The 48,900-nt window shown below is 46.0% G+C and carries 46 protein-coding genes; 12 read left to right on the forward strand and 34 right to left on the reverse strand.

Annotated features, from left to right (window positions below; all coding sequences use genetic code 11):
* Nucleotides 1-231: 231 nt before the first annotated feature.
* From fusA to fkpA, 8 genes are all read right to left on the reverse strand, one after another.
* Nucleotides 232-2,331 carry an elongation factor G gene (fusA, locus tag R7Z47_RS22680; RefSeq protein ID WP_262607122.1) on the reverse strand — a complete coding sequence of 700 codons (2,100 nt, stop codon included), beginning with the start codon at nucleotides 2,329-2,331 and terminating at the stop codon, nucleotides 232-234.
* Nucleotides 2,332-2,406: 75 nt separating this feature from the next.
* Entirely contained in the window at nucleotides 2,407-2,877 is a 471-nt protein-coding gene (gene rpsG / locus R7Z47_RS22685) for a 30S ribosomal protein S7 (RefSeq protein WP_005382796.1), read from the reverse strand.
* Nucleotides 2,878-2,978: 101 nt separating this feature from the next.
* Entirely contained in the window at nucleotides 2,979-3,353 is a 375-nt protein-coding gene (gene rpsL / locus R7Z47_RS22690) for a 30S ribosomal protein S12 (RefSeq protein ID WP_004399892.1), read from the reverse strand.
* Between the two features lie 177 nt (nucleotides 3,354-3,530).
* The gene (gene tusB / locus R7Z47_RS22695; protein ID WP_005382799.1) at nucleotides 3,531-3,806 is read right to left on the reverse strand and encodes a sulfurtransferase complex subunit TusB; all 276 of its coding nucleotides are present in this window, start codon (nucleotides 3,804-3,806) and stop codon (nucleotides 3,531-3,533) included.
* A 7-nt stretch (nucleotides 3,807-3,813) separates the two neighbouring features.
* Nucleotides 3,814-4,170: a sulfurtransferase complex subunit TusC gene (tusC, locus tag R7Z47_RS22700; protein ID WP_005382801.1), complete on the reverse strand. Its 357-nt coding sequence runs from the start codon at nucleotides 4,168-4,170 to the stop codon at nucleotides 3,814-3,816.
* Nucleotides 4,167-4,562: a sulfurtransferase complex subunit TusD gene (gene tusD, locus R7Z47_RS22705; protein WP_017633744.1), complete on the reverse strand. Its 396-nt coding sequence runs from the start codon at nucleotides 4,560-4,562 to the stop codon at nucleotides 4,167-4,169. The genes tusC and tusD overlap by 4 nt, the downstream gene beginning before the upstream one ends.
* Complete coding sequence (locus R7Z47_RS22710; RefSeq protein WP_005382804.1) at nucleotides 4,559-5,281, reverse strand: transcriptional regulator; 723 nt, start codon at nucleotides 5,279-5,281, stop codon at nucleotides 4,559-4,561. The genes tusD and R7Z47_RS22710 overlap by 4 nt, the downstream gene beginning before the upstream one ends.
* Before the next feature lie 143 nt (nucleotides 5,282-5,424).
* Nucleotides 5,425-6,207: an FKBP-type peptidyl-prolyl cis-trans isomerase gene (fkpA, locus tag R7Z47_RS22715; RefSeq protein ID WP_017821751.1), complete on the reverse strand. Its 783-nt coding sequence runs from the start codon at nucleotides 6,205-6,207 to the stop codon at nucleotides 5,425-5,427.
* 128 nt (nucleotides 6,208-6,335) lie between these two features.
* Between fkpA and R7Z47_RS22720 the strand changes: the two genes are divergently transcribed.
* Together R7Z47_RS22720 and R7Z47_RS22725 are read left to right on the forward strand one after the other, a co-directional pair.
* Nucleotides 6,336-7,322: a WD40 repeat domain-containing protein gene (locus R7Z47_RS22720; RefSeq protein ID WP_017633742.1), complete on the forward strand. Its 987-nt coding sequence runs from the start codon at nucleotides 6,336-6,338 to the stop codon at nucleotides 7,320-7,322.
* A complete protein-coding gene (locus R7Z47_RS22725) occupies nucleotides 7,319-7,546 on the forward strand; it encodes a SlyX family protein (protein WP_005381455.1) in 228 nt (75 codons plus the stop codon). Before R7Z47_RS22720 ends, R7Z47_RS22725 begins: the two co-directional genes overlap by 4 nt.
* Before the next feature lie 83 nt (nucleotides 7,547-7,629).
* Here R7Z47_RS22725 and R7Z47_RS22730 read toward each other — a convergent pair whose 3' ends face one another.
* The 5 genes from R7Z47_RS22730 to kefG all read right to left on the reverse strand — a co-directional run bounded on the left by R7Z47_RS22730 (nucleotide 7,630) and on the right by kefG (nucleotide 11,954).
* Nucleotides 7,630-8,571: an isoaspartyl peptidase/L-asparaginase gene (locus tag R7Z47_RS22730; protein WP_318130632.1), complete on the reverse strand. Its 942-nt coding sequence runs from the start codon at nucleotides 8,569-8,571 to the stop codon at nucleotides 7,630-7,632.
* A gap of 131 nt (nucleotides 8,572-8,702) precedes the next feature.
* Nucleotides 8,703-9,254, reverse strand: coding sequence for a peptidylprolyl isomerase (slyD, locus tag R7Z47_RS22735; RefSeq protein ID WP_005381451.1), 552 nt, complete (start codon nucleotides 9,252-9,254; stop codon nucleotides 8,703-8,705).
* Between the two features lie 92 nt (nucleotides 9,255-9,346).
* Entirely contained in the window at nucleotides 9,347-9,547 is a 201-nt protein-coding gene (locus tag R7Z47_RS22740; RefSeq protein WP_005381449.1) for a YheV family putative zinc ribbon protein, read from the reverse strand.
* A gap of 33 nt (nucleotides 9,548-9,580) precedes the next feature.
* Nucleotides 9,581-11,377, reverse strand: a complete 1,797-nt coding sequence (kefB, locus tag R7Z47_RS22745) for a glutathione-regulated potassium-efflux system protein KefB (protein WP_017633740.1) — start codon at nucleotides 11,375-11,377, stop codon at nucleotides 9,581-9,583.
* Complete coding sequence (gene kefG / locus R7Z47_RS22750; protein WP_005381444.1) at nucleotides 11,361-11,954, reverse strand: glutathione-regulated potassium-efflux system ancillary protein KefG; 594 nt, start codon at nucleotides 11,952-11,954, stop codon at nucleotides 11,361-11,363. The genes kefB and kefG overlap by 17 nt, the downstream gene beginning before the upstream one ends.
* A gap of 209 nt (nucleotides 11,955-12,163) precedes the next feature.
* On the opposite strand from kefG, the gene R7Z47_RS22755 reads away from it, so the two are divergent.
* The 6 genes from R7Z47_RS22755 to crp all read left to right on the forward strand — a co-directional run bounded on the left by R7Z47_RS22755 (nucleotide 12,164) and on the right by crp (nucleotide 17,777).
* Nucleotides 12,164-14,083: an ABC transporter ATP-binding protein gene (locus tag R7Z47_RS22755; RefSeq protein ID WP_053303045.1), complete on the forward strand. Its 1,920-nt coding sequence runs from the start codon at nucleotides 12,164-12,166 to the stop codon at nucleotides 14,081-14,083.
* On the forward strand, nucleotides 14,080-14,568 hold the full coding sequence (locus R7Z47_RS22760; protein WP_005382813.1) for a TIGR02444 family protein: 489 nt from the start codon (nucleotides 14,080-14,082) through the stop codon (nucleotides 14,566-14,568). The genes R7Z47_RS22755 and R7Z47_RS22760 overlap by 4 nt, the downstream gene beginning before the upstream one ends.
* 87 nt (nucleotides 14,569-14,655) lie before the next feature.
* Nucleotides 14,656-15,663 (forward strand): hydrolase, encoded by a 1,008-nt coding sequence (locus R7Z47_RS22765; RefSeq protein ID WP_017633737.1) that lies wholly within the window; start codon nucleotides 14,656-14,658, stop codon nucleotides 15,661-15,663.
* 33 nt (nucleotides 15,664-15,696) lie between these two features.
* A complete protein-coding gene (locus R7Z47_RS22770) occupies nucleotides 15,697-15,909 on the forward strand; it encodes a YheU family protein (protein WP_005381436.1) in 213 nt (70 codons plus the stop codon).
* A gap of 125 nt (nucleotides 15,910-16,034) precedes the next feature.
* Nucleotides 16,035-16,904 (forward strand): phosphoribulokinase, encoded by an 870-nt coding sequence (locus R7Z47_RS22775; protein WP_005381434.1) that lies wholly within the window; start codon nucleotides 16,035-16,037, stop codon nucleotides 16,902-16,904.
* Between the two features lie 240 nt (nucleotides 16,905-17,144).
* A complete protein-coding gene (crp, locus tag R7Z47_RS22780) occupies nucleotides 17,145-17,777 on the forward strand; it encodes a cAMP-activated global transcriptional regulator CRP (protein ID WP_005381432.1) in 633 nt (210 codons plus the stop codon).
* Between the two features lie 136 nt (nucleotides 17,778-17,913).
* Here the strand turns inward: crp and R7Z47_RS22785 are convergent, their stop codons facing one another.
* The 6 genes from R7Z47_RS22785 to R7Z47_RS22810 form a co-directional block, all read right to left on the reverse strand.
* Nucleotides 17,914-18,705: a DUF1338 domain-containing protein gene (locus tag R7Z47_RS22785; protein WP_005381426.1), complete on the reverse strand. Its 792-nt coding sequence runs from the start codon at nucleotides 18,703-18,705 to the stop codon at nucleotides 17,914-17,916.
* A gap of 248 nt (nucleotides 18,706-18,953) precedes the next feature.
* Nucleotides 18,954-20,411 carry a succinylglutamate-semialdehyde dehydrogenase gene (astD, locus tag R7Z47_RS22790; protein ID WP_262607123.1) on the reverse strand — a complete coding sequence of 486 codons (1,458 nt, stop codon included), beginning with the start codon at nucleotides 20,409-20,411 and terminating at the stop codon, nucleotides 18,954-18,956.
* Between the two features lie 28 nt (nucleotides 20,412-20,439).
* A complete protein-coding gene (gene astA / locus R7Z47_RS22795) occupies nucleotides 20,440-21,459 on the reverse strand; it encodes an arginine N-succinyltransferase (RefSeq protein WP_033907163.1) in 1,020 nt (339 codons plus the stop codon).
* A 109-nt stretch (nucleotides 21,460-21,568) separates the two neighbouring features.
* The gene (locus R7Z47_RS22800; protein WP_005381420.1) at nucleotides 21,569-22,780 is read right to left on the reverse strand and encodes an aspartate aminotransferase family protein; all 1,212 of its coding nucleotides are present in this window, start codon (nucleotides 22,778-22,780) and stop codon (nucleotides 21,569-21,571) included.
* A gap of 361 nt (nucleotides 22,781-23,141) precedes the next feature.
* A complete protein-coding gene (locus tag R7Z47_RS22805) occupies nucleotides 23,142-23,729 on the reverse strand; it encodes an aminodeoxychorismate/anthranilate synthase component II (RefSeq protein WP_262607124.1) in 588 nt (195 codons plus the stop codon).
* A 188-nt stretch (nucleotides 23,730-23,917) separates the two neighbouring features.
* Nucleotides 23,918-26,875 (reverse strand): ExeM/NucH family extracellular endonuclease, encoded by a 2,958-nt coding sequence (locus tag R7Z47_RS22810; protein WP_262607125.1) that lies wholly within the window; start codon nucleotides 26,873-26,875, stop codon nucleotides 23,918-23,920.
* Between the two features lie 543 nt (nucleotides 26,876-27,418).
* Between R7Z47_RS22810 and R7Z47_RS22815 the strand changes: the two genes are divergently transcribed.
* The gene (locus R7Z47_RS22815) at nucleotides 27,419-27,793 is read left to right on the forward strand and encodes a hypothetical protein (RefSeq protein ID WP_149192265.1); all 375 of its coding nucleotides are present in this window, start codon (nucleotides 27,419-27,421) and stop codon (nucleotides 27,791-27,793) included.
* Between the two features lie 57 nt (nucleotides 27,794-27,850).
* On the opposite strand, the gene trpS is transcribed toward R7Z47_RS22815, so the two are convergent.
* The 5 genes from trpS to nsrR all read right to left on the reverse strand — a co-directional run bounded on the left by trpS (nucleotide 27,851) and on the right by nsrR (nucleotide 33,640).
* Complete coding sequence (trpS, locus tag R7Z47_RS22820) at nucleotides 27,851-28,867, reverse strand: tryptophan--tRNA ligase (protein ID WP_005381398.1); 1,017 nt, start codon at nucleotides 28,865-28,867, stop codon at nucleotides 27,851-27,853.
* 116 nt (nucleotides 28,868-28,983) lie between these two features.
* Entirely contained in the window at nucleotides 28,984-29,670 is a 687-nt protein-coding gene (locus tag R7Z47_RS22825; protein WP_005382834.1) for a phosphoglycolate phosphatase, read from the reverse strand.
* Between the two features lie 110 nt (nucleotides 29,671-29,780).
* Nucleotides 29,781-30,524 (reverse strand): 23S rRNA (guanosine(2251)-2'-O)-methyltransferase RlmB, encoded by a 744-nt coding sequence (gene rlmB, locus R7Z47_RS22830; RefSeq protein WP_047103967.1) that lies wholly within the window; start codon nucleotides 30,522-30,524, stop codon nucleotides 29,781-29,783.
* Between the two features lie 67 nt (nucleotides 30,525-30,591).
* On the reverse strand, nucleotides 30,592-33,099 hold the full coding sequence (gene rnr / locus R7Z47_RS22835) for a ribonuclease R (RefSeq protein ID WP_262607127.1): 2,508 nt from the start codon (nucleotides 33,097-33,099) through the stop codon (nucleotides 30,592-30,594).
* A 115-nt stretch (nucleotides 33,100-33,214) separates the two neighbouring features.
* Complete coding sequence (nsrR, locus tag R7Z47_RS22840) at nucleotides 33,215-33,640, reverse strand: nitric oxide-sensing transcriptional repressor NsrR (protein WP_005381392.1); 426 nt, start codon at nucleotides 33,638-33,640, stop codon at nucleotides 33,215-33,217.
* 157 nt (nucleotides 33,641-33,797) lie between these two features.
* On the opposite strand from nsrR, the gene hmpA reads away from it, so the two are divergent.
* Entirely contained in the window at nucleotides 33,798-34,982 is a 1,185-nt protein-coding gene (gene hmpA / locus R7Z47_RS22845) for an NO-inducible flavohemoprotein (protein ID WP_151514403.1), read from the forward strand.
* Nucleotides 34,983-35,062: 80 nt separating this feature from the next.
* Here the strand turns inward: hmpA and motX are convergent, their stop codons facing one another.
* Both motX and R7Z47_RS22855 read right to left on the reverse strand, forming a co-directional pair.
* Nucleotides 35,063-35,698 carry a flagellar protein MotX gene (gene motX / locus R7Z47_RS22850; RefSeq protein WP_005381388.1) on the reverse strand — a complete coding sequence of 212 codons (636 nt, stop codon included), beginning with the start codon at nucleotides 35,696-35,698 and terminating at the stop codon, nucleotides 35,063-35,065.
* A 216-nt stretch (nucleotides 35,699-35,914) separates the two neighbouring features.
* The gene (locus R7Z47_RS22855) at nucleotides 35,915-37,231 is read right to left on the reverse strand and encodes an adenylosuccinate synthase (protein WP_005381385.1); all 1,317 of its coding nucleotides are present in this window, start codon (nucleotides 37,229-37,231) and stop codon (nucleotides 35,915-35,917) included.
* 172 nt (nucleotides 37,232-37,403) lie between these two features.
* Here R7Z47_RS22855 and R7Z47_RS22860 point away from each other — a divergent pair, with 172 nt between their 5' ends.
* The gene (locus R7Z47_RS22860; protein WP_005381383.1) at nucleotides 37,404-37,589 is read left to right on the forward strand and encodes a DUF2065 domain-containing protein; all 186 of its coding nucleotides are present in this window, start codon (nucleotides 37,404-37,406) and stop codon (nucleotides 37,587-37,589) included.
* Nucleotides 37,590-37,652: 63 nt separating this feature from the next.
* Here the strand turns inward: R7Z47_RS22860 and hflC are convergent, their stop codons facing one another.
* The 8 genes from hflC to tsaE form a co-directional block, all read right to left on the reverse strand.
* A complete protein-coding gene (gene hflC / locus R7Z47_RS22865; RefSeq protein WP_005381382.1) occupies nucleotides 37,653-38,633 on the reverse strand; it encodes a protease modulator HflC in 981 nt (326 codons plus the stop codon).
* Between the two features lie 2 nt (nucleotides 38,634-38,635).
* The gene (gene hflK / locus R7Z47_RS22870) at nucleotides 38,636-39,841 is read right to left on the reverse strand and encodes an FtsH protease activity modulator HflK (protein ID WP_005381381.1); all 1,206 of its coding nucleotides are present in this window, start codon (nucleotides 39,839-39,841) and stop codon (nucleotides 38,636-38,638) included.
* 45 nt (nucleotides 39,842-39,886) lie between these two features.
* Nucleotides 39,887-41,176 carry a ribosome rescue GTPase HflX gene (gene hflX / locus R7Z47_RS22875; protein WP_005381380.1) on the reverse strand — a complete coding sequence of 430 codons (1,290 nt, stop codon included), beginning with the start codon at nucleotides 41,174-41,176 and terminating at the stop codon, nucleotides 39,887-39,889.
* A 38-nt stretch (nucleotides 41,177-41,214) separates the two neighbouring features.
* On the reverse strand, nucleotides 41,215-41,478 hold the full coding sequence (gene hfq / locus R7Z47_RS22880; RefSeq protein WP_005381379.1) for an RNA chaperone Hfq: 264 nt from the start codon (nucleotides 41,476-41,478) through the stop codon (nucleotides 41,215-41,217).
* Between the two features lie 194 nt (nucleotides 41,479-41,672).
* A complete protein-coding gene (miaA, locus tag R7Z47_RS22885; RefSeq protein WP_005395375.1) occupies nucleotides 41,673-42,605 on the reverse strand; it encodes a tRNA (adenosine(37)-N6)-dimethylallyltransferase MiaA in 933 nt (310 codons plus the stop codon).
* Nucleotides 42,602-44,614 (reverse strand): DNA mismatch repair endonuclease MutL, encoded by a 2,013-nt coding sequence (gene mutL, locus R7Z47_RS22890; RefSeq protein WP_137282415.1) that lies wholly within the window; start codon nucleotides 44,612-44,614, stop codon nucleotides 42,602-42,604. Before mutL ends, miaA begins: the two co-directional genes overlap by 4 nt.
* Before the next feature lie 18 nt (nucleotides 44,615-44,632).
* Entirely contained in the window at nucleotides 44,633-46,342 is a 1,710-nt protein-coding gene (locus R7Z47_RS22895) for an N-acetylmuramoyl-L-alanine amidase (protein ID WP_005381374.1), read from the reverse strand.
* Nucleotides 46,336-46,800: a tRNA (adenosine(37)-N6)-threonylcarbamoyltransferase complex ATPase subunit type 1 TsaE gene (gene tsaE, locus R7Z47_RS22900; RefSeq protein WP_005381372.1), complete on the reverse strand. Its 465-nt coding sequence runs from the start codon at nucleotides 46,798-46,800 to the stop codon at nucleotides 46,336-46,338. The genes R7Z47_RS22895 and tsaE overlap by 7 nt, the downstream gene beginning before the upstream one ends.
* 276 nt (nucleotides 46,801-47,076) lie before the next feature.
* Between tsaE and queG the strand changes: the two genes are divergently transcribed.
* Entirely contained in the window at nucleotides 47,077-48,204 is a 1,128-nt protein-coding gene (queG, locus tag R7Z47_RS22905) for a tRNA epoxyqueuosine(34) reductase QueG (protein ID WP_318130633.1), read from the forward strand.
* Nucleotides 48,205-48,900: the final 696 nt, after the last annotated feature.

Consider the following 48,900-nt stretch of genomic DNA (forward strand, 5'->3'; position numbering starts at 1 on the left):
TGTTTTACCGTGGTCAACGTGGCCGATAGTACCAACGTTAACGTGCGGTTTCGTACGTTCAAATTTTTCTTTAGACACGATCGTGTTCCTTCCTAGTTATGATTCGTCGTGATCATTATTGATCGACGACGCGCCAGAAATTGTTATTTTATGCGCCAACGCCCGTTAGCGCAATATTTGGACGCCCTGATCTCGCAAAAAGTCGTAAACTTTTTGCAGTTCAATCGTCAATTAGTAACCACGCTCTGCAATAATTTTATCTGCGAAGTTTTTCGGCACTTCAGCGTACTCGTGAAACTCCATAGAGTAAGACGCACGGCCTTGAGTTGCAGAACGTAGATCCGTTGCGTAACCGAACATTTCGGATAGTGGTACTTGAGCACGGATGATCTTAAGACCAGCCACACCTTCGTCCATGCCTTCAATGATACCGCGACGACGGTTTAGGTCACCAACAACGTCACCCATCCAGTCTTCCGGAGTGGTTACTTCGACATTCATCATAGGTTCTAGAATCACAGGTAGTGCTTCTAGTGCACCTTTCTTGAATGCCATCGAGCCAGCGATCTTAAACGCCATCTCGCTTGAGTCTACATCGTGGTAAGAACCATCAAATAGTGTAGCTTTAATATCTAGTACAGGGTAACCCGCTAGAACACCACTATTCATTTGCTCTTCGATACCTTTCGATACCGAACTGATGTATTCCTTAGGAATCACACCGCCCACGATTTCGTCTACGAATACGAAACCTTCACCAGGCTCAGAAGGCTCAAGTTTGACCCAAACATGACCGTATTGACCACGACCACCTGATTGACGAACAAACTTACCTTCAACTTCCGCTTTACCACGAATGGTTTCACGGTAAGCAACCTGAGGTTTACCAACGTTACAATCAACGCTGAATTCACGCTTCATACGATCAACGATAATGTCTAGGTGAAGTTCACCCATACCTGAGATCAGAGTCTGACCTGATTCGTCGTCCGTTTCCACGCGGAATGATGGATCTTCCGCAGCTAGTTTACCTAGCGCGATAGCCATTTTCTCTTGGTCTGCCTTAGAACGAGGCTCTACAGCAATCTGAATAACTGGTTCAGGGAACTCCATGCGCTCTAGAATCACTTTGTGGTTCTGATCACACAGCGTGTCACCTGTGGTTACGTCTTTCAGACCGATAGCAGCTGCAATATCACCAGCGCGAACTTCTTTCACTTCTTCACGCTTATTCGCATGCATCTGAACGATACGACCGAAACGCTCTTTCTTCTCTTTTACTGAGTTGTAAACAGCGTCACCCGAGTTTACAACACCGGAGTAAACACGCATGAAAGTTAACGTGCCCACGAATGGGTCAGTCGCAATCTTAAACGCTAGCGCAGAGAAAGGTTCGTTGTCGTCAGCATGACGCTCAACTTCATTTTCTCTTTCGTCGACACCTTTAATTGCAGGTACGTCAACTGGCGATGGCAAGAACTCAACTACTGCATCCAGTACCGCTTGAACACCTTTGTTCTTAAACGCACTACCACAAGTAGCCAGTACGATTTCGTTATTTAGTGTGCGAGTACGTAAAGCTTGTTTGAGCTCAGCTTCAGTCAATTCACCTTCTTCAAGGTACTTGTCCATCAGCTCTTCGCTAGCTTCAGCAGCGGATTCAACCATGTGGTTGCGCCACTCTTCAGCAAGTTCAATCATGTCAGCTGGGATGTCTTCGTAAGTAAACGAAGTGCCTTGATCGGCATCATTCCAGTTGATCATTTTCATCTTGATAAGGTCGATGACACCTCTGAACTCATCTTCCGCACCAACGTTCAGCTGGATTGGAACAGGAGTCGCACCAAGACGATTCTTAATTTGGTTCACAACGCGTAGGAAGTCTGCGCCCGCACGGTCCATCTTGTTTACAAATACCAAACGTGGAACGTGGTATTTGTCTGCTTGACGCCATACAGTTTCAGACTGAGGTTCAACACCAGATGAGCCACAGAACACAACCACAGCACCATCAAGTACACGAAGAGAACGCTCTACTTCGATAGTAAAGTCAACGTGTCCAGGGGTATCAATGATGTTTACGCGATGCTCAGGGAACTGTGCTTCCATACCACGCCAGAATGTAGTAGTCGCAGCGGATGTGATAGTGATACCACGCTCCTGCTCCTGCTCCATCCAGTCCATGGTTGCTGCACCATCGTGAACTTCGCCGATTTTGTGAGAAAGGCCAGTGTAGAACAGAATACGCTCAGTTGTGGTTGTTTTTCCTGCATCTACGTGAGCACAGATACCGATATTACGGTAGAGCTCAATAGGAGTTTTACGAGCCACGATTGTATCCTCTTACTAAGGTGTACCTTAGAGTATAGAAAAGTGCTGCGAGAGAACCTCGCAGCACAGAAGGTATTACCAACGGTAATGAGCGAACGCTTTGTTTGCGTCAGCCATGCGGTGAACGTCTTCACGTTTCTTAACCGCAGTACCTTTGTTCTCAGACGCGTCTAGCATTTCAGCAGCTAGGCGTTGAGCCATAGATTTTTCACCACGCTTGCGCGCAGCTTCAACCAACCAACGCATAGCAAGTGCGTTACGGCGAACCGGACGTACTTCTACAGGTACTTGGTAAGTTGAACCACCAACACGGCGAGATTTAACCTCTACCGCTGGGCGAACGTTTTCAAGAGCTTCTTCAAAAATAGCTAAGTGGTCTTTACCAGACTTTTCAGCCATAGCATCTAGTGCAGTGTAAACGATTTTCTCTGCAGTAGATTTTTTACCGTCAACCATTAGGATGTTAACGAATTTTGCCAGCAATTCAGATTTGAATTTTGGATCTGGAAGGATCTTACGCTGACCAATGACGCGACGACGTGGCATGGATTTATCTCCGTTGTCTTCTTCAGGTTTTATCCAAAACTTTTCAGTTTTTTCAAAAAATTAAAAATAATTTAGTGTTTGGCCTTACTTAACGGAATCCATTAAGACTTAGGACGCTTCACACCGTACTTAGAACGACCTTGTTTACGGTCATTTACGCCAGCACAGTCTAGTGCGCCGCGAACAGTGTGGTAACGCACACCTGGAAGGTCTTTAACACGACCACCACGGATTAGAACAACTGAGTGCTCTTGAAGGTTGTGACCTTCACCGCCGATGTACGATGTAACTTCGAAGCCGTTTGTCAGACGTACACGACAAACTTTACGAAGTGCTGAGTTAGGTTTTTTAGGTGTAGTAGTGTAAACACGAGTACATACACCACGTTTTTGTGGGCACGCTTCTAGTGCAGGCACGTTGCTTTTAACAACTTGCTTTGCACGTGGCTTACGTACCAACTGGTTAATAGTTGCCATTAACTAGCTCCTGATTTACTTGAAAGTAAGCTTTGTGAAAAATCTATCCCCAACTGCCAATGCAGTTAGGGACGCAAAATTCTATGCAGCAGTGAGAGGTGTGTCAAGAAATATACGGATCTTTTTTGTTCAATTAGAACAATTCATCCGTAAAGCTTTGTCGACAGCAAATCTTGTTCAATCCCAAGTTAGGGATTTATCCTGTTTTGCTGTTAGTTCAACGAAGCCTGAGTAATTCACAATCGTCAGCGATGGACTGATACGATTTGCAATACCGCGAGCTTGCGCATCGCTCTCTAACACAAATACGCTGCGGTTTTTTAGATGGGAAAATGCTTTATGTTGCGAGTTAGCAGCGTACACTGCATCTTCTATAAGTAAGATGTCATCCTGTTCACTGCATAAGGGCATGGCGTCTTCTAGAGCAGAGACTGTTTTTATGATGTGTAACATAACTTCCTCAAAAAGACAGTAGCTTGCCAGCGTGTTGTAACTTATCTTTGAGCTGTTCTGAGCTTAACGCTTGGGCTTCAATGACTAAATCCGCTTGCGCCAAACCTCGCTGGGTTAACGACTCTGAACACACAAAGACTTGTTCGATGTCGTATAAATCGAAAAGCTTTAACATCGGCGCGTAATCTTTACTCAAAATATTGTTGGGGTCTTGTCCGAGTAGAAGCTGGTATACCCCGTCACCCATGAAAATGACGCTGATATCTTCACAGTAAGCCGACGCGGCTAACAGTGCATCCACACCTTCACGACCAGCTGCACTGCCATGTGGCGCACTACGAAATAGATAAGTTAACTGACTCAAAACTGTACCACTCTGTCTTGGGTTAACATCGCTTCAGCTAGGCTACCTAAGCCTGCTTGTTCAAAACCATCGGCTAGATTGTTCTGAACCAAACCATGTTGATTCGCTTCTTCTTCACTTACAATCCCGCGACGCAAAGCGGCCGCGACACAAGTTTCTAGGCGAACACCATGCTCTTTAGCCAAAGACTGCCACGCCTTATTGAGATCAAATTCATCGTTGGCTGGCACACTCAAAGCAGTACCATTAGTCACACCATCTTGATAAAAGAAGACGCTCACTAGCTGATGGCCTTGCTCTATCAACGCTTTGGCGAACTGATAAGCACTGCGCGCTGACTGGCTGCCATAAACGGGACCATTCACCACTAACGTGTAAGTCAGTTTACTCACCTTTCATCATCCTCGGTTTTACGTTGACGAATGTACAAGTAAACGGTGTGTTTTGAAATATTAAGGCGATCCGCAACACGGTTGATGGCATCTTTAATATCGAAGATACCTTTGTCGTACAACTCCATCACGATCTGGCGATTTTTGGTGTTGTTAGACACGGACTTATCCGCATTGATCTCTTCGATGGTGCGTTCAACAGTTTGGTCCACCAGCTCTTCTACATCACTAGCAAAGTTGACCGAGGAAGCCGCTTCTTTCGCTTCTTGCGTCGGCATGAAAGACTGAAGGACTTGCGAGAAAGGCGCATCCAAGTTGACGTTGATACACAACAAACCAATCACGCGATTTTCGCCATTACGAATGGCGACAGTAATCGACTTCATCAACACGCCACCTTTTGCACGGGTAAAGTACGAACGTGAGAAGTTGCGCTCCGAGCCTTCGATGTCTTTTAGCATCTTAAGCGCTAAATCGGTGATTGGTGAGCCGACTTGGCGCCCCGTGTTTTCACCGTTAGCGATTTTAATTGCAGAGGTATTTAAGTCTTCTAGAGAGTGAAGAACGATTTCACAAAATGGACCTATCAGGCTGGCGATACCATCCACGACCGCCTCATAAGATCTTAAAATGATTTTGTCGTGCTCGGTAAACGGCATCACGTTAACGGATTCCATTTCGAGCAACATCTCCGCGTTTATTGTTTCTGTAGTTGTCATAAGCCTTCGAGCGAAAAATCAACAAATTGGTGTAAGTTTATCAGAAAATTTGAAAAGCAACCTAGCAAACTCACCAACTAGTGACCTAGAACAAAAAAGGCCCGTTAAACGGACCTTTTTCAATAACTTATCGCAGCTTATTGTTATTGCTCTGCGTTGTCGTTCTCAACTTTTAGCAGCTCAACTTCAAATACTAGCGTTGAGTTAGCAGGAATGCTTGGTGTGTCTTGGTCACCGTATGCTAGCTCTGGCGGGATAACGAATTTGAATTTAGAACCCACAGGCATTAGCTGAACACCCTCTGTCCAACCTGGGATTACACGGTTAAGTGGGAACGTTGCAGGTTCACCACGATCGTATGAGCTGTCGAACTGAGTACCGTCGATCAGAGTACCTTTGTAGTGTACTTGAACCGTATCAGTGTCTTTTGGCTTCTCACCTTCAGCTGGTGTCATTACTTGGTATAGAAGACCTGTATCTGTCTTCACTACGCCTTCTTGCTTCTCAAACTCAGCTCGGAAATCATCGCCAGCTTTTTTCGCTTCAGCTGCTTTCTCAGCCGCTTGTGCTTGCATCTTTTCTGCAACGCGCTTGTCTAGAGATTCTAGTGCTGCACGTGTTTCTTCTTCATTCAATTCAGCATTGCCTTTGAAGACGTCTTCGATACCTTTTAGTACCAAATCTTTGTTAAGATTAATGCCGATTTCGCTTGGCTTGTCGATGCTTGTGCTTAGGTAGTTAGCAAATGAAACACCGATTGCGTATGCCGCTTTGTCGTCGTCGGTTTTAAAGTGAACCGCTTTACCGGTTTCTGCTTGAACTTGTTCTGCTTGAGGTGCGGTTTCTGTTTTAGTTTCTTCTTTCTGACAACCTACCGCTAGCATAACTGTTGCAGCAAGTAGCGACACTTTTAAAACTGATTTCATTAAATTCTCCCAATAATGGCTCTGCCATTGGTTGTTGTGCACAAATCTTCTATGAGACTAGTGAAGACAATCGTTATACCAATATACTAGCTATATGTCTTAAGACACAAACCGGATTATTAGATGTGATGCAAAGAATTTTTCATTTATTCCTATATTTAATTGTCATCACCACGTTAAATGGTTGCTTTTTCGCCGAGCGTGAAGTGCAGCGTTGGCCGATAGAACCTCAAGGTGCGACGAGCTTCGCACTTAGCAGAGATGGACGGTTTGCTCTGCTCTATTCTCAACAACGTCATTTGATGTTGTGGGACCTAGAGCAAAATGAACAACTAGCCAACCTGGGTGAACTCGATGCCGATGCCAATGTGGTTTCCCATATCCGCATATCTGACAATGGTCGCTACGCAATTACAGCAAGCCAAATGAACTTCGCAGTTTGGGACCTAGGCTGGACGCAATCCGAAGGCCTTTGGTCTATTTCTGATGCGCTCATTCGCGACGTTGATATCACCAGTAATGGTGAACAAGTTCTGCTTGGGTTATCCAACGGTAAAGCAATTTATGTCAACTTAGTCACCGGGCGTCGCATGGAGTTCCTTGCGCATCGTGAAAAAGTCAATTCCGTGGCCATTTCTCCTAATGGGCGCTTCGCCCTAACCGGAGGTAATGACTATAAAGCGTATCTGTGGGATACCGAAACCGGACAAGTACTACGAACCTTCGAACATGAACAACGAATTGTTCGCGTGGCCCTGCAAAGAGATGGAAAATTAGCAATGACATCTGATGGCGGAAACCAAGCGATTGTTTGGAATTTAAAAACTGGACAAGAAGTCACACAGTTGAGCAGTTGGTCACGCCAATTAATTTTCTCTACCGCACGATTTTCTGACGACGGGACTCAACTAGTCACAGGAAGCCCTTCTGGCCGTGTGTCGATATGGGATACTCAAACCGGAAAACGAATGAGTGGATTTGAAGTGGAGCCCAAAAAAGACACTCGCCCTCCCCGTGCGGTCGTGTATGATGCAGCCTTTGATTCAAAACAACGCGTAATTACTGCTACTTCAGCAGGTATTGCCCAAGCTTGGCAGTTAGAGAACGGATCATGACAGAAAAAATCATTCAGCAATTGGAAGCACGCATTAATGACTTAGAATGTCAGCTTGCGTTCCAAGAACAGACTATTGAAGATCTGAACGGCGCTTTATCGCAGCAACAACTGCAAATTACCAAGATGCTCGATCAGATGAAATATGTGGTAGGTAAAGTAAAAAATATGGACTCGTCGAATTTAGCCGATCCGTCAGAAGAAACCCCACCACCGCATTATTAAAATGCAGGCTCAAATAGCATAAAGCCCAGAACATGTTCTGGGCTTTGTTGTATTAATTACTTAAGAAGGTACTCAAGAGGAAGCTATTCGTCGGCGTAGATTTTAACGCTCAGCTCGCCTTGCGTATTAATGCCTGCTCGGTACATGCCAGAACTGTTCATCGCAAAGTGCATCTCACCTTTAGCATCAATGGCAATCAAACCGCCCTCTCCGCCCATCTGTTTGAGATCACCCTGGATAATGTGTTCACAAGCCGTATGAATATCTTCTTGTAAGTAACGCATACGTGCTGCAACGTCTTCCGCAACACGTTTACGAATAAAGAACTCGCCGACACCCGTAGTGGAAACTGCCACGACGCCATTTTCGGCCACCGTACCACAACCAATAAGAGCCGAATCTCCGACTCGGTTGTATTTCTTATTCGTCACGCCACCCGTACTGGTGGCAGCGGCTAAGTTGTCTTGTTGATCTAACGCTACCGCACCAACCGTACCGTGCTTACGGTCATCTGGGTAACGAGATTCCGACAAAGCAAACAGTCCTTTCTCACGCATAGACAGCAACTGCTCATAACGGCGATCAGTAAAGAAGTAATCTTGCTCGGTATACTCATGGCCTTGCTCAAAAGCAAACTTCTCTGCGCCCTCACCCACCAACAGCACATGATTGCTGTTTCGCATCACGTCACGAGCGAGCTCAATTGGGTTTCTGATATGACGAACACCGGCAACAGCACCTGCCGCTTGGTTTCTACCATCCATTACAGAAGCGTCCATTTCAACCATTTCGTTGTTGGTCAGCACTGAGCCTTTACCCGCATTAAAGTTAGGAGAGTCTTCCAATACTTTCACTGCCGCTACGACTGCATCTAAGGCTTCACCGCCCGTGTCTAGAATTTGATGTCCCGCTTTTACCGCAGCTTCTAAATCCGCCAAGATGGATTGTTGCAGCTCATCGCTCATCTGTTCACGCAAGATGGTGCCCGCACCACCATGAATGGCAATCGAGAAAGGTTTCGTCATCACTTTGTCCAACTGTTATTCCTTGTGTGGTTGGCACTACACCTCAGATAAACAAAAAGCGCAAGTTGAAAACTCAACTTGCGCTTTTCAAAGCTTTGCTAGATAAGATTATCTAGTGAAGGCGCTTATGATTAGTGAGAACCACAGCTACCGCCGCCACAGCAGCCGCCTTCTTCTTCGTGATCGTGGTCATGATCGTGACCACCACAACAGCCACCACCTTGGTGGATGTGACCGTGTTCGATCTCTTCTGCTGTTGCTTCACGTGTAGACATAACTTCTACTTCGAAAGTTAGTGTTTGACCAGCTAACATATGGTTACCGTCAACAACCACTTCGTTGCCGTCAACTTCTGTTACTTCAACAGGGATTGGACCTTGGTCAGTGTCAGCTAGGAAGCGCATGCCAACTTCGATTTGCTCAACGCCTTGGAATACGTCCGCAGGAACGCGCTGTACTAGCGCATCGTTGTGCTCACCGTAAGCTTCTTCAGGAGCTACCGTTACTGAGAACTTGTCGCCAGCCACTTTACCTTCAAGTTCTTTTTCAAGACCTGTGATTAGGTTGTTGTGACCGTGAAGGTAATCTAGAGGTGCTTCTGCTGTTGATTGATCAACAACGACACCGTCTTCCATCATTACTTTGTATGCAAGGCTTGCAACAACGTTCTTTTCAATTTTCATACTAACTCCAGGGAGATTAATTGACTTAACCTGAATGGGGTTAAGTACTGAGATATCTGGGTGTATTATGGGGATCAATTATCGAAGTTCAATTACTCCGGCTTAAAAATTCCGATCATTTCCTGATCTGAGTGTTTATTTTTCTCTACAGATTGTGGTTTGCGCTGCTCTGTAAACTCACACTCGACACACTCAACTAACTCGATGTTATTTTCAATCCACCAGCGCAGGGTATCTTGCTGGCTGCAATTTGGGCAGCTAGCGCCGGCAATAAAACGTTTCTTGATTTTCACGCTATTTCCTTAGCTTGAGTCTTGGCTCAAGTACTACTTCCAATGATTAGGTGACTGATGGTCGCTCTCCATTTCACGACCAAATATTTCTTCTAGCTCTTTGCGTGCCTCTTTCGCCCTTTGAGCTAATTTCTTATCTTCATTGTGTTGAGGCAATAAGTCCTTAAGCATAGCATTATCCAACTTGCGAAAATGTGCTTCTGCCCGCTTTGCTTGATAAGGATGCATACCCAGTTCTACGAGCGCTTGGCGACCGAGATCTAGCGCCCCTAAAAATGTTTCACGAGAGTAATTCTCTACACCATGACTCATTAACTGGTAAGCCTCGACACGGCTTCTTGCTCGGGCTAACAACTTAAGTTTCGGGAAGTGCACGCGACAAATGTCCACGATGGCCATCACCTCATCAGGTGAATCAGTACAAATAATCAATGCTTCCGCTTTATCAGCGCCAGCAGCCCTCAATAGGTCAATTTGTGTAGCATCGCCATAAAACACTTTGTAACCATACTTACGTAATAGGTGGATTTGGCTGGCATCACTTTCTAATACTGTCACTTTGATTTTATTGGCATACATTAAACGTCCGACGATCTGACCGAAACGTCCAAAGCCTGCAATGATAACGCGTGGTCGGCGATCCACGACTTTCGTGGTCATGCCCTCTTCTTCTTGATTCAGGGTATGAGCAAACCACTTCTTTTGTCCCATCAGCAAAAGAGGAGTCGTCACCATGGATAGACTGACCACCACCAACAGAAACGCCACTTGCTCTTTGGACAAAATGCCCTCTTGGCTCGCCGCGGTAAATATGACAAAGGCAAACTCACCGCCTTGGCTCAAAATTGCAGCCATACGGCTTCTCGCTTTGGCTCCGACACGGGCAGCTCTCGCCAATGCATACAAAACCAAACCCTTAACCACGACCAAAGCCACCACCGCACCGAGAATCTCTAAAGGATGTAATGCCAATAACCCCAAGTTTACCGCCATGCCCACCGCAATAAAGAATAACCCCAACAACAGACCTTTAAATGGCTCGATAGCGATTTCCAACTCATGGCGATACTCACTCTCTGCCAGCAAAACGCCTGCTAAAAAAGTCCCCAATGCCATCGAAAGGCCGAGCTTTTGCATCACGACCGAAATGCCAAGCACGACTAAAAGTGCAGCAACGGTAAAGAGTTCACGAACGCCGCTCATCACGACAAAACGAAATAGCGGACGTAGTAAAAAGTGACCACCAATCAACAGTGCTACCACACTGCCTAAAATAGTGAAGACATCCAACCAACTTCCACCACTATGCCCGCCTGCTAGCAAGGGCAACATCGCCAGCATCGGGATCACTGCAATATCTTGAAAGAGCAGCACCGCAAAACCAGATTGCCCCGTTTCGGTACCATTAAGCCCTTGCTCTTCAATGACTTTAAGCGCAATCGCCGTCGAGGACAGCGCCAACCCCATCCCGATCACTAAACTCACTTGCATGCTTACGCCAAACATACTGACGACACTACCAATCACGGCGGTCGTGACCACAACCTGCGCACCGCCTAAACCTAAAATCGGCCCTCGCATCTGCCACAATTTTTTAGGGTTTAATTCCAGCCCTATCAAAAACAGTAACAACACAACCCCAAGCTCGGCAAAATGCAAAATGGCATCAACGTCGCTAATTAAGCCAAGCCCCCATGGGCCAATCAACACACCAGCGAGTAAATAACCTAAAACCGAGCCAAGCCCAAGGCGCTGAGCAATCGGCACCGCAATAACCGCAGCCGAAAGAAAGACCACACTGCTTTGAAGAAACTCACTGGTGATCGCCATACTGACCTCCTCGATCTGCCGCTTGCCAGTTTTCAAGTGGGTTACTCAGCCATCCACGGTATAACTCGGCATGTTCGTAGCGTTCAATATCTGAAACATTTCTTGACCAATACAACACCAGTGGTTCAATCCAGTGCATCTGGCATAGGGCTGCCGTCAGTTCAAACGGTTGCAAGATTTGCTCAAGTGGGTATTTGTTGTACCCCTTCGCGCTGAAGGCTTCTTCTTTACCACCTGTTGTAATGACACTACGCCAGTATTTTCCTTCTAGCGCCGCACCTCCGCCAAACGCAAAGCCTTTACCTAACACTCGGTCTAGCCACTCTTTTAATAGGGCTGGACATGAATACATATAAAGTGGGTGATGAAATACGATCACATCGTGAGCGAGCAACAACTCATGTTCGTAATTCACATCAATAAAGAAATCGGGGTAAACACCGTAAAGATCGTGCACAGTGACGTGATCAAGCGACTGAGCTTTTTTTATCATCACTTGATTGGCAATCGAGTTATGTGGCTCTGGATGAGCATAAATGACCAGAACTTTTGGGAGAATAGACGGTGCAACAGCCAAATGGTCGTCCTTGTGGTTATTTTTATCCGTTATCAAATTGTTATACTTTTTTGTACAGCATAATGCAATTAAAGCGAATCAATCGACTTTTCCGGCCAATACCCCTACTATTCACCGCTAGATATATACCCAAGTGGCTTTAAAAACGATTGAAACCACTTCGCTATGTAACCAAGCAACGCGCACTGCGCAAAGTGAATGAAAACTTTATGATTACCTTCTCTGATATTCAGTTACTGCGTGGCGGTAAACCTCTTTTAGACCAAGCTTCTGCGACTATTCACCCTGGCGATAAAGTCGGTCTTGTGGGCAAAAACGGCTGCGGTAAATCAACGCTGTTTGCCCTACTGAAAGATGAACTGTCAATTGATGCTGGCTCATTTAGCCAACCTCAACACTGGGAGTTGGCCTGGGTCGCACAGGAAACGCCTGCGCTAGAGCGCACTGCACTGGAATACGTCATTGATGGTGATCGCGAGTACCGAGCACTCGAAAAGCAGTTGGCTGAAGCGGAAGCACAAGACAACGGCACCTTGGTTGCCGAGATCCACGGTAAAATTGAAACCATTGGTGGTTACAGCATTCGCGCTCGCGCGGCAGAACTGCTCGATGGTTTAGGGTTCAGCCAAGAGCAAATGAGTTGGAGTTTGACCCAATTCTCGGGTGGTTGGCGTATGCGTCTTAACTTGGCTCAAGCGCTATTGTGTCGTTCTGATCTACTGCTACTCGACGAACCAACCAACCACTTGGATTTGGACGCGGTAATGTGGTTAGAGCGTTGGCTACAAAACTACCCTGGCACGCTGATTCTGATCTCGCACGACCGAGACTTCCTTGATCCAATTGTTGGTCGCATCATTCACATCGAGAATCAGCAGCTGAACGAATACACGGGTAACTACTCGTCATTCGAAAACCAACGCGCACAAAAGATGGTGTTACAACAAGCGATGTTTGAAAAGCAACAGAAGCAGATGTCGCACATGCAAAGCTACATCGACCGCTTCCGTTATAAAGCATCAAAAGCACGCCAAGCCCAAAGCCGTATCAAAGCTTTGGAGCGCATGGAAAAAGTACTGCCAGCTCAATTCGATAACCCATTTAGCTTCCAATTCCGTGAGCCAGCTGCGCTGCCAAACCCAATCATGATGATGGATGAAGTATCTGCAGGTTACGGTGACAACCTCATCTTAGAGAAGATCCGCTTGAACTTGGTTCCTGGCAGTCGTATTGGTCTACTCGGCCGTAATGGTGCGGGTAAATCGACCTTAATCAAGCTGCTCTCTGGTGAACTTAACGCGCAAGGTGGTGACCTAACTTACTCACAAGGCGTGAAAATTGGTTACTTCGCTCAGCACCAGTTAGAAACGCTTCATCCTGAAGAAACGCCGCTGCAACACATGATGCAAATCGCACCCGATCAAACCGAACAGCAGCTACGTGATTACCTAGGTAGCTTTGGCTTCCAAGGTGACAAAGCACTAGAAAAAGTTGCGCCGTTTTCTGGTGGCGAAAAAGCCCGTTTGGTATTGGCTTTAATTGTGTGGCAAAAGCCAAACCTGTTGCTACTTGATGAACCGACCAACCACTTAGACTTGGACATGCGTCAGGCATTGACGATGGCACTGCAAACATTCGAAGGTGCGATGGTGATTGTTTCGCACGACCGTTACCTATTGCGTGCTACGACCGATGACTTGTATTTAGTGCATGATCGACAAGTTGCTCCGTTCGACGGTGATTTAAATGACTATTATAAATGGTTAACCGAACAACAAAGAGCGGAACGCAAAGAAGCGCAGGCTGCGCAGCCAAGCAAAGATACGGCCAACAGCGCAGCTGCGAAGAAAGAGCAAAAACGTCGCGATGCAGAGTTTCGAAAACAGACAGCGCCAATTCGCAAAACGCTGACACAACTAGAAAATAAAATGGATAAGTTAGGTGCTGCACTGGCCGAAGCTGAAGAACAATTGGCGGACAACTCACTGTATGCGGCCGAAAATAAAGCTAAACTTAACCAAGTGCTGGCACTTCAAGCTTCCAGTAAAGCTGAGCTCGAAGAAATTGAAATGGAATGGATGTCTGCTCAAGAAACGTTGGAGCAGATGGAGCTAGAGTTTAATCAATGAGTAATCAACACGCTGAATACACACTCACCCTAGAACACCTTTGGCAGTTTAGTCTGCAATTTTATGGTGTGCGAGAAGTGAAAGAGGCGTGTTTATCATTACAGAACAATTATCACGGTAACGTGAACCTACTCCTGCTGCTCAGATGGCTCGATGAGCAGCAACTCATTTTCCAAGAAAAAGACTGGCCCTTGGTGCAAGACTGTCTAGGTAGGAGCGAAACTTTACTTCACTCCTTTCGCGACCTTCGTCGCCACCTTAAGTCTCAAGTCAATGACGCTTTGTATCGTGAGACCTTGCAGTTTGAGCTGCAACTAGAAAAGCAGCAACAAGCGGATTTGGTGGACTGCATTAACTCACTTGCACTACTCAAAAATGATGGTGACCCACTGACGTTGAGATACTGTCGTCAACTCGGTGGGGAGCATTTGCAGCAAGCCTTTGCTATGCCGGTGCCAAACATTCAACCACCAAAACGCCCATAAATCTGTAGAATACCTATAATCTTTATAAAGGATTATATTAATAAGTTCTTCAACGGACACCGAAGGACCGCATAAGAGCAGTTAGGTATGACACAATTTTTCGCAGCCGCCGGGATCAAAAACCCGCATCTCCAAACGCTTTTGCCGCGTTTTATTCGCAAAAAAGCGTTGTTTACGCCGATTTGGCAAACCCTCGATACATCCGATGGCGACTTTCTCGATCTCGCGTGGAGCGAGGACCCAACCCAAGAGCCTGCACAAAAAAAACCGATTTTTGTTTTATTTCATGGATTAGAGGGGTGCTTCTATAGCCCTTATGCCAATGGGCTAATGAATGCATTTGCTCAATCTGGATGGCTGTCGGTGATGATGCATTTCCGCGGTTGTAGCGGTAAGCCAAACAAGAAAGCTCGCGCCTATCATTCTGGTGAAGTGACTGACGCCCGCCACTTCTTAGAGCACCTTGAGCAACGCTTTCCTGATAATCCCAAAGTTGCGGTTGGTATTTCTCTTGGCGGTAACATGTTGGCGAATTATTTAGCCCAATATAAAGACCACCCTATTTTGAATGCAGCGACTATTATCTCAGCGCCTTTAGACCTAGCGGCGTGTGCGAACCGTATAGAACAAGGCTTTTCAAAAGTGTATCGCCGTTATCTGCTTTCTTCACTGAAACGTAACGCGTTACAAAAGCATCATCTACTGCATGGAGAGCTGGCGCTGTCCTACAACTCAATCAAACGTGTCACACGGCTGTATGAATTCGATGATTTGATTACCGCACCATTGCATGGCTTTAAAGACGCACAAGATTATTACGACCAATGCTCTGGCTTAAGTAAACTACAGCAAATCACGCTACCCACACTGATCATCCATGCCAAAGACGATCCGTTCATGACCGATGATGTGATACCGAAGTTTGTTCTGCCAGATAACATTGATTACCGTCTCTTTGAGCACGGTGGCCATGTTGGCTTCCTGACAGGAACGGCGTTAAAACCTAAGTTTTGGTTGGAGGAAGCGCTGCCCGCGTATTACGAAAGTATCGCCGCAGATTACCTTTCTGCTGTATCCAAGCAACGAACGCAGTAAACTAGCCGCTCATCATAAAAGTTAGAGGTATTTATGATCATTCCATGGCAAGACATTGCGCCGGAAACATTGGAAAACTTAATTCGTGAATTCGTCTTACGCGAAGGAACGGATTACGGAACCGTCGAGGTTTCTTTGCATGACAAAATTGATCAAGTTAAAGCTCAATTGGAAAAAGGTGAAGCGGTTATCGTGTTCTCTGAGCTACACGAAACCGTCGATATTCAGCATAAAACAAAATTTTAGACCCTTCACATTTTACCGTATCCCACTCGATGACAAGGTATTGTTACGTGCTATAGTGGGATATCGACCGTGCAGTAGTAACTCTACTGCACATTACAGGTAAGTAATTTTCGACAAGGTTTGTCATGTCAGCTAAACACCCAATTATTGCGGTTACTGGTTCGTCCGGTGCCGGCACGACCACTACATCTGAAGCCTTCCGTAAAATGTTCAATATGATGAACGTTAAACCCGCATGGGTTGAAGGCGATAGCTTCCATCGCTTTACTCGCCCAGAAATGGACATCGAAATTCGCAAAGCCCGCGAGCAAGGTCGACACATTAGCTACTTTGGCCCACAAGCTAATGACTTCCCGGGACTAGAAGAGTTTTTCCGTAAGTTCGGGCATGATGGCACTGGCAGCGTGCGCCGTTATCTGCACACGTTTGACGAAGCGGTTCCCTACAATCAAATGCCAGGCACGTTTACACCGTGGCAAGACTTACCCGAAAACAGCGACGTGCTGTTTTATGAAGGGTTACATGGTGGCGTGGTCGATGGCGATGTTAATGTTGCTCAACATGTGGATTTCTTAATCGGCATGGTGCCGATTGTGAACTTAGAGTGGATACAAAAATTCGTACGTGACACTCGCGATCGCGGCCATTCGCGTGAAGCGGTAATGGACTCAATCGTGCGATCCATGGACGATTACCTCAACTATATCACTCCGCAGTTTTCTCGTACTCACATCAACTTCCAGCGCGTACCGACCGTTGATACTTCCAACCCACTTAATGCAAAAGGCATCCCTAGTTTGGATGAGAGTTTTGTGGTGATTCGCCTACGCGGTATCAAGAATGTCGACTTCCCATATCTGCTGGCCATGATTGATGGCTCATTCATGTCACGCCACAACACGATTGTCGTACCCGGCGGTAAGATGAGCTTTGCAATGGAGCTCATAGTTCGGCCTATCCTACAACAGCTCATCGAAACAGGGAAAATTGGCTAAAAACCTGCCTGCGAAGATGTTTACTTTTCATACCGTGATCATGTGCACAGTTTTGCTTACAAAATCTCAATCATGGCACGATTAAAATCAAGAAATCGTTTTCGAAAAAGGATACTATTTCTTACCGAAACACAAGAGAGCTTGCAGCATATAAAAAGTGCTCTTATTCTAGTAGGCCTAATTCAGGCTTAGCTAAAATATGGATAGCGCAAGCGTACCCTGCAGAGGAAGTGAGATATTATGGTTCTAGGTAAACCTCAAACCGACCCAACATTAGAGTGGTTTCTTTCACACTGTCATATTCATAAGTACCCTTCAAAGAGCACGCTAATTCACGCGGGCGAAAAGGCAGAAACTTTGTACTACATCGTTAAAGGTTCTGTTGCGGTTCTTATCAAAGACGAAGAAGGTAAGGAGATGATCCTTTCTTACCTAAACCAAGGAGACTTTATTGGTGAACTTGGTCTATTCGAGGAAGACCAAGAGCGCACAGCTTGGGTTCGTGCTAAATCTCCTTGTGAAGTTGCTGAAATTTCTTTCAAGAAGTTCCGTCAGCTTATCCAAGTAAACCCAGACATCCTAATGCGTCTTTCTGCGCAGATGGCTCGTCGTCTTCAAGTAACTAGCCAAAAAGTGGGTGACCTGGCGTTCCTAGACGTAACTGGTCGTATCGCTCAGACGCTTCTGAACCTTGCAAAACAACCAGACGCAATGACTCACCCAGACGGCATGCAAATCAAGATCACTCGTCAAGAAATCGGTCAAATTGTTGGCTGTTCTCGTGAGACAGTAGGTCGTATTTTGAAGATGCTAGAAGAGCAGAACCTAATCTCTGCTCACGGTAAAACCATCGTGGTTTACGGTACTCGTTAATCTCAAACTAGAGTGACACGAACAAAATTATAAAAGCCACCAATGGCAACATTGGTGGCTTTTTATTTGCTCATGACCAAATGAGATAGGGTGCAGCGAACACTAATGAGTAAGCTTAACAGGTTAACCCTAAAACTTAGCCATTCGTACTTTCAAAGATTTTGTCAGCTGAAGCGGCCACGAAACCTGGGTACAAATCACCATTTTCCATCGGATAGCGCTTAGCAAATTCATAAAACCCGCCAGGGATAATTTCAGTGCCTTCGCTAAAACGAACCGCTACTTTATCTGCCATGGTCGATGACTGCTCTAGCAACACCTCAGGAGTGCCCTTCACTTCACCACCATTTTCATTAATGGTAAACCCAGCGGTACGCAGATGATCGTTTACCTGCTTCACTTCTTCATATTCATTGAGCTGGTTAACGCTCACCGTGAAGTGGTTTGCTCCGTAACCATGCGCCGCAAGCCAAGATGCGTACTCACTTTCTTTAGCCAACGTTTGGTAATCAGCAAAGCTTAAATCCCACAAGCGTCCACCATGTAAGAATGCGCTATCGTTCAACTTGTCAGCATCGACTTGTGCCACCAAATTTTTCACAATCTCTTGTAGCTCAGACGAGCACTCTTCAACTTTTAGCTCACTAATAAAGACTTTAGGTTGCTTCGGATCTGGGTGCTCATAGTGCTTAGCAACCAGCTTTTTGCTTTCGAAAACGTAATCACCACACGCCTTGTAACCAATAGCTACAAATGGCTTAGCTAGAGTTTCAATACCAAGAGGCGCGATATTGAAGGTACGTAAAGCTATATGATCATTAATCAGAGGCTCATCTTCTTGAAGCAGCTGATGCACTTTAGCAGCCGAAGGGCAAAGACGTTGAATGTAATCTTGCCATAGCGATTCAAATAACACATCGGGCGTCATAACGACTCCTTGTTACGAGATGTAGAGTTTAAAGGTAAGCGGAAGTTGGCTGCTCGTTCACAACAAAAGTTGTCCAGAATAATGAACGAGCAACCATCAACCTGTGACGGTAAATGCCAGTCAGTCAACACGCTTTTCCGAGTCTTTGCTCACTTTTCGTGTTCTGCCAACGATCACTACAACCCATACCTAAATGATGCGCCGGCAAGGTGAGCCGCAATGCATAGTTGCGACTCTATTATTAAAACTTATAGCGCTACACCTGGACTCAATGTTGCAGGCAAGACAGTCTCTTGACCTTCCATTGATGCCATTGGGTACGCACAGTAATCTGCTGCGTAGTAAGCGCTTGGGCGCAAGTTACCCGACGCTCCCGGACCACCAAATGGCGCATCACCACTTGCACCAGTGAGCTGGCGGTTACGGTTCACGATACCTGCACGAATGTGGTCAACGAAGTATTCCCATTCTTGGTCGTCGGTTGAGACCAAACCAGCAGATAAGCCAAAGCGCGTATCGTTTGCTAGCGCCACGGCTTTGTCTAACCCTTCGTAACGCACCACTTGCAGAAGTGGGCCGAAGTATTCTTCATCTGGTAACTCAGCAATGTTCGTTACATCAATGATGCCAGGAGAAACAAACGCCGCCTCTCCTGCTTTCGCTTCAATCAAGCTTTCACCGCCAAGAGACTGTAGATTAGCTTGTGCATCAAGAATAAACTTGGCTGCCGCGACCGAAATTTGCGGTCCCATAAATGGCGCAGGTTCTGCAAATGGTTGGTCTACGCGAATATTGCGTGTCGCTTCAACGAGTTTGGTGATAAGCGCATCGCCTTTTTCACCCAATGGCACATACAAACGACGAGCACACGTACAACGCTGCCCAGCACTGATAAACGCTGACTGGATGATGGTGTAAACCGTGGCATCCAAATCACCATATTTATCAGAGATCACCATCGGGTTATTACCACCCATTTCTAGTGCGAGCATCTTGCCCGGTTGACCCGCAAATTGACGGTGTAATACATGCCCCGTATTTGCGCTACCCGTAAACAGTACGCCATCGATGCCTTTTGCGTCAGCGAGCGCGATACCAGTTTCTTTCGCGCCTTGAACAAGGTTAATCACGCCTTTCGGCAGACCGGCTTCTTCCCATAGATTCATTGCCAATTCACCCGTCCATGGCGTTTGCTCAGACGGTTTGAAGACTACCGTGTTACCAGCCAGTAGCGCAGGCACAATGTGACCATTTGGTAGGTGGCCTGGGAAGTTGTAAGGACCAAACACCGCCATCACGCCCAATGGGCGGTGGCGCAATACGATTTGGTTGCCTGCGGCTTCACGGCTCGCCTCACCAGTGCGGTCATGATAAGCGCGAATCGAAATGGCAATTTTACCTGCCATTGCCGCTGCTTCAGTGCGCGTTTCCCAAATTGGCTTACCGGTTTCTTTGGCAATGACTTCGGCGATTTTTTCGCTGTTCTCTTTTACTTTCTCCGCAAAAGCCAACACGATTGCCTCACGCTCTGAAAATGGGCGCTTTTTCCAGTCAATAAACGCTTCACGCGCTGCAGATACCGCCTGGTTCACCTGCTCTGCCGTTGCACCTTTGCCTTGCCAGATCACTTCTTGGTTGTACGGCGACAGAGACGTAAATGCTTCACCCTGACCTTGTACCCATTCACCTGCAATCCAATGTGTCATTGTTTCTATCCTTAAATTCTGTCGTCTGTTACTGCGGAAGAAGGCGAACGAAATCCCCTTCTTCAACCGAAAGTGCATCCGCAACGTCTGGTGCGATCATTACGCTCTGTGTCTCTGCGTCATACGCCGCCTTAGTGACTGTCGCACGGAAGTTCTCGAAAGATGAATTACACATCAAGAAGTCTTGTGTGCTGGAATGTTCAGAGATTTTGACTTGCGCGCGGAATGAATGACGTACCGACTCAATATTACGCAGATCACACTCAACCGTTGGGCCACCATCGAAGATGTCGACGTAGCCTCGGTTGGTAAAACCTTCACGCTCAAGCAGCTTCAGCGCTGGACGCGTGTTGTCATGTACTTGACCAATCACGGCTTGCGCTTCTGGGCTGAGCAGATTGATGTAAATAGGCAGTTTCGGCATCAAGTCGGCGATAAAGCCTTTCTTGCCGATACCTGTCAGGTAATCTGCAAGCGTAAAATCGATAGAGAAGAAATGCTCTTGAAGCCATTGCCAGAATGGTGAATTACCCTCGTCGTCTGAAACGCCACGCATCTCCGCAAAGATCGTTTCAGAGAAGCGCTCTGGGTGCTCAGCCATCATTAGGAAACGACACTTCGACATTAGACGACCATTCAGACCTTGGCGGAATTTCTCACGCAAGAACAAGGTACAAATTTCGCTGTTACCCGTGTAGTTATTACCAAAAGTAAGCAGTTTAACAACGTTGTTAACGCCAAGCTTTGGCGACGAGTGCACAACTTTACTAATGTGATATGAGTAAAATGGGACATCCCAGCCGATAGATGCTTCGATTCCGGTGGTACCCGCAACCTCACCCGTTTCAGAGTCAAAGCCAACCATCAGGTAGCCTTCATCGCCTGGTTCTGCCACATCTGACTTACCAAAGCTGTACTCTGAATGTTTGATTCGATTGGTTAACAGTTCTTCGTTAACCGGTAGAGATGTAAATCCGTGACCAGACTCCACCGCACAAGTGTGCAGTGCGTCGTAATCCGACATCGCGATAGGGCGAACTACTAGCATCAATACTCCCTCCAGATGCAAGAAGATCCTAACTATATTGTAGGAACAATTCCCCCATCAGAGATCCTTGACGGGGGTGTCTGCGTTGACGTTTAAACTGATATCGCGCTTAAACTAAAGTCGCGATCGCTTTATCCAGTTTCGCCAAGCCTTCTTCAATTTCTTGTTGTGTGATAACGAGTGATGGTGTGAAACGTACGACATTGGCACCCGCAACCAATACCATGAGACCTTGTTTACCTGCAGCAACTAGCACGTCACGCGCACGGCCTTGCCATTCTTCATTTAGTGCAGCGCCAAGTAATAGGCCTTGACCGCGCACTTCTGAGAAGATGTTGTACTTCGCGTTGATCTTCTCTAGACCTTCACGGAACATTGCTTCGCGTTCTAGTACACCAGCCAACACCTCTGGCTTAGTAACTTCATTTACAACCGCTTCTGCAACCGCACACGCTAGTGGGTTACCGCCATATGTAGAACCGTGAGTGCCCACTTTCATGTGCTCTGCCAATTTTGCTGTCGTTAGCATTGCACCGATTGGGAAACCGCCACCAAGTGATTTCGCAGTACTTAGAATATCTGGCGTGATACCTAAACCTTGGTAAGCGTAGAAGTTACCTGTACGGCCATTACCAGTTTGCACTTCATCGAAGATCAGTAAGGCGTTGTGTTTGTCACACAGCTCGCGAACCGCTTGAGCGAACTCAGGCGTTGGTGGCACGATGCCGCCTTCACCTTGTAGTGGCTCCATCATGACCGCACAAGTACGATCAGACATGTGCGCTTGTAAAGCTTCGATATCGTTGTAAGGAAGGTGTGTCACGTCGCCTGGCTTAGGACCGAAGCCGTCAGAGTATGCCGCTTGGCCACCAACCGTTACGGTAAAGAATGTACGACCGTGGAAACCTTGTTTGAATGCAATGATTTCAGATTTCTCAGTGCCATGAACGTCTGCTGCATAACGACGTGCCAGCTTCAAAGCGGCTTCGTTTGCTTCTGCGCCAGAGTTAGCAAAGAACACACGCTCAGCAAAACTCACTTCTGTTAGCTTTTTCGCCAGACGAAGGGCTGGTTCGTTCGTCATAACGTTACTTAAGTGCCAAAGCTTGTTAGCTTGCTCTGTTAGTGCGTTTACCATTACTGGATGACAATGGCCAAGACAGCTCACTGCAATACCACCAGCAAAGTCGATGTATTCATTACCTTCCTGATCCCAAACACGTGAACCTTCACCTTTAACAGGGATCATTTCCATCGGGTTATAGCAAGGTACCATTACCTCATCGAATAAACCGCGCTCTACTTTAATTTCCGTTGTCATTGCACATTCCTTCTTGATACCGCATGCGTAGCAGATAAGCGAATTTAACCAGCTCTCTTTGCCAGCAAATAATGTTTTGCATTTAAGCTATTGCGGCATTGTATTTACATTTAATTAACCATTTCAATAGTGATTTATTCTTTTCGTTCTCGAAAGTAACTTCCATTAATCACTGCTTATGACTATTTATGCATCAAGAAAGTAAAATAGAGAAGTGATTTTTTATAAATGTTATGTAATACAGGGGATAGAAGGTTTTAAAAGACATGAATAGACAAAGAGACTCGAGAGAATCGCATAGTTTTGCAATCCGCTCACCTCAGCAAAAAGATGAATGATTTGTTAAGAAAAGTGATCGCGATCAGATCGTTTTGCGTGCTAAAAAGTTCGCAAGCAACTCGTGACCTTGCTCAGTTTTGATTGATTCTGGGTGGAATTGCACCGCATCAATTGGCAAGGTTTTATGTTGGTAACCCATTATTTCATCCATGCTTCCGTCAGGCAGTTCTGTCCATGCAGTCAGTTCAAACACGTCGGGTAAAGTACCGTTTTTCACCACAAGAGAGTGATAACGGGTTACCGTGAGTGGGTTATTCAGATTTTTAAACACACTGCGACCGTTGTGACGAATTGGTGAGGTCTTGCCGTGCATCACTTGTCGTGCACGTACCACTTCGCCCCCAAACACTTGCGCTATCGCTTGATGGCCAAGGCAAACACCCAATATTGGAAGCTTACCAGCGAAGTGTTCTATCGCTTTCAGTGAAATACCTGCTTCGTTCGGCGTACATGGCCCTGGCGAGATCACCAAATGAGTTGGGTTGATCGCCTCAATGCCTTGGATATCGATTTCATCGTTACGCACCACCTTTACGTCTGCACCAAGCTCGCAGAAGTATTGGTAAAGGTTGTAGGTAAAAGAGTCGTAGTTATCGATGATCAACAACATAAAGGGTCGGTTGCTCCAATCCGTTTTGGCAATGCTTACGTGTGAATCGCCACGTTCGTGACAATCAAGGGCGGTATTTTGCTATACCAAGCAAGAAAGGCAAGTTTTTGCTGAATAAAAAGGCCAGCATAGGCTGGCCTTTGGTCTTTACAGCTATTTAGGTAAGGTTTATCAGGAAATAAATTCGCTTAGCGGCGACGACGGAATAAGCCGAGACCTAGCAGCGCAAATAGCGCGCCAAAACCAAACGAACCACCATCTGAATCCTTCGACCCTTCTGTTCCACCAGTTTCAGTTTGCGTCATTGAAACATCACGAACAGAGCTAAACTTCACGATATTACCTGTCGAGTCAGTCACTTTCTCTTCTAACTGATAATTACCTTGCTCTGGCGTTTGTTCAAACTCAATATTCACGCTACGCGCATCAATATCAGCTTGAACTAAAGTTTGGCTAGCCGAGTAAGCTTTCGTATCGCTGCTTGCCGCAGCCGCTTGTGTGGATGGCGTTAAGTTCACCGTAACAATATCACCTACAACCGCCGTTGGTGGTAAACGGACATCGACGGCTAAGTTGTCACCTGCTTTCGGTAAATCGATGTCATCATCTGGTAAATCAATCGCGATGATCACTGGATCGTGATCAGAGGCAGAGAACGCATCTTTGTACTTCGGCATATCACCGGTGTACTTGCTGCTGTATTCGAACAAGTTACTCTCTAGTGAGTTGATGTGCCAATCTTCAATTGCTACCACTTTTTGCGCTAGGCTGCTGCTTGCCAATGCGTGGTCCAAATTACCCAGCTCGCCCGAATAGGTGTAAGAAAACGTATCAGTGCCGTGCAGCAACGTGTTTAAATTGTGCAGACCGTAACCTTTTTCAATTTTGGTCTTCTCTACTTGAAGTTCACCATCACCAATGGTTGTGTAAGCAGCAGTATAAATGTCACGGCCGTATTTCTCTTTCGAGTAATCAGTCAGTGTCAGAAGTGGGTCTTCCATGCCATAAGCATTGAGGTCGCCCATGAGCAATACATCGCCTTTCACCTCTTTCAACGCTTCACCCACTGCGTGCGCAGCAGAAACGCGGAAGTTGTTACAGTTGCCTTGCAGATCCGCTGGCTCAGAATCTTCTACACCGGCAATCCACTCTTCAATACACTCAGAGCCTTTCGACTTAAAGTGGTTTACGACAATAGACAAATCTTCACCCGTCTCTTTCACCGTAAAGGTCTGAAGTAGACTGTGTCGTTGGTACTTATCGTAAGCAGGGTTACTTTCGGTGCCCTCTTTACGAGTAATTGTGTTTTCTGCAATGTGCTGCTCTGGCGTGATGATCACTTTTGCAGCGTCTTTTGGCGTTACTGCGTTAGCACGATATAAAATCGCCACCATGATCGCATCACTGCCAAAGTATTCGTCTTGGTATTTGTCTTGCTCTTCGATTTCGACATACGTGTAATGATCTTCAGCGTCATCAATCTCAGCATTTAGGGCATCAACTAAGTTTTGGATAGCACTGCCATCACCAAAGCCGTTGTTTTCCACTTCCATCAAACCAATGATGTCAGCGTCCATCTTGTTCATCGCCGCAACGATTTTCGCTTGTTGGATCAGGAACTCATCTAGGTTAGTCGCACCACGGTTTTGTCCGGTTGGGTTTTCATGGCCACTGTCAGCCACGGAGTTGAAGTAGTTCAGTACGTTGAAGCTTGCAATACGCAAATCTGAGTCCGCAATCGCTGGGGCATCTTTACGAGCCACATCGAAGCCTTCACCTGAAGTCACAAAGTTGGTGTTATCGACTTCATTGGTCGCAATCAGGCGGTATTCGTTGTAGCTGTAAGCCACGACACCCTGAAGACCTTCTACTCGAGAACCAAGGCGAATGTGCTGCTCTGAAGAGCCATCTTGGTCTGCATCTTTAGCAAAATCTGGGTAGTATGGGATTTGGCCGTTTGGTGCTTTGCCATCTGATTCTAGGTATACGCGGTTTGCTGCGTTGTCTTTTGCTAGCTCAACGGCTGCATCGCTCTCTGCCGCGTGTAATTGAGTCGGCTTTAACAATGGCGCTTCATGAGAGAGCATCATATTGTTACGACGTGAATCGTAGTCGTAAGAGAAGTTGCGAGTTACAAACAAGTCACTTGCCGAGGTTAACTCAACTTGCATCCCTTCATGACGCTCTAGCGCATCACGTAGTGTCTCACCTTCTTTGATAACAAGATCGGTAACTTGAGGGGTTTCAGAGGTGCCTGTTTTCACATAGCTGTTAGCATCAGAAGCAAGCTGAGTATTGCTGTAATACTCTTGAACTTTACCTTTCACACAAACAACATCACCAGCTTTCAGCGCCGTGTCCGCCGCGTCGGTATGAATGAACAAGCCTTCTGAGGTCTTGTCGTTGTTGTCGCTTTCCAATGCTTGTAGGTAGAAACCTTTGGTTAAGCCTGTAGTAACAGCAGTCACGACACCCGTTACGAAGTGATCTTCGCCGGTAATGTATGGGTAACCATCAATGAATGGAGATGTGTCGCCTTCACCTTGAATATCTTGAATGGTAGTGAATTTAGGTTGCTGACCGTCTACTTCACAGGCGAATGGGGCTGGTGGCTCAGTCGCATTCAGCTCACCAAGGCCGTCAATGTTGTCTTTCTCAAATGCCGTCCACTGAGATGCATCATAAGTAGCAGAAGGGGTTAGTGCATCACTGTTACGAACTAATGTGGTGTCTTTACCAAAATCTACGTCACCCATCACACCGATGATGTCGTGCACTTCACCATCTTTAAGCAGTGCGATCGGGTCGTCACCGTTAAAGTTCGCAACGCTTTTATCTGTGATATCCGAGACAGCTTTGATGGTATCGCTCGCGTCACCATGCGCCAGTACATACACTTGGTTAGCTTGTAGCGTCACTTGGCTAAGGTCGAATGTGCTACCCCAAGTACCACCACCGTTTGATGATTTCGCCAACTCGTAGCCAGTGAGTGTCACCGCAGTATCACCCGTATTAGCGATCTCTACCGCTTTATTATAAGCGCCGCCTTCTACGTATTGGGAAATAATAATCTCTGCGTTCGCGTTTGCACTAAGTGCACTGGCGATGGTTAATGCGAGTATTGAGGGTTTGATTAACGTGTCCATTGTCGTACCTGATATTTATGTAAATGCAAACTTAGCTCTGGTTAGAGCCTGCCATTTGCGTCTACTATCAGGTTTATTTATGAAATAAATAAGAATGAGTAATTAAAGCCGTGAAATGAATCACATGTGAATATAAGAAAATATGCCAGAGCATCCCATTCAAACATTTTTTGTAATAAATACAGAGCGCTATTGATAAACAAGTCAGAATTTAGATTGATTACTCAGTTTACTTTTTCACTTCATGTTAAGGAGTAGAAAATACATCACTTGTTGAGTGGCTTATTAACCCAACCGTTCCGTTACAAATAAAAAATATAATTAGTCACTAATTTAGAATGCTTTAATTTTCACTTGTATCACTGTTCAAGCCCAAGAATCTATTACTCGCTTCGTTCTCTCTTATACAGGCCCCTCATACTTCAAAGTTTTCATGATTTATTCAATAACTTTTCATTACTCACTAGCCAAAAACATACACAAAAGATATAACACCTGCGCGAGACAATAAGATCTCATTAGCTGTAAACCCAGGAACGACAAATGAAAAAAATTCAACGCAGTGTGCTAGCTCTCTCCCTACTTGGCTTGATAGCGGGGTGTCAGTTGACCGCCAGTGAGCCACTTCAACCTACGGCGAATCAAGACATCATCGAATCAGCCAAAAATGAACTGGATGGTATTGAAGAGCTAGAAGTCAGTGACGAGGGTGTTATTACCTTTACTCAGCGTCTAAGAACGCCAGGAACCTACTGGATTCCAGCGAGAATTAAAGAACTCAGCTACGATATATCATGCGTACAGCTTAGTTACTTCATTGATAAAGGCATGGTTGTGAAGTCTGCCTTTCTAGGGGCTCGAGGACGTGTTGAATATTACGACATGGAACGCTGTATGAAAGACACGCCATTTCAGTAATACAGGCATAAAAAAAGCTCCACCAAAGTGGAGCTTTTTCGTATTCGTTCTTAGCGACTATGGGCGAGCTACAAAACCTACTGCTTCGTATGCTTTCTTAAGCGTTTCAGCCGCTCGTGCCGAGGCTTTCTCAGCGCCTTGCTGCATTACCTCGTCCATGTAAGCACGATCAGCGCGAATACGGTGATATTCTGCTTGAATTGGCTCAAGCATTGCTACAACTGCCTCACCAACATCTTTCTTAAATGGGCCATACATTTCTACGCCTTGGTACTTCGCTTCAATCTCTTCGAAGCTCATGCCTGTCGCCGCAGAGTACAGACCCATTAGGTTAGCAATGCCCGCCTTGTTCTCGATATCATGACGGATACTTGGTGGCGTTTCGGTATCGGTTTGCGCTTTGTTGATCTTCTTAAGGATCGACTTAGGCTCTTCCAGCAGCGTGATAACGTTCTTACGGTTGTCATCAGATTTAGACATCTTCTTCGTTGCGTCTTGAAGGCTCATTACACGCGCATTTACTGTCGGAATGTAAGGCTCTGGAACTTGGAAGATTGGCTGCTCTGGCGAGTAAATATTGTTGAAACGCGTTGCGATATCGCGCGCTAATTCTAGATGTTGCTTCTGGTCACTGCCTACAGGTACTTGGTGCGCACCGTAAAGCAAAATGTCAGCAGCCATCAACACCGGGTAGTCAAATAGACCGACGTTTACGTCATTCGCGTAACGTGCCGATTTGTCTTTAAACTGAGTCATACGGCTCAGCTCACCCATTTGAGTGTAGCAGTTAAGAAGCCAACCTAATTGAGCATGCTCTGGTACATGTGACTGAACAAATAGCGTGCTCTTCTTCGGGTCAACACCAACTGCCAGACAAATTGCCAGTGCGTCTAGAGTTGCTTCATGCAGCGCTTTAGGGTCCTGACGAACCGTAATCGCGTGAAGGTCTACCACACAATATTGGCAATCATAATCGTCTTGCATCTGCTGCCATTGACGTAGAGCACCCAAGTAGTTACCGATACTTAGTTCACCTGAAGGTTGAACACCACTCAATACAATGGGTTTGCTCATTAGAATGATTCCTTTGACTTCTTAATCTAATTAAATGAAAAAAACCGTGCAGTAATAGGTGCACGGTTTACTCAGTGTACTCATTAACGAGTATTTTGGAAGCTCTTTTGTAGCCGTTATGCAGAAACCGCTACAACGTCCAATAATTCTGCCAAACTGTCAGCGACGAAATCTGGATTTGATGCTGAAATAGGTTCACCGTGGTTGTAACCATATGTCAGACCAAATGAGGCACAGCCTGCATTCTTTGCTGCGAGAATGTCGTTTTTCGAGTCGCCAACCATCAGCATTTCACTTGGTTGGATTTGGTGCTTTTCCATCAACCAGTTCAATGCTACTGGGTTTGGTTTTTTCTCTGGGAATGCATCACCGCCAAGGACATCAACGAAGTATTTTGCGATGTCGTGCTTTTCCAAAACGTCAGGCACAAACTTTGAAGGTTTGTTAGTCACCAACGCCATAACAAAGCCCGCTTTGTGCAGCTCTGCTAGTGTCTCTTTTACCGTTGGGTAAAGATGACTTAGCTTGTGACCGCTTTGCTCGTAGTAGTCATCAAACAATACACGCGCTTTAGCACGAAGCTCTTCACTCAGCTCTGGGTTGATGGTCAGGCTTTGGCTTAATGAGCGACCAATAAGCACGTCTGCGCCGTTACCCACATAATCACGAACTTGTTCTTCTGAAACCGATGGAAAGCCAAGCGCCTGTACTGCTTGGTCTGCCGCGACAGCTAGATCTGGCACGCTATCAAGCAAAGTACCATCTAGATCGAAGGCGATGAATTTAATGTCTTGTTGAGTCATAACTTCCCTGAGGATTTTTATTTATAAATCGGTGAAAACGACAAAGGATGGCACCCCATCCTTTGTTTTTATCATTATGTCTAATTCTACAGTAACTGTTTGTTTCGTCGTTACTTTGCAGCAATACGCTGACGAACTGCCTCAAACAAACAGATGCCGGATGCCACAGATACGTTCAAGCTTGAAACGCTACCAGCCATTGGGATCTTAATCAAATCGTCGCAGGTTTCACGAGTCAGACGACGCATACCGTCACCTTCAGCCCCCATTACGATAGCAAGAGGTCCAGTCAGTTTGGCTTGGTAGATGTCGTGCGTTGCTTCACCCGCAGTACCAACAAACCAGATGCCTTTCTCTTGCAATGTACGCATAGTACGAGCCAAGTTAGTCACTCGGATCAATGGTACGACTTCAGCTGCACCACAAGCGACTTTACTTACCGTCGCATTCATTGGCGCAGAACGATCTTTCGGTACGATGATCGCCGCAGCACCTGCCGCATCTGCGTTACGTAAACACGCACCAAGATTGTGTGGATCGGTCACGCCGTCTAACACTAAGAGCAGTGGTGATTCGTGCTTTGCAAGGATGTCATCAATATCGTTCTCATTCAGCTGCTTCGCTGGTTTCACACGAGCGATGATGCCTTGGTGATTTGCACCGCGTGCTTTGTCATCCAAGGTTTTACGTGTCATCTGCTGAATAGAAACACCACAAACCTGAAGATCATTTAGGATTGGCATTAGGCGATCATCTTGACGACCTTTTAAAACGTACGCCTCGATAAAACGCTCTGGTTCGCGCTCCAATACCGCCTTCACTGCGTGAATGCCGTAGATAAATTCGTTACTCATTGTTTAACCTGTTGTTCTGGTCGTATTGCCTGCGCCAACCGAGTTTGAACTAAGTTGGCGCTTCAACCTACTGCGCTTCTTTTTTAGTGCGCTTGGTTTTCTTCGGCTTACTGTGCGGCTTCTTTTTACGTGCTTTTTTCACTTTAGGCTTCTCGTTGCCTTCGGCGTCACCACGTTTTGGGCCATTACGCTTACTCGTTGCGCCCGTTTCTTCTGGGCGTTTAGTTGGCTCTATCGCAGGAATTGCACGAGCCGCGCCACCTTCTTTCGATGAAGAGCGAGTCGCAGCGCGTTTTTTATCTTTCGCTTTGCGTTTTGCTTCCGCTGCGCGTTTCTTCGCAGTCTTACCTTCGCCGCGTAGCTTACGACTTGTTTCGACCAATTCAAAGTCAATTTGCTTGTCATCGAGGTTAACAGCCAGTACTTTTACTTTTACTGCATCACCTAAGCGGTAGATGTTACCGAAACTTTCACCAATAAGTCGTTGACCAATCGGGTCAAATTGATAGTAGTCGTTCGCAAGGGTAGAAATATGTACCAAACCATCGATGTGCAAATCCGTTAAACGTACAAAGAAGCCAAAGCTAGTGACATTAGCGATAACACCGTCTAGTTCGTCACCGACGTGGTCTTGCATATATTCACACTTCAGCCAATCCGCAACATCACGTGTTGCATCATCAGCACGGCGCTCTGTCATCGAACATTGTTCGCCGTAAAAATCCATGTCGTCAAACGAGTAATGATAGCCACCTGTTGGTGTCCAGCGATCTTGATTACGACCTTCTTCTTTAGCAATCAGATACTTGATTGCACGGTGAAGTAACAAGTCAGGGTAACGACGAATTGGCGACGTAAAGTGCGCATAGCGTTTCAATGCCAACCCAAAGTGCCCCGCGTTATCTGCGTTGTATACCGCTTGCTTCATTGAGCGTAGCAGCATGGTCTGAATCAACTCTTGATCTTGACGCCCGGAGATTTGACGTGCGAGATCAGCATAGTCCGTTGGTGAAGGCTCTAAACCACCTTTTAGCTCAAGACCAAGTTCACTTAAGAAGTCACGGAAACCTTGCAGGCGTAATTCACCTGGAGATTCGTGGATACGATAAAGCGCGGGCTCTTTCGCTTTTTCTACCAGCGATGCCGAAGCAATGTTGGCTAAAATCATACATTCTTCGATGATCTTATGCGCGTCATTACGAATTACTGGCTCAATGCTTTCGATTTTACGTTCCGCATTGAAAATAAATTTGGTTTCAACGGTTTCAAATTCGATTGCACCGCGTTGATCTCGTGCTTCTTTCAGCACTTTGTACATCTTGTGCAACTCTTCTAGATGAGAAACAAGCGGCTGGTAGCGCTCACGTAGTTCTTCATCCCCTTCTAGAATCGCGCTCACTTTGCTATATGTGAGACGAGCGTGCGAGTTCATCACCGCCTCGTAATGCTTGTAACCAGACAGCTTACCTGTATCGGAAATGGTCATTTCGCACACCATACACAAGCGATCTACTTGCGGGTTAAGCGAACATAGACCGTTCGACAGTATTTCTGGCAACATTGGCACAACTTGCGAAGGGAAATATACTGAGTTACCACGATTGATCGCTTCTTTGTCCAACGCAGAGTCAGGACGAACGTAGTAACTGACGTCAGCAATCGCTACCCATAAACGCCAACCACCTTCTTTGTTCTTTTCACAGTAAACGGCATCATCAAAGTCTCGTGCGTCTTCGCCGTCAATGGTCACTAGTGGCAAATCACGTAGATCCACACGACCAACTTTCGCTTCTTCTGGTACTTCTTCGCCTAAGTTTTCGATTTGTTTATCGACGGCTTCTGGCCATTCGTGAGGGATTTGGTGTGTACGAATCGCAATTTGTGTTTCCATACCTGGTGCCATGTTTTCACCAAGGACTTCAACCACTTTACCCATCATGCCGCGTGAGCGTGAGCCACGATCAGTAATTTCAATTACGACTACGTTACCCATGCGTGCACCCGCTTTGTGCTCATTTGGGATCAGGATATCTTGGCTGATACGCGAGTCATCTGGGACAACATAGGAGTATCCATATTCAAGGAAGAAACGACCAACGATTTGATCATTGCGCTCCTCTAGCACACGCACCAAACGTCCTTCACGGCGGCCGCGCTTGCTGTTGTCTGTCGGTTGCACTAAGACAAAATCACCGTGGATGATGTTCTTCATCTGATGGTGCGGTAACAGAATATCATCATCCTTGCCGACGCTGCCTTCTGGACGTACCCAACCATGGCCATCACGATGACCAATCACGTAACCTTTCACCATTTCAAGTTTTTCAGGCAATGCATAGCACTGACGGCGGGTAAACACCAGTTGGCCATCTCGCTCCATCGCACGTAGCCGACGACGCAACCCTTCGTATTGCTCTTCGCCCTCAAGCTTTAGTGCCTCAAACAAGTCGTTACGATTCATTGGAACGCCCGCTTGCTCTAGAAACTCGATGATAAACTCTCGGCTTGGAATTGGATTTTCGTAATTTTTGGATTCACGATCTGCAAAAGGATCGTTTGGAATATTGTCTGACATAGGCACGCCTATCTAGCAAGGAAGGTATATGGCTAGTATATCTGAGTCTCTCGATAAGCTACAGAATTGCTTTGAAAAAAGAATGATCGAGATCGACTCTAGGCATGCAAATGAGTTAAGGACGAGCCAGCAAGATCAAAAGTTCAGAATTGTCACTGAGCAAGGATTCAATCGTGCAGTCATCCAACTCCGCCAGAAAGGCACTTTTTGCTTTCGCCAATTTATCTTTGAGGCGGCAAGCAGGGGTAATATGGCAAAAATCCACACCACAGTTGACTAAATCTAACGGCTCTAAATCGCGCACAACACCACCGACTGTGATTTCAGACGCTGGCTTCATCAGCCGGATACCACCGTTTTTTCCGCGCACGGTATGGACATAACCCAACTGCCCTAACCGATTGATAACTTTAACCATATGGTTGCGCGACACACCAAATAAATCCGTCACTTCGGTAATGCTGGTTAACTCATCTTCCGGCAACGAAGCCAAGAAAATTAAGGTTCTCAACGCATAATCAGTGAAACTAGTTAACTGCATATTCTCTCCCAAAGTGCGACTCAATAACCCGCTGGTGATGCTAAAACCCCAAACTTGAGCTATCGATAAAAGTGTAAATCTTTTCTTGATCGAAAGATACATTTGAGATACAACTTTAAACATGCATTATAAATACAACTTAAAGTAGGAAGCCCTTATGCTCAGCAATCAAACTATCGAGATCGTCAAAGCGACCGCACCACTCATCGCCGAAACAGGACCAAAACTGACCGCGCACTTTTACGAGCGTATGTTTACTCATAACCCTGAGTTGAAAGATATTTTTAACATGAGTAACCAGCGTAACGGCGATCAGCGTGAAGCATTATTCAACGCTATCTGTGCCTATGCTGCCAATATTGAAAATTTGCCAGCTCTGCTTGGCGCAGTAGAGAAAATTGCGCATAAGCACACGAGCTTTTTGATCACAGAAGATCAGTACCAAATCGTTGGTAAGCATTTACTTGCGACAATCGATGAGCTTTTTAATCCAGGTCAAGAAGTGTTGGATGCTTGGGCTGAGGCTTACGGCGTACTTGCGAATGTATTTATTCAGCGCGAAGAACAAATTTACCAACAAAATGAAGCTTTGGAAGGCGGCTGGCGCGGTCTACGCGAATTTGAATTAGTCGATAAAAAGATTGAGAGCGAACACATTTGCAGCTTTGTGTTCAAGCCAACCGATGGCCAAAAAGTGGCGCCGTATAAACCGGGACAATACCTTGGCATCTACATCAACAGTGACCAGTTAGAAAACCAAGAAATTCGCCAATATAGCCTGTCTTCTGCGGTCCAAGAGAACACCTACCGTATCTCAGTAAAACGTGAAGAAGGCGGAAAAGTGTCGAACTACCTGCACGATAGCCTGAACATTGGCGAAAAAGTGCAGCTTGCGGCCCCTGCCGGTGATTTCTTTATGGATGCCGAACCACAAACACCCGTTGTTCTAATTTCTGCTGGTGTGGGACTTACTCCAACGCTGTCAATGCTAGAAAGTCTCTCAGCACATCAAGCACCTGTAACTTGGGTTCATGCAACAGAAAATGGCCAACAGCATGCTTTCAAGCAACACGTAAACCAACTCGTTGCAGAAAAAGAAAATATGAACGCGCTCGTTTGGTATAACCAACCAACGGCAGAAGACAAGCTAGGCGAAGGCTTCCACTTCACGGGCTTTGTCAATCTGTATGAAATTGAAGCTGCATTAAAGCAAGATAACGTGCAGGTATACTTCTGTGGTCCTGTAGGATTTATGCAGCACGTAGCGAAACAGCTATTAGAACTTGGCGTACCAGAAGAGCAATTCCATTACGAATGCTTCGGTCCACACAAAGTGGTTTAAGCGCTACCAACTATCGGGAAAACAACAAAGCCCACGTGACGTGGGCTTTGTTGTATGAAGTTGTTTGCAATATTGAAGCGTTACCAAAAGGTGTCTCGCCGTTTAGCTCGAGCAATAACGTTTTGTGGCATGCGCTGTTCAAGGCCGTTTCTCAATACAGTTATGCGCTTATGCTGCCGCTTATCTGCTGTGACAGAGTTATATAACCAACGATACGCATCTTCGTAATCGAGTGGACTGCCATAATCACGTAAAAGCAACTCGGCCAGATGAATACGCGCGTTTAGGTTTCCCATTGACGCAGCTTCTCGCAAATATGGAATTGCACGTTCTTTATCTTGCTGTACTAAAGTGCCACGCGAATAGTATCGGCCAATCTGCTCTAGTGCAGCTGGTAACCCCTGATGCGCTGCATTTTCGATGTAGTAAAGACCCAGTTCGACATCTTGCTCGACACACACCCCCCAAGCCAACATATCTCCGTACAGAAATTCATAAGCGGGTAAGTTAATTCGAGTCGCACGAGCTACGATATCCTCCACCAGCTGGCAGTTATCAGCGCGCACACGTTGTAAGTGCTTATTTTGCTCAATAAGCTTTATCAGCTCTGCTTCGGTATAGATCGGAACTGGTGCCCCCACATCAGCAACATTGGCTTTCACTGTGGTAGCAACCAAGGTCAACAACAGTGAAGCAGCCACTGTTCGTAACTTCATAAACGTACCCTTAAGGTATCTAAGAAACCAAAGATCGGTGAAGGATCTCCTCTGCTTGATAACCTTATCGGCAAAAAACAGCTAAGCTTTAGACAATTTTTGCCTCTGATTTAGGCTCAGCGGCAAAAGCTTGCCATATGAGAGTCACGCTGTTTTTGTTCAGATACAAAAAAGCCGACCAGAAGGTCGGCTTTTGCAATCTTTAACGGCTATCAATTAAGCTTCGAATGGGTGAACTTTGATGATAGTTTCGTTACGGTCAGGACCTGTAGAGATGATGTCTACTGGAACGCCAGTTAGCTCTTCAATACGCTTGATGTAGTCAAGAGCGGCTTGTGGTAGAGCATCTAGTGACTTAGCACCAAATGTGTTCTCAGACCAACCAGGCATTGTTTCGTAGATTGGCGTTGCTTTTTCGAATGCTTCAGCAGCCATCGGAGAAACTTCTAGCACAGAGCCATCTTCCATCTTGTAACCAGTACAGATTTTTAGCTCTTCTAGACCATCTAGTACGTCTAGTTTAGTTAGACAGAAACCAGATACAGAGTTGATTTGGATTGCACGACGCATAGCAACAGCATCGAACCAACCTGTACGACGTAGACGACCAGTTGTCGCACCGAACTCGTGGCCAACTTCACCTAAGTGCTTACCAATTGGATCTTGCTTATCTAAACCGTCGTATAGTTCAGTCGGGAATGGACCAGCACCAACGCGAGTACAGTACGCTTTTGCGATACCCAAGATGTAACCGATGTGACGAGGACCAAAACCAGAACCTGCAGCAACACCACCAGCAGTCGTGTTAGAAGACGTTACGTACGGGTAAGTACCGTGGTCGATATCAAGTAGTGTACCTTGTGCACCTTCGAACATGATCTTGTCGCCGCGCTTACGTGCTGCGTCTAGTTCGTCAGTTACGTCGATAACCATTGACGTTAGTAGTTCAGCGTAGCCTTTCGCTTGCTCAAGTACTTCTTCGTAGCTTACTGGTTCCGCTTTGTAGAAGTTAACTAGTTGGAAGTTATGGAACTCCATGACTTCTTTTAGCTTCTCTGCGAAAGTCGCCATATCGAATAGGTCGCCAACGCGTAGACCGCGACGAGCAACTTTATCTTCGTATGCTGGACCGATACCACGACCAGTAGTACCGATAGCTTTTTTACCGCGAGCGATTTCGCGAGCTTGGTCCATTGCAACGTGGTAAGGAAGAATTAGCGGACATGCTTCAGAAATGAAAAGACGCTCGCGTACTGGAATACCGCGCTCTTCAAGAGGCTTCATTTCTTTAAGTAGAGCTTCAGGTGATAGTACAACACCGTTACCGATAACACATTTTACGTTATCGCGAAGGATACCTGATGGAATTAAGTGAAGAACGGTTTTTTCACCGTCAATTACGAGAGTGTGACCTGCGTTGTGACCGCCTTGGTAGCGTACCACGTATTTTGCATCTTCAGTTAAAAGGTCTACGATTTTACCTTTACCTTCGTCACCCCATTGGGTGCCTAGAACGACTACGTTATTTCCCATCTTTCCAAGTCTGATTGCTAGTTAAAAATGGATTCTAGCACCGAATCACGCTTCTTGCAGTCATTTTTTGTTCACAGAGTTGCTACCAGAATGTCATCTTGCCGCTTTGTTCATTTTGAAATCAGCATATCACTGATAGTATTTAGCTTTCTCTATTCGACTGGAAAGCGCTATGTCTGAATCCATATGGTTGGCGATTGGGCTCGTCTTGATCGTGGAAGGCATTGGGCCACTGATTGCTCCTAACGGTTGGCGGAATATGGTGGCTCAATTAAGTGAACAACCCAACAATCAGCTACGACGCATCGGTGGCTGCCTAGTAGTTGCTGGAGCCGTAATCGCCATCATGATGAGCTAGCACTTAGCATCAGATACAAAAAAGGCTCCCTAAGGAGCCTTTTATTTCAATGAGACGCGGAGATTATTTCTCCATGCTGCCCTTCGACTGGTTCATGTATTGGAAGAACTCACTCTTCGGATCAAGCACCAGAATATCGCTCTTAGAGCTGAAGGACTTCTCATACGCACGTAGCGAGCGTAGGAAGCTAAAGAACTCAGGGTCTTTGTTGTACGCTTCAGCATAAATCTTCGCAGCCTCAGCATCCGCTTCACCTCGTGTCACACGCGCAGTTTTATCAGCTTCAGCTAGAATAGTTGCTACTTCTAGTTCTGCTTGAGCACGAATAACTTCCGCCTTTTCACGACCTTGAGAACGGTGCTTACGAGCAACGGACTCACGCTCCGCACGCATACGACGGTAGATAGACTCACTGATTTCATCAGGCAGGTTGATTTTCTTCATTCGGAAATCAACGACACGAACACCCAAGTCTTTCATTGCGCTTTCACGCGTGTCTTTCAATACTTCAGACATGATTAGGTCGCGTTCACCATCAATCTCAAGCGCCTCACGAGCCGCTTCAGTTGCGACAACATCGGCACTTGCGTCTTCTGGTAGCACATCATCGTTACGTGGACCAGATACGATCTGTTTGATTTCACGAGCACCGATTTCAGAACGAAGCACGTCCGTCACTTTACGCTCAAGTAGTGCCTCTGCCGTTAGCGAGTTACCACCGCCAGTCGCGAGGTAGTAGCGACCAAAATCTTCAATACGCCACTTCACGTAGGTATCAATGATAACGTCTTTTTTCTCAGACGTTACGAAACGGTCTGCACGGCCATCCATTGTTTGGATACGTGCATCAAGTTGTTTCACACGGTCAAACAAAGGCATCTTGAAATGCAGACCAGGCTCGTAAATTCGAGTGATGTCGTTGTTGTCTTTCAAGACACGACCAAATCGAACCACGATACCGCGCTCACCTTCAGGAATCACAAACAAAGACATCAACATTAATGCCAGTGCGATTACCAGTACAGGGATCATTAACTTACGCATTCTTAGTATCTCCCTTGACGTGAACCTGTTGAACGAGACTGCGAGTTCGAAGTGTCTTCTTGTGTACGATCAGACTCAAGTTGAATTTGATCATAGGTTGAAGATGACTTCGATTTACGTTTGGTATCTGCTTTGCCCTCTTGTCCCGCCAACTTATCGATTGGAAGGTAAAGAAGATTGCCGCTTGATTCCGAGTCAATCAACACTTTCGAAGTGCTTGAGTACACCTCTTCCATTGCGTCAATGTACAGACGATCACGCGTTACACCAGGCGCTGCTTGGTATTCTGGTAGTAGTTTTTCGAACTGTGCTACCTGACCAAGAGCCTCGTTAGTGACACGCTCATTGTAACCTTGTGCTTCTTTCTTCAAACGCTCTGCACGACCCGTTGCCTTAGGCAAGATTTCGTTCTTGTATGCTTCAGCTTCACGAATGAAACGCTCTTCGTCCTCACGTGCTGCGATTGCATCATCAAACGCATCTTTCACTTGCTCTGGTGGACGAGCAGACTGGAAGTTCACATCAACAAGTACCAGACCCATATCATAGCTATCAATGATTTGGTTCAGTGTTTCTTGCGTAGTTTGACGAATTTGCTGACGACCACTGGTTAGAATGCTATCCATCAATGAGTCACCAATTACTGCACGTAGTGCAGAATCCGTTGCTTGACGCAAGCTGTCGTCTGCATTGGTTACACGGTACAAGTATTTGTATGGGTCAGTCACTCGGTACTGAACATCCATCGCAACTGTTACAACGTTTTCATCTTTAGTCAGCATTAGACCAGATGCACGTAGTGAACGAATCGCTTGTACGTTTACCGCTTCGTACTCATCAATAAAGCGAGGACGCCAGTTAAGACCTGGGTCTACGATACGATCGTATTTACCTAAACGCAGTACAACACCACGCTCTGCTTCACCGATGGTGTAAAAACCAGCGAAAAACCAAACCGCAACAGCAATCAGAGCAATCACACCAAAGCCAATTGCACTACCACCACCGCCGCCGATTGGAGAACCACCGCCGCCTTTTTTACCAAACTTGCCGCCCAGCTTTTGACTCAGTTTGTTGAACACTTCATCTAAATCTGGCGGACCTTGATCTCGGCCACCAGGACGCTGGCCACCACGATTATTATTACCCCAAGGGTCATTATCGCGGCCATTGTTGCCGTTGTTATTTCCAGGCTCATTCCACGCCATTAGAAAGCTCCATCATTTGATATGACGTTATACTGTAGCAGTCCTTTAAGTGACTATAAAGCCAGTCAAAACTGCCCCTTCTCTTTTTTCAAGTCTAGACCAATCTACTTGCTGCATTCGAATATCGATCAACAAGTTACCATCCTGGTCATATTCCTCACGTTGAATACACTTCATTTGGAAGAAGGTACTACGGAATCGTCCTTGATACTGTGGAGGAATTCGCAACTGATGCTCGACCATTTGTGACGCCAGACGTTCCGTCAGAGCCTCAAACAGGACATCAATGCCCAACCCATCCATTGCTGAAACCCAAACTGCGCGAGGTACGCCTTCCTCGTCTCGTTCTATACGTGGTTTCTGCGAATCTAGATTGTCGATTTTGTTCATGACAACCAGAGTCGGCACTTCATGCGCGTCGATCTCTTCTAGTACTTCATGAACAGCTTGAATATTCTCACGAAAACGCTCATCACTGGCATCAACAACATGTAACAAAATGTCAGCTTCTTGCGTTTCCTGCAAGGTTGCCTTGAAGGCCGCAACCAAGTCGTGTGGCAAATGTCGAATAAAACCAACCGTGTCTGCCAAGATGGCAGGACCAACATCTGCTAACTCTATCTTACGTAAAGTCGGGTCCAAAGTAGCAAATAATTGATCAGCCGCGTACACGCCAGCTTCTGTAATACGGTTGAAGAGTGTCGACTTACCCGCGTTGGTGTAACCCACAAGTGAAACCGTTGGGATTTCAGCTCGATTTCGGGCGCGGCGCCCTTGTTCACGCTGCTTCGCTACTTTGTCTAAGCGTCGCAGGATGGCTTTGATTCTGTCACGCAATAAGCGACGGTCGGTTTCCAGCTGGGTTTCACCCGGGCCACGTAAACCGATACCACCTTTCTGCCTTTCAAGGTGCGTCCAACCACGAATCAAACGAGTAGAGATATGACGAAGTTGAGCCAGCTCTACCTGTAGCTTACCTTCGTGTGTTCGAGCTCGTTGAGCAAAGATATCGAGAATAAGACCAGTGCGGTCGAGAACTCGACATTGGCACAGTGCTTCGAGGTTACGTTCTTGGGCAGGAGAGAGGGCGTGATTAAAAATCACAATTTCGGCACCCGTTGATTGTACCGCTGTAGCAATCTCTTGGGCCTTACCCTCTCCGACATAGTATTTCGGGTGTGGGGATTGACGACTACCAGTTACTACTTGTAGCGCCTCTACCCCAGCAGAAGAAACCAGCATTTCGAACTCAGCCAGATCTTCCCATTCACCTTCTTGCGTGAAGTTGATATGAACAAGTACGGCTCGCTCACCGGATTCATAACGGTCAAACAAGCAATCAACTCCTTATTTTAAAAATACTCGATGAAGAATTAATCTTCTGATTTCTCTTGTGGACGCTCACCTTGTGGACGTTCACCGCTGTGATGGCTCACTGGACGAGCCGGCACAACTGTTGAGATCGCGTGCTTGTACACCATTTGGTTAACAGTATTCTTCAGCAGGATCACAAATTGATCGAATGATTCGATCTGACCTTGTAGTTTAATACCATTCACAAGGTAGATAGATACCGGGATACGCTCACGACGTAGCGCGTTTAGAAATGGGTCTTGTAGAGATTGCCCCTTAGCCATTTTTATTTTCCTTATTTAATTTGTAGTTGTAATTATTTAGCTAGTGGTGCAATGCAAAAGATACGGCTTTTGCATCTGAGCTAAACGAATCAAAAATGCACTCTAAGTAATTAGCAGCATAGTATAAAAACCGCCAACAACAGATCCTTTGAGAGTGCGTTCACGCAAAAACGATCACATTATACACAGCTATGTCAATCAGATGCTATTGCTTCCGACATCGTTTCTAATGCCTGTTCAATGTTCTCGCTATCCAACCAAGTTAAATCATCCCAGCTGCGTAACCAGGTGATTTGACGCTTGGCCAATTGACGAGTCGCGCATACGCCACGAAATACCGCTTCGTCACGTGTACACTCCCCATCTAAATACTCCCACATCTGTCGGTAACCGACGCATCGTATGGAAGGAAGATCGGGGTGAAGATCTTTTCGCGAATGTAACGCTTTCATTTCTTCTTCAAAGCCCGCTTCCATCATCTTCTCGAAACGGAGTTCAATCCGACGGTGAAGTTCTGCCCTATCCTTGGGAGCTATTGCAAACTGCTTGACTCGGTATGGTAGGCTTTCACCTTTCGTTTGAGTCAATTCAGTTAAAGTTTTACCTGAAATGCGAAAAACTTCCAATGCCCGAGATAAACGTTGGGGATCATTGGGATGGATTCTCGCAGCTGACACAGGATCAACCTCTTTGAGTTCATCGTGCAACACTGACCAACCTTTAGTCAATGCCTCTTGTTCAATTTGCTGACGAATTTCAGGATTTGCAGCAGGAAGTGGTGATAAACCTTCAAGTAACGCCTTGTAATACAGCATTGTTCCACCCACAAGAAGTGGAATTTTTCCTTCTGCAACAATATCATCCATCGCTTTCAATGCATCTCGACGAAAGTCGGCGACAGAGTAAGATTCACTTGGATCCAAAATATCTATCAAGCGATGAGGCGCCAAACTTAACTCTTTTTCATCCGGTTTCGCCGTACCGATATCCATCCCTTTGTAGATCAAAGCAGAATCAACACTGATGATCTCAACCGGAAATTTTTGACGAAGACGAATCGCCAGCTCAGTTTTGCCTGATGCAGTTGGCCCCATTAAAAATAGCGCCAAAGGTAGTTTATCTGTCATGGTTTTAATTTGGCTATCGTGGCAGAGAAATCAACAGCGGATACGAATTTTGTATCTTCTAATGGCAATTGACCATGTCTTAGCTGTTCAAGTTCCGCAATAATTTGAATGGCTTCAGAAAAAGTATAGTGACTCTTCACTGTCGTGACCTGTAATGCGAGCCAATCTATCAACTCAGACAGCATCTGAGCCGCTGCTATACCTTCGTTCACACAAGATTGCGCGTAAGATAACAGATCTGGTACTAAATTTTGTAAGTTTTGTTGACGCAGCGGAGCTGGGACGCCCATCACCATTAAGGCGTGCTCGTTTCTCGCTTTCAATTGAATACCAAGCAATGCCAAATCTTGTTGATAATCTTGGGCCAGTCTCACTAATTCGGCCTCTAACTTAATAGATAGAGGAACAAGCAGAGGTTGTGCCTTGAGTGCACCATCGCTTGGAGAAAGCTGGCCTTTTACACGATAAAATTCTGCTCTAGGTAACGAGACTAACGCCGCCCCACTGTCACTGCTCATCAAAACAAATTGTTCATCGACCACCATCAGCGCTTTGCCCAATGCAGTAATCGATGGCATTGATGTGTGCGAAGTTATCGTTTGGGGCGCTATTGGAGTGACTGCCTGAGCCTCAAACTCTGGCGTTTTCAACAGCTCGTGATAAGCGTGTACTTCTTGTTTAGTTGGCGCTGGTTCTACGTGGCGCTCTTTACTGTGACTTGGCTTTGGTGCAGGTTTGGATTCCACCCAATCATTACGTTTGAATGACTCCACTACGCGCGCCTCTCGCACGGAGGTTTCACTAGGACCGCTATTACGAGGCTTCACTTCATAATCACTGCGTCCAGGATAAGCCGGTGTACTCTCTATCGCTTGATAAACCCGCTCTGGTACTGGTGAAGATGCTGGCTCTTGTACTTTTTCAGGCTCTGGCGAATGCTCAATCTCTTCGGACTCAGTCGGTTCCACGCGATGAAATGCCGATTCATTCACCTGTGGTTTATCAATCACGGCGCTTTGCGCAAGTGCATCCGTCAAAGCTTGATAGATGAAATCATGCACCAAACGAGCTTGGTGGAAACGCACTTCATGCTTAGCAGGGTGAACATTCACATCTACTTGGTGCGGATCTAGCTCAATAAAGAGCACATACGCAGCAAACTGATCTGGCTTTAAGCTCATTTCATAGCTTTGACGAATCGCGTGATTGATTAATTTGTCACGCATCATTCGGCCATTCACATAGCAATATTGTAAATCGCTTTGCTGCCTTGCTCCCTCTGGTGTGGTAATCCACCCATGTAACTTTAACCCTTGATGCTCAAGCTCGATTCTGAGCATATGCCGCACAAACGCATTACCGCAGACAGCAGCAATACGCTTTTCGGTTTGAAGCTGATTTTTCGCCGCGCGATATTGACGGATGATCTTGCCGTTATGACGCACATTGATGGTGACATCAAAGCGGCTTAACGCAATGCGTTTCAATAACTCATCAATATGAGCAAATTCGGTTTTCTCCGTACGAAGAAACTTGCGACGCGCTGGAGTATTAAAAAATAAGTCCAACACCTCAACGGTAGTGCCAATCGGGTGCGCTGCTGGCTTAAGCTTCACCTGCATATCACGCCCTTCGGAGTAGGCACTCCAGGCTTCTTCTTGTGCCGCAGGACGCGACGTGAGCGTCAAACGCGAGACTGAGCTAATACTGGCTAACGCTTCACCGCGAAAACCTAGACTCATAATGGCTTCGAGATCATCTAAGGTATGTATCTTAGATGTCGCATGACGACTGAGCGCTAAGCCAAGTTCATCTTTCGCGATACCTTTTCCGTTATCACGAACACGAATCAGCTTTGCGCCTCCTTTCTCGATATCGATATCGATTCGAGTTGCGCCAGAATCAAGACTATTTTCAACCAGCTCTTTAATCACAGAAGCAGGTCTTTCGACCACTTCCCCTGCGGCGATTTGGTTTGCAAGTCTGGCTGGCAAAATTTTAATCGTCATAATGAGTTAGAAGCTCACCTACTTGTTTGGAATGATCAGGACTTGCCCAACCGCTAGCTGATCAGAGCGTAAGTTATTCGCTTTACGAATGCTCGATACGCTAACGCCGTATTTGGACGCTATTTTGCCAAGGAACTCACCCCGAGAAACCTTGTGCTTACGAATCGGTTTATCTTTTACCGCGACCGTTATCTTCAACTTTTGCCCTACCCACAAGGTATCTGACTTCAAGTTATTCTCTCGGCGGATATCTGAAACCTTCACTTTATAGTGATTCGCAATCTTACCTAAGAACTCACCAGACTTAACCTTGTGCGTAATGGTTTCTGTCTCAACAGTAATCGGTTTACTTGGCACTTTAATCGTACCAGCAGAAGGAATGTTGAGCTTCTGACCAATTGCCAAGCCTGTCGACTTCAAGTTGTTTGCCGACATCAGCGCTTTAGAGCTAAGCCCATATTTGTTCGCGATCACCGATAATGACTCGCCACGCTTTACAATATGTACCATTGGCTTCGCTGAAGGCGAGAACACCGTACCCTCTGGTGGGTTATCTTTTAAGTACTTGACGACCGCCTTAGTGATAGCCTGAGCTAACTTATCTTGGTGCGCTCGTTGAAACAGTAAACGCTCTTCTGTTGGGTTAGAAATAAAGCCCGTTTCCACTAGCACAGACGGAATCTGTGGAGAGCGTAAAACCGCAAGGCTGGTGTTGATCGGTTTGGTGTTATGTAGGTGCGCAACACGTCCCATCTCACCTAGGATTTCTGTTGCCAGCTTATAGCCTTCTTTTTGTGAATGACTAAACTGCAAGTCCAACAAAGTTTGGTTCACGTTACGATCTTTTGTCTTCGTGAAGAACGCATTACCCGAGCCGCCCAATAACTCAGACTGTTTCTCATGGTTCTCGACCCAACGAGCAATTTCGGTATTTGCACGACGAGTATTTAGTACGAAGACCGATCCACCGCGAGGCTTCGGTGAAGTAAACGCATCTGCGTGAATGGAGATCAGCAAGTGCGCATCATTTTCACGAGCAATCGCGACACGACGGTTTAAGTTTACAAAATAATCTCCCGTACGAGTCATGCGCGTTTTAATACCAGGAGTCGCATCGAGCTGAGCAGCAATTTTTCTTGAGATACTCAATACCGCATCTTTCTCGTACTTACGACGTGAAGGGCCAATAGAGCCAGGGTCTTCCCCACCGTGACCAGGGTCGATAACAATTAACACTTCTTGAGCTCGTTGAACTGAACTCATGTCTTTGCTGGCCGCCGCTGGCTTACTCGGTTTAGAGGTCGATGCCTTCTTACCGTGCGGTAAATCAATCACCAAGCGGTGACCATACTGCCCACCTGGTGTTGGGCTTAATTTAAATAATTCCGCTTGAACGCTCTTTTTTAGTTCAAACACCAAACGATAAGTGCCCTTCTCTGGAGGCGAGCTTTTTCGTACCAGTTTTAAAACAGGGCTATCCGTAACAGTAACAGGCAGTTTGGCCTGCATCGTCGTGCTTTTTAAATCCACGACAAGGCGATCCGGCCCTGATAAAGAGAAATAGGAATAGTCAGCTTCCGAGCCTAAATCGATGACAACACGCGTTTCATCAGGTGAAGGCCAAACTCGAAAACTCTTAACGACGTTAGCAAATGCTAAATTGGGGATGAGAAGGAGAAAAGTGGCGACAAACGTCGCCACTACTCTAAAATTTGAAAAACTCAACATAGCTCCAATCGACTGAGTAACTGCACACCATAATCATTATTAGCTGTTAGTTCGGCTACACGTTGCTCACCTTGGTAGCGAATGTTTACATCAAGATCCGGTTGTGGCAGTAAGCCATGCCCTTTTTCAGGCCATTCAACCAAGCAAATCGCATCGTCTGTGAAATAGTCTCGAATCCCCATAAACTCAAGCTCTTCAGGATCCGCAAGACGATAAAGGTCGAAGTGATATACTTGCCACTGATCCAACTGGTACGGTTCGACTAGAGTATAAGTTGGACTTTTCACGTTACCTTGATGACCAAGAGCACGGACAAAACCACGACTAAAGGTTGTTTTACCTGCACCCAAATCACCATGCAGATAAATTGTGGTTTGCTGGGAACAAAGCTGAGCCAGAGCGGTGCCTAGTGCAACCGTTTCATGCTCATCTTTTAAATTGAATTGTTTCGTGCTCATTGATGCTTCTCTAACTAATGATCGTTGACTATATAAAAATCAAAAGAACAGGAATAGTAAACCGTGTTGGTTTTGAGAGACAAGCTTTCAAATGTCATATGTGCGAAAAAAGTATCCAATAAACGGTATCTTAATCATCTTAGTATCGACCTAGATTTAGAATATATGCAAATGACTTCAATAAGCAGTATTCACAACATCAAAAACGTACCTAACTGGGTAGCACCAAAGCCAGAGATCCGTTAAGATCCGCCCCCCTTTATTCCGGTGGTTAACATGAACTACGAACAACTCGCACAACAAATCAAAGTTTGGGGAAAAGAACTCGGCTTCCAAAAAGTTGGGATCTGCGACGTTGATCTGAGTGAACATGAAGCAGCACTACAAAAATGGCTTGATGCAGGCTATCACGGCTCAATGGATTGGATGGCTCGTCACGGCATGATGCGTGCTAGACCCCATGAGCTACTCCCGGGAACCGTTCGTGTTATCAGCGTCCGGATGGACTATCTGCCACCAGAGGCTCAATTCGCTTCAAACCTCGCGAATAAAAGTCATGCCTATATTAGCTGCTACGCACTAGGGCGTGATTATCACAAGCTCGTCAGAAAGCAGCTAAATAAGCTCGGCAAACTTATTGAACAAGAGGTTGGTCAATATGGTTACCGACCTTTCGTTGATTCCGCACCAATATTAGAGCGACCTCTCGCCCAAAAAGCGGGCTTAGGTTGGACCGGGAAACATTCCCTGATTTTAGATCAAGACTGTGGATCGTGGTTCTTTTTAGGTGAACTACTTATCGACTTACCACTACCCGTAGATGAGCCAAGCGTTGATCAGTGCGGTAAATGCAAAGCATGCATTACATCATGCCCAACACAAGCCATCGTTGAAGACAAAGTTGTCGATGCCAGGCGTTGTATCTCTTATCTCACCATCGAGTTCGATGGCGTGATTCCTGAAGAGTTTCGAAAGCCAATGGGTAACCGCATTTATGGTTGTGACGACTGTCAATTGGTTTGCCCATGGAACCGCTACGCCGACATAACGGAGCAAGATGATTTCCACCGTCGTGACAGTTTCAAAAACCCTGACCTCGTCGACATGTTTAACTGGGATGAAGCGACTTTTCTAAAAAATATGGAAGGCTCCGCTATCCGTCGTATTGGTCATATACAGTGGCTACGTAACATCGCTGTCGCACTTGGTAATGCAGAATATAGTCAGCGAATCATAGATGCGCTGGAAAGTCGGCAAGGTGAAAATAAATTACTTGATGAGCACATTAAATGGGCTTTGACAGAGCAACTGAATCAACTCCCCACTGAGAGTAATTCATCTATAGAGACGAAAAAGCAACGCTTAATAAGGATAGTCGAGAAGGGACTGCCGAGAGACGCATAGAGCGTAGTCTATATGCAAGAGATTGAAAGTACTTTTGCATGTTCAATTCATGACCTTGTTCTCAATTTTGTAATGTGGAAAAAAATTTGAGATTCAAGAAAAACAAGCTAGCAGAAAAAAGTTAAACACAGCTCGGAGAAATGACTAGGATCAAAAAAATACCAGTTAATGATCGTATTTTAACGTACTCGATCCGACAAAAAACTTATTTTTTCTTTATATAACAAATATTTAATTGATATTTCTTTGTTGTTTCAACTTCACTTTAGAGAAAAGATCTTTCTTCCCCATCATAAAAAGTCAAGCTAAAAACACTTTATCAACCAACTTATCCACAGAACGACGTATGTGGATAACTCTGTTAATTAAAGTAGATAAAACACGCGAAGCCTCATCATACTTGTACGTCAGCCGATTCATATCGTGTTTTAAACACAAACGAAATCGTCCGACATCATATGATGCGGATAAAAGTTTAGCTTTTGGGGATTCATGCTTCGCAGCATTATGAAAAGAGCGATGTGATTGGTTGCGAGAAGCAGGCGTTGAATCAAGCGGCGCATCCGTAGACGACTTAACAATTGTATACTAAATAAGTACTCAATCTATCGTCTTGTATTTGGTTGCGGGGGCCGGATTTGAACCGACGACCTTCGGGTTATGAGCCCGACGAGCTACCAAGCTGCTCCACCCCGC

The organism is Vibrio sp. 1641 (assembly GCF_033339995.1).
Classification (GTDB): domain Bacteria; phylum Pseudomonadota; class Gammaproteobacteria; order Enterobacterales; family Vibrionaceae; genus Vibrio; species Vibrio alginolyticus.

Coding starts and splice junctions, on each gene's coding strand:
- nsrR (WP_005381392.1), bottom strand. CDS start 33,640: ATGCAGTTAACTAGTTTCACTGATTATGCGTTGAGAACCTTAATTTTC.
- astA (WP_033907163.1), bottom strand. CDS start 21,459: ATGCTAGTAGTTCGCCCTATCGCGATGTCGGATTACGACGCACTGCAC.
- crp (WP_005381432.1), top strand. CDS start 17,145: ATGGTTCTAGGTAAACCTCAAACCGACCCAACATTAGAGTGGTTTCTT.
- R7Z47_RS22720 (WP_017633742.1), top strand. CDS start 6,336: ATGCAAAGAATTTTTCATTTATTCCTATATTTAATTGTCATCACCACG.
- R7Z47_RS22825 (WP_005382834.1), bottom strand. CDS start 29,670: ATGACTCAACAAGACATTAAATTCATCGCCTTCGATCTAGATGGTACT.
- hflK (WP_005381381.1), bottom strand. CDS start 39,841: ATGGCGTGGAATGAGCCTGGAAATAACAACGGCAACAATGGCCGCGAT.
- R7Z47_RS22765 (WP_017633737.1), top strand. CDS start 14,656: ATGACACAATTTTTCGCAGCCGCCGGGATCAAAAACCCGCATCTCCAA.
- R7Z47_RS22730 (WP_318130632.1), bottom strand. CDS start 8,571: ATGACGAAACCTTTCTCGATTGCCATTCATGGTGGTGCGGGCACCATC.
- hfq (WP_005381379.1), bottom strand. CDS start 41,478: ATGGCTAAGGGGCAATCTCTACAAGACCCATTTCTAAACGCGCTACGT.
- rnr (WP_262607127.1), bottom strand. CDS start 33,099: ATGTCAGACAATATTCCAAACGATCCTTTTGCAGATCGTGAATCCAAA.
- R7Z47_RS22855 (WP_005381385.1), bottom strand. CDS start 37,231: ATGGGAAATAACGTAGTCGTTCTAGGCACCCAATGGGGTGACGAAGGT.
- fkpA (WP_017821751.1), bottom strand. CDS start 6,207: ATGAAATCAGTTTTAAAAGTGTCGCTACTTGCTGCAACAGTTATGCTA.
- rpsG (WP_005382796.1), bottom strand. CDS start 2,877: ATGCCACGTCGTCGCGTCATTGGTCAGCGTAAGATCCTTCCAGATCCA.
- R7Z47_RS22725 (WP_005381455.1), top strand. CDS start 7,319: ATGACAGAAAAAATCATTCAGCAATTGGAAGCACGCATTAATGACTTA.
- R7Z47_RS22775 (WP_005381434.1), top strand. CDS start 16,035: ATGTCAGCTAAACACCCAATTATTGCGGTTACTGGTTCGTCCGGTGCC.
- trpS (WP_005381398.1), bottom strand. CDS start 28,867: ATGAGCAAACCCATTGTATTGAGTGGTGTTCAACCTTCAGGTGAACTA.
- R7Z47_RS22770 (WP_005381436.1), top strand. CDS start 15,697: ATGATCATTCCATGGCAAGACATTGCGCCGGAAACATTGGAAAACTTA.
- motX (WP_005381388.1), bottom strand. CDS start 35,698: ATGAAGTTACGAACAGTGGCTGCTTCACTGTTGTTGACCTTGGTTGCT.
- hmpA (WP_151514403.1), top strand. CDS start 33,798: ATGCTCAGCAATCAAACTATCGAGATCGTCAAAGCGACCGCACCACTC.
- R7Z47_RS22815 (WP_149192265.1), top strand. CDS start 27,419: ATGAAAAAAATTCAACGCAGTGTGCTAGCTCTCTCCCTACTTGGCTTG.
- hflC (WP_005381382.1), bottom strand. CDS start 38,633: ATGCGTAAGTTAATGATCCCTGTACTGGTAATCGCACTGGCATTAATG.
- R7Z47_RS22810 (WP_262607125.1), bottom strand. CDS start 26,875: ATGGACACGTTAATCAAACCCTCAATACTCGCATTAACCATCGCCAGT.
- kefB (WP_017633740.1), bottom strand. CDS start 11,377: ATGGCGATCACCAGTGAGTTTCTTCAAAGCAGTGTGGTCTTTCTTTCG.
- mutL (WP_137282415.1), bottom strand. CDS start 44,614: ATGACGATTAAAATTTTGCCAGCCAGACTTGCAAACCAAATCGCCGCA.
- queG (WP_318130633.1), top strand. CDS start 47,077: ATGAACTACGAACAACTCGCACAACAAATCAAAGTTTGGGGAAAAGAA.
- R7Z47_RS22895 (WP_005381374.1), bottom strand. CDS start 46,342: ATGTTGAGTTTTTCAAATTTTAGAGTAGTGGCGACGTTTGTCGCCACT.
- R7Z47_RS22755 (WP_053303045.1), top strand. CDS start 12,164: ATGATTACCTTCTCTGATATTCAGTTACTGCGTGGCGGTAAACCTCTT.
- R7Z47_RS22805 (WP_262607124.1), bottom strand. CDS start 23,729: ATGTTGTTGATCATCGATAACTACGACTCTTTTACCTACAACCTTTAC.
- R7Z47_RS22760 (WP_005382813.1), top strand. CDS start 14,080: ATGAGTAATCAACACGCTGAATACACACTCACCCTAGAACACCTTTGG.
- R7Z47_RS22710 (WP_005382804.1), bottom strand. CDS start 5,281: ATGACAACTACAGAAACAATAAACGCGGAGATGTTGCTCGAAATGGAA.
- R7Z47_RS22800 (WP_005381420.1), bottom strand. CDS start 22,780: ATGACAACGGAAATTAAAGTAGAGCGCGGTTTATTCGATGAGGTAATG.
- R7Z47_RS22860 (WP_005381383.1), top strand. CDS start 37,404: ATGTCTGAATCCATATGGTTGGCGATTGGGCTCGTCTTGATCGTGGAA.
- tsaE (WP_005381372.1), bottom strand. CDS start 46,800: ATGAGCACGAAACAATTCAATTTAAAAGATGAGCATGAAACGGTTGCA.
- slyD (WP_005381451.1), bottom strand. CDS start 9,254: ATGAAAATTGAAAAGAACGTTGTTGCAAGCCTTGCATACAAAGTAATG.
- R7Z47_RS22785 (WP_005381426.1), bottom strand. CDS start 18,705: ATGACGCCCGATGTGTTATTTGAATCGCTATGGCAAGATTACATTCAA.
- rlmB (WP_047103967.1), bottom strand. CDS start 30,524: ATGAGTAACGAATTTATCTACGGCATTCACGCAGTGAAGGCGGTATTG.
- tusB (WP_005382799.1), bottom strand. CDS start 3,806: ATGTTACACATCATAAAAACAGTCTCTGCTCTAGAAGACGCCATGCCC.
- astD (WP_262607123.1), bottom strand. CDS start 20,411: ATGACACATTGGATTGCAGGTGAATGGGTACAAGGTCAGGGTGAAGCA.
- miaA (WP_005395375.1), bottom strand. CDS start 42,605: ATGACAGATAAACTACCTTTGGCGCTATTTTTAATGGGGCCAACTGCA.
- rpsL (WP_004399892.1), bottom strand. CDS start 3,353: ATGGCAACTATTAACCAGTTGGTACGTAAGCCACGTGCAAAGCAAGTT.